The following is a 56,085-nucleotide window of genomic DNA, read 5'->3' as shown; positions in this document are numbered from 1 at the left end:
TCCGCAAGGACGGCACCATCACGGCGGGCTCGGCGTCGCAGATCTCCGACGGCGCCGCTGCCGTCGTGGTGATGAACAAGGCCAAGGCCGAGGAGCTCGGCCTGAGCTGGTTGTGCGAGATCGGCGCTCACGGCGTGGTGGCGGGGCCGGACTCCACGCTGCAGTCACAGCCCGCCAACGCGATCAAGAAGGCGATCGCGCGTGAGGGCATCACGACCGATCAGCTCGACGTCATCGAGATCAACGAGGCGTTCGCTGCGGTGTCGCTCGCCTCCACGCAGGAGCTGGGCGTCGACCCGGCGAAGGTCAACGTCAACGGCGGTGCGATCGCGATCGGTCACCCGATCGGGATGTCGGGCGCGCGCATCACGCTGCACGCCGCGCTCGAGCTCGCCCGCCGGGGCTCGGGCTACGCGGTCGCGGCGCTCTGCGGTGCCGGTGGCCAGGGCGACGCGCTCATCCTGCGTCGCTGACAGCTAAGCCCCGTCGTTTACGACGGCCTGTAGTAGCTGGCCGGTGGTTCGGGCACAATGGCGCCCATGACAAGCTCTTTTGACCTGCGCTCGATCCCCGGCTGGTTCCGGCTCATCGGCCTGGCCGAGGCCGTCAGCTGGGCCGGCCTGCTGGTCGGCATGTATTTCAAGTACTTGGGCACACCGCGTACCGAAGTCGGCGTCAAGGTGTTCGGGCCGATCCACGGCGGCGTCTTCATCGCGTTCGTGGTGGCCGCGCTGCTCGTCGGAATCGCCCACAAATGGGGCGTCGGCACCTGGATTCTGGCGTTGCTGGCGAGCATCGTGCCATTGGGCAGTGTGATCTTCATCATATGGGCCGATCGCACGGCCCGAATGGGCTCGTCGGCGGGTTCGGCAGGTGCTGCCTCGCTGACCGCGCAACCGGGACGGGCCGCACCAGAAACGACGTGACAGACTTGACTGCGTGACGCGTCCACGACCTTCCATCGGGCCGGCGCTGGCCGGCGCGGTTGATCTCTCGGCACTCAAGCAGCGCCCCGCCGCTGCCGGCGATGGCCCGGCACCGGCCGGGCCGGGCGGGGTCGAGGTCACCGAAGCGACCTTCGAAGCCGAGGTGCTGGTTCGGTCCAGCCAGGTGCCGGTAGTGGTGCTGCTGTGGTCACCGCGTAGCGACGCGAGCATCGAGCTCGGCGATACGCTGGCCGGCTTCGCCGCGGCCGACGGCGGCAAGTGGTCGCTCGCAGTCGTCAACGTCGACACCACTCCTCGGGTCGCCCAGATGTTCGGCATCCAAGGGGTCCCGACCGTGGTCGCGCTCGCAGCGGGCCAGCCGATCGCGAGCTTCCAGGGCGCCCAGCCTGCCGAGCAGTTGCGGCGCTGGGTGGACTCGCTGCTCGAGGCCACCGCGGGCAAGCTGACCGGAACCGGTGAGGCCGAAACCGAGGAAGTCGACCCCGCGGTCGCGCAGGCAAGGGCGTTCCTGGACGAGGGCAATTTCGCGGCCGCACTCACCGCCTACCAGGCGATCCTGGACGCGCAACCCACTCACGCCGAGGCGCAGGGCGCGGTGCGCCAGATCGCCTTCCTGCAGCGCGCCAGCGCACAATCGCCCGACGCTGTCGCGGTCGCCGACGCCGCCCCGGACGACATCGAGGCTGCGTTCGCGGCCGCCGACGTCGAGATCCTGCAGCAGCAGGTGACTGCCGCCTTCGATCGACTCATCGCGTTGGTCAAGCGCACAGCAGGCGACGAGCGGACCGCGGTGCGGACCCGGCTCATCGAGTTGTTCGAGCTGTTCGACCCGACCGATCCGGACGTGGTCGCGGGCCGGCGCAATCTCGCCAACGCGCTGTACTGATTCTCCGCCGAGGAAACTAGGCGGGCTCGAACCACAGCATCGCGAGCGGCGGCAGCACCATCACCGCCGATGCCGGCCGGCCATGCCACGGTTCGTCCGTGGCCTCGACCGCGCCGAAGTTGCCGATACCCGATCCGTTGTAGAGCGCGGCATCGGTGTTGAGCACCTCGCGCCAGGTCCCGGCATGGGGGAGTCCGAGCCGGTACTGGCTGTGCTCGCTACCCGCGAAGTTGACGACGCACGCCAGCATCGAGCCGTCACTGCCGTACCGGAGAAAGCTCAGCACGTTGTTGGCCGAGTCGTTGGCGTCGATCCAGGAGTAACCCTCCGGGCTGGTATCCCGGCTCCACAACGCCGGGTGGCTGCGGTAGATGTCGTTAAGATCGCGCACCAGCCGCTGCACGCCGCCGGAAAAGCCCTGCTCGCCGAGCTGGAACCAGTCGAGGCCACGTTCCTCGGACCATTCGGCGCGCTGCCCGAACTCCTGGCCCATGAACAGCAGCTGCTTGCCCGGATGTGCCCATTGATAGGCGAGCAGGCTGCGCAGGCCTGCCGCCTTCTCATGATCTCCGCCGGGCATGCGTCCCCACAGCGTGCCCTTGCCGTGTACGACCTCGTCGTGGCTGATCGGCAACACGTAGTTCTCGCTGAACGCGTAGAGCATCGAGAACGTCATCTCGTGGTGGTGATAGTTGCGATACACCGGGTCGCGGCTGATGTAGTCGAGCGTGTCGTTCATCCAGCCCATGTTCCACTTCATCGAGAAACCAAGGCCGCCAAGGTTCGTCGGCCGGGTCACGCCCGGCCACGAGGTGGATTCCTCGGCCACCGTGACGATGCCCGGTGCGACCTTGTGCACCGTCGCGTTCATCTCCTGCAGGAACTGCACCGCTTCGAGGTTCTCGCGGCCGCCGTGGACGTTGGGCGTCCAGCCGCCCTCCGGGCGCGAGTAGTCGAGATAGAGCATGGAGGCGACGGCGTCCACGCGCAGCCCGTCGACGTGGTATTCCTGCAGCCAGTAGAGCGCGTTGGCGACCAGGAAATTGCGCACCTCGGGGCGGCCGAAGTCGAAAACGTAGGTGCCCCAGTCGAGTTGCTCGCCGCGGCGCGGATCGGAGTGCTCGTATAGCGCCGTTCCGTCGAACCGGCCCAATGCCCAGGAATCCTTGGGGAAGTGGGCGGGCACCCAGTCGACGATCACCCCGATGCCGGCCTGGTGCAGTTGATCGACCAGGTACCGGAAATCGTCGGGGCTGCCCAACCGGGAGGTCGGCGCGTAATACGACGTGACCTGGTATCCCCACGACCCGCCGAACGGGTGCTCGGCGACAGGTAGCAGCTCGACGTGGGTGAAACCCTGCTCCACAACATATTCGGTGAGTTCGGTGGCCAGCTGCCGGTAGCTCAGCCCCGGCCGCCACGACATGAGGTGCACCTCGTAGGTGCTCATCGGCTCGAACACCGGGTTGAGGCCGGCCCGGCGGGTCATCCAGTCGTCGTCGCTCCAGTCATAGGAACTGGCGGTGACCCGCGACGCGGTCTGCGGGGGCACCTCCGTGGCAAACGCCATCGGGTCGGCGCGGTCGCTGACCGCGCCGTCGGCGCCGTGTACCCGGAACTTGTACAGGCCGCCGACGGGAAAGCCCGGCCAGAATAGCTCCCACACGCCCGACGAACCCAGCACGCGCATCTGTGCCTCGTTGCCGTCCCAGTGATTGAAATCCCCGATCAGGCTGACGCCCTTGGCGTTAGGGGCCCACACCGCGAACGACACACCGTCGACCACACCGTCGGGGGTCGTGAACGTGCGCGGGTGCGCGCCGAGGATCTCCCAGAGCCGTTCGTGGCGCCCCTCGGCGAACAGGTGCAGATCCAGTTCGCCGAGCGTCGGCAGGAACCGGTAGGCGTCGGCCGTCGTATGCGTGTGGATCGTGTCCGCTTCGCCCGGGTAGCCGACTTCGAGCCGGTAGTCGACGAGATCGGTGAACGGTACGGCCACCGCGAAAAGCCCGGATTCGAGGTGCTGCAGCGGGTAGCGATCCCCGCCGATCACCGCCTCGACCTTGGCGGCATGTGGCCGGTAGGCGCGGATGACAGTGTGGTCGCCGTATTCGTGCGCGCCCAACACCGAGTGCGGATCGTGGTGCTCGCCGGCCACCAACCGGTGGATGTCCGACGGATCGGGCCGCAGACGCGCGTTGGTGAGCTGATTGGTTCTCGTCATCTCGCCCTCATTCCCTGCGTAGCAAGCCGAGTCGTTTCTCGTACGGTACGAGCGGCATGTTCAACACGTGCGCAACCGCTCTGGCCGGGTCGATGCGGATGTAGTTCGACTGGCCCCACTGGTATTCCTCACCGGTGATCTCATCGCGCACCCAGAACCGGTCATATGACTCCATACCCAGCGCGGCCATGTCCAACCACAATGTCGCCTCTTCCGGGGCGAATGCGTTGAGCGTGACCACCACCAGGACCGTGTCGCCGGTGATCGGATCGAACTTGCTGTAGGCCAGCAGGGCGTCGTTGTCGAGGTGATGGAACTTGATGGTCCGCAGTTGGCGGAGCGCGGGATGCAGGCGTCGAATCTCGTTGAGCCGAGCCAGGAATGGCTCCAGTGATTCGCCTGCGGCCAGGGCGCCCTCGAAATCGCGCGGTCGAAGCTCGTACTTCTCGGAGTCGAGGTACTCCTCGCTGCCTTCGCGCACCGCACGGTGCTCGAACAGCTCGTAGCCCGAGTACACCCCCCACGACGAGCTCATCGTCGCTGCCAGGACCGCCCTGATCGCGAACATGCCGGGCCCCCCGTGCTGCAGACTCTCGTGCAGGATGTCCGGGGTGTTGACCCACAGGCTCGGCCGCGCGCAGTCGGCGTACTTCGCGATGTCCTCACCGAACTCGGTGAGCTCCCACTTCGCGGTGCGCCACGTGAAATACGTGTAGGACTGCGTGAATCCGAGCTTGGCCAGTCCGTAGAGCCGGGCAGGCCGGGTGAACGCCTCCGACAGGAACAACACGTGCGGGTCTTCGTTCTTGACCTCCGAGATCAGCCACGCCCAGAAGTTCGGCGGTTTTGTGTGTGGGTTGTCGACCCGAAACACCTTCACGCCGTGCGAGATCCAGAATCGCACCACGCGGAGCACCTCGTGATAAAGGCCTGCCGGATCGTTGTCGAAATTCAGCGGGTAGATGTCCTGGTACTTCTTGGGCGGGTTCTCGGCATAGGCGATCGTGCCGTCGGGCAGCACCGTGAACCACTCGCGGTGCTCTTTGGCCCACGGGTGATCCGGTGCGCACTGCAGTGCGAGATCCAGTGCCACTTCGAGCCCCGCGTCGCGGGCCGCGGCGACGAACCCGTCGAAATCGTCGATGGTGCCCAACGCGGGGTGCACCGCGTCGTGCCCGCCTTCGTCGCTACCGATCGCCCATGGCGAACCGACGTCGCCGGGGGCAGCGGTCACCGAGTTGTTGCGGCCCTTGCGATGTATCTTGCCGATCGGATGGATGGGCGGCAGATACACGATGTTGAATCCCATGCGCGCGATGCGGGGCAGCGCGGCGGCCGCGGTGGTGAAGGTTCCGTGCACGGGGTGACCATCGTCGTCCCATCCGCCCGTGGACCGCGGGAACAACTCGTACCACGAGCTGAACCGGGCCAGCGGCCGGTCCACCCACACGCCGTATTGATCACCGCGCGTAACCAATTCGCGCAGTGGATACTGCGTGAGCAACTCGGACACTTCCTCCGACAGCGCCGCCCCGGCGCGCGTGAACGGATCGCCAGGTGTGCGTAGTGCGGCCGCTGCCTCGATCAGTGGATCGCGCAGTTTGCGCGGCATCCCGGCGGCGGCGCGTTCCAGCAGGCGCGCCCCGACGAGCAGGTCGTTGGACAGCTCGCCCTCACTCTGACCGGCTTCGAGTTTCGTCTCGACCGCATGTCGCCAGGTGGCCAGCGGATCGCCCCAGCCGTCGACTCGGTACGTCCACAAGCCGACGCTGTCGGGCGTGAACTGGCCGTGGAACACATCGGGCGTGCGGCCCTTCGACATCCGCAGCGCCTGCGGTTTTATGCGCTGGCCGGGCCGCACGACCGATTCGATGGGCACCGCGGGGCTCGCCGTACCCGGTCCGGTCGCCAGGCGCGGATAGTCGGCGCCCAGGTAGCGCACCACGAGCGTGGCGGCGACGGCGTCGTGGCCTTCGCGCCACACCGTGGCCCGCACCGGCACCACCTCGCCGACGACGGCTTTGGCAGGGAAGCGTCCGCCGGAAACCACAGGCGCGACGTCGTCGATTCCGATACGACCGGCCACCCATCCACTCCTCATGTCATCGCGGCGCCGTCGCTGCACTGGCCGCTGTCCCGTTTCACTGTCGTTTTCACTGCCCGTGTCGCGTCTCATACCCACCGTAGTGGGCTGGCCAATCACGCGCGGGTGAAGCGCGTGCGTGCCGGGTCACAGCAACATCGCCGTCTGCTGCGAGTACAGAATTTGTCAGTAAGGTTGTTTCGCGTGAAAGCCCTTCGCAGGTTCACCGTCCGCGCTCACCTCCCGGAGCGATTGGCCGCGCTCGAACGACTGTCGATCAACCTGCGCTGGTCCTGGCACAAACCCACGCAGGACCTGTTCGCGGTGATCGATCCCGATCTGTGGCGCCAGACCGATGGAGATCCGGTCGCGCTGCTGGGTGCCGTCAGCCCCAAACGGCTCGACGAACTCGCCGGTGACGAGTCGTTCGTCGGGCGCCTCGGCGAGCTCGCCGCCGATCTGGACAACTATCTGACCCGGCCGCTGTGGTACCAGCAGCAAGCAGAAAGCGGAATCGAGATGCCAAAGGGCATCGCGTACTTCTCGATGGAGTTCGGGGTGGCCAAGGTGCTGCCGAACTACTCGGGCGGGCTTGGCATCCTCGCGGGTGACCACCTCAAGTCGGCGTCGGATCTGGGATTGCCGCTGATCGCGGTCGGTCTGTACTACCGCTCCGGTTACTTCCGGCAGTCGCTGACGGCCGACGGCTGGCAGCACGAGAACTATCCGTCGCTCGATCCGCAGGGTTTGCCGCTGCGACTGCTGACCGACAAGGCCGGCGATCCGGTGCTGGTGGAATTGGCGCTGCCCGACTCGACAGACCTGCGGGCGCGCGTCTGGATCGCCCAGGTCGGCCGGATTCCGTTGCTGCTGCTCGATTCCGACATTCCGGAGAATGAGCACGATCTGCGCAGTGTCACCGACCGGCTCTACGGCGGTGACCAGGAGCACCGCATCAAGCAGGAGATCCTGGCAGGCATCGGCGGGGTGCGCGCCATCCGCGCCTTCATCGAGGCCGAGGACGTCCCGGCGCCCGAGGTGTTCCACATGAACGAGGGCCATGCCGGCTTCCTCGGTGTGGAGCGCATCCGGGAATTGGTCTCGGCCGGACTGGACTTCGACACGGCGTTGACGGTGGTGCGGTCGTCGACGGTGTTCACCACGCACACGCCGGTACCCGCCGGCATCGACCGGTTCCCGGTCGAGATGGTGAAGCGTTACTTCGGGGGTCCGGCCGATGAGCGCTTGCGCGACGAGCATGAAACGCGTGGGCCCGCGGACTCGCGGCTGCTGCCGGGCGTGCCGTTGGAGCGCGTGGTCGCGTTCGGCGCCGAGGACGATCCGTCGAAGTTCAACATGGCCCACATGGGTCTGCGGCTGGCGCAGCGGGCCAATGGGGTGTCGCTGCTGCACGGCCGGGTCAGCCGGTCGATGTTCAACGAGCTGTGGCCCGGATTCGACGCGAACGAGGTGCCGATCGGCTCGATCACCAACGGTGTGCACGCTCCGACGTGGGCCGCACCGCAGTGGCTCGAACTGGGTCGCGAGTTGATCGGTTCGGAAGCCGCCGAACCTGCGGTCTGGGAACGGCTGCAGGAGGTCGAACCCGGCCACCTGTGGTGGATCCGCTCTCAGCTGCGTGAGACGCTGATCGCAGATGTGCGGGACCGCCTGCGCCGGTCGTGGCTGGAACGTGGTGCTTCCGACGCTGAATTGGGTTGGATTGCAACTGCTTTCGATCCCTCGGTGCTCACCATCGGGTTCGCGCGCCGGGTGCCGACCTACAAGCGGCTCACGCTCATGCTGCGTGACCCGGAGCGGCTGGAGAAGCTGCTGCTCGACGAGAAGCGCCCGGTGCAGTTGATCGTCGCGGGCAAGTCGCATCCGGCCGACGACGGCGGCAAGGCGTTGATCCAACAGGTGGTGCGCTTCGCCGACCGCCCCGAGGTCCGTCACCGCATCGCGTTCCTGCCGGACTACGACATGTCCATGGCCCGGCTGCTGTACTGGGGTTGCGACGTCTGGTTGAACAACCCGCTGCGGCCGCTGGAGGCGTGCGGGACCTCGGGCATGAAGAGTGCGCTCAACGGCGGTCTGAACCTGTCGATCCGCGACGGCTGGTGGGACGAGTGGTACGACGGCGAGAACGGCTGGGAGATCCCCACCGCCGACGGGCTGGCCGATGAGACCCGCCGCGACGATCTGGAGGCCGCAGCGCTCTACGACCTGCTCGAAAACGCGGTGACGCCGAAGTTCTACGAGCGTGACGAGCACGGCGTACCGACCCGCTGGGTCGAGATGGTGCGCCATACGCTGCAGGTGCTCGGTCCGAAGGTACTGGCCTCGCGCATGGTGCGCGATTACACCGAGAAGTACTACCTGCCTGCCGCACAGTCGTTGCGCAAGACGGTCGAGTCGTCCGATGGAGAGCCCTTCGGTGCCGCTCGTGAGCTCGCGGATTACCGGCGCCGCGCCCAGGAGGCGTGGCCGAAGGTCGAGGTGACCGACGTGGACAGCTACGGGCTGCCCGACACCCCGCTCCTCGGATCGAAGCTGACCCTGTGCGCGACCGTGCAGCTTGGTGGGTTGAAACCGGACGAGGTGGTGGTTCAGGCGGTGATCGGCCGGGTGGACGCCAGCGACGCCATTCTGGAGCCCGTGACCGTACCCATGACGCATACCGGCTCGGGCGAAGGGGGCACCGAGGTGTTCTCGACCACCACGCCGCTGCCCGTGGCCGGGCCCGTCGGCTACACCGTGCGGGTCTTGCCGCATCACCCGCTGCTGGCCGCGGACAACGAGCTCGGTCTGGTCACACTCGCTTGAGCAAGTCGCTCAAGGTCCGGATCGACGGCGGGCCATATGCGCTCGCGGCAGGCCCCGACGGCGCCATGTGGGTGACGCTCGTGCACGCAGGCGCCATCGCACGCGTCTCAGCCGACGGCGACGTCACGACGTATCCGGTGGCCGCCGATTCGCGGCCGTCGATCATCACCGCGGGACCGGACGGCGCGCTGTGGTTCACCCGTGCCGGTGACGACCGGATCGGCCGCATCACCACCGCAGGTGAGCTGAGTGCGTTCGAGTTGGCGGAGGACAGCGCACCGTTCGGTATCACCGCGGGCACCGACGGGGCGTTGTGGTTCACCGCGATGACGTCGGGGGAGATCGGCCGGATCAGTACGGCCGGCGAGATCACGAGCCAGAGTGTGGTCGGCGGAATGCCCTCGATGATCACCACCGGCCCCGACGGCGCGCTGTGGTTCACGATCAACCAGGGCAACGCGATCGGCAGGCTCGACACCGACGGCAACCTCACGGTGCGTGAATTGCCCACTGCCGCAGCAGGTCCGGTGGGGATAGCGGCAACGCACGATGATGCGGTGTGGTTCACCGAGATACAAGCCGACAAGGTCGGCCGGATCCCGATGGACGACGCCATCCAAGAACTCGACCTGCCCGGCAAGCCACACGCTGTCGTCGCCGACCCGGCGGACGGGGTATGGGTGAGTTTGTGGGGCGCCGACCAGCTCGCCAGGATCAGCGGTGACGGCGAGGTCATCACGATCGACCTGCCCGGCGGCAGTGAACCGCACGGCCTGGCCATCGGCCCCGACGGTGCGGCCTGGGTGGCGTTGGAAGCAGGCTTCGTGCTGCGAATGCCGACCTGATTGTCGGCGGAAATCGACGGTCGGGTAATCACATAGGCGATACGTTCCCGTGGGGAACTGTAACGAGAGGCCGCCTGTGTTGATTCGTCCGTTGGCACTGTTCACCGTCTTCGTCGCCACCTGCGCGATGGGCGCACCACAGGCGGTGGCCGACCCCGAAACCGACGTCGCACCCCCGCAGGCCGAACCGGCGATCATCGAGGGGCTCGTGGAATCGACCCCGCCTGCGACCACCAAGACTCCGGACGGCTGGGAGCTCACGGTATCGGCAAGGGACGAGACCCAGGCCGTCGTCGCCCCGTTGACCACTGCGGTTTCGTCGCGCGAGTACGTCGTCGGCGGCACATACGCGGGTCGGATGTCGGGACCCGACAATGGTGAGGAGCCGGGCGGCGCGCTGGAGGCCGGCTATCAGATCGGCTGCGGTATCGACATGAGCACGTCCAACGGCGTCTCGCTGACCGGCACCGCAGGCATCAATCCGTCCATCGGTGTCATCGGCACCGACGTCATTTCACCGCTGCCCGAGGGCATCCTGCCGGGCATCGGCGGCAACATCGGCGGCGGCATCACGATCGGTCTCAAGCCCGGCATCATCAACGTCATCCCGGTGGCCGAAAAGCAATTCAAGGGAACCGAGCCGTGGGTCATGATCAGCAACTTCCGGGTGAAGATCGACGGCTGCGTCGGCCAGTCGTTCATCCGCTCCTACGCCATACTCACCAGGTCGACCGACGAGTCCGAGGCGGTTTTGGCGTGGTACGGCGTGACGAAGATCGTCTGATACCGCCGCAACTCAGGCGAAGCGCTTGAGACAGCGCTCCTCGTCGCCAAGGATGCCGACCCGGAACGCGTCGATTCTGGAGAATCCCGACGGCACCGATTCACCGTTGACGTCGCTGGCCACCATGCCGTTGGTGAGGATGCCCGAGACCGCCTCGTCGAGGTCGCCTGCCGTCAGCACGATCGTGTTGCCGTCGGGTGTGGTGACGGGCTGGGTGATCTTCGCCGTCGCCACTCCGGCCAGGCACGCGGTGCGCAGCGCGGCTTCCGCGTTGTCCAGCACCAGGCCGCGTTCGTGCTGCAACGCCAGCATGTACCGCGATATCAGAACGGAATACGCGGTGTTGTCCCCGGCTGCGAGACCGCCCGCCTCCTGTTCTTCGGGGCGCAGGCCCAGCACCTCGAGCTCGTCGAGGTCGACGACGATCGTGTTGTTGTCGGGGCAGTACGACACCGGCGGACTGGGCCTCGCGCTCGGGCACTGCTCTGCGGCGCGCGCGTCGAAGCTCAGCTCCGGTCGGGTGGGCGGTTTGAACAGGACGTTGAGCGCGTCGATCATCGACCGCACGGATTGCTCGGTGATGGGCAACTCGCCGGTCTGGTCCTCGGGCAGCAGCACCGGCAGGTCGCCGCGTCGCTGATTGATCTCCTTGACGTCGATCGTCGCGCACGCCGACGCCCCGTCGGTGAACCCGAACTGGAACGCTGAGATGCGTTCGAACGCCGAACCGTGTTCATCGACACCCACCTCGACGTCGGCCTCGCTGAGCAGCGGGTCGCGGAACCCGATGACCGAAGCCAGCAGATTGTTGAGGCCGTCGCCGGTGCTCAGTGTGAAGCGCGGCGAATTGCCCTCGGCCACCCAGCGCATGTACGTGCCGGCCAGGCAGTCGGCCTGCTGTTCGGCCACGAGCGTGGGGGTGTTGCGCCGAACCAGCTTGGCCTGCTGCTGGATCGCGTGCCCGTACTCGTGGGCCAACACCATCACGACACCCATGTCGCCGTTGAGCTGGCGCAGCGCAGGCAACAGCACACCGCGATCCCAGCCGATGGTCCGATCTGGTTTGCAGAACGCGGCGTTGACCAGGCCGTAGGTCTCCAGCCCGCAGAACTCCCCGTCGAAGCTCTCGGCGTCCCACGAGATCAGCTCTTCGACCGGTTCGAATTCACCGTCGAACGTCTCGCTGTACGCGGTCGACCAGAACTCCTCGACGTCGCTGACCGCGCTGACGGCCAGATTGTCGATCTTGCCGCCGTCGGTACCGGTGGCCTCCCGAGACGGTTCAGAGGCGTCGGGGCGCAAACCGCTCGGGCCGTCGGTCGCGGGCATCCCGGCAACCGAGAACGGGTCGTCGAACACCGAGACGGGAGTGCCCTCCACCAGCGTCGAGCAGGCCGCGAGCGGCAGCACCACACACGTTGCTATCACAGCGCCGAACAGGTGCCGTCGGCTCATGTGTGCCGCCCTTCCGGTGCACTCAAGCGGCCAGGATGGCTCGCGAACGTTGGAGCCAGAATAGTGAATACCGAGACGGCAGGCCGTGTTATCAGTTCGTGCCGCGCAACCGCAGGAGCGCTTGCCGCACCCGGTCGGGATCGGTCGTGGCCCAGAACGGCGGCAACGACGCGCGCAGATAACCGCCGTAACGGGCGGTCGCCAGTCGCGAATCCAGCACGGCCACCACGCCGCGGTCGTCGGTGTGTCGCAGCAACCGGCCGGCCCCCTGCGCCAGTAGCAGTGCGGCGTGATTGGCGGCAATGGCCATGAACCCGTTGCCGCCGCGTGCGCTGATGGCCCGCTGACGTGCCGTCAGCAGCGGATCGTCGGGACGGGGGAAGGGAATCCGGTCGATGATGACCAGCGACAGCGACGGCCCTGGCACGTCGACCCCCTGCCACAGCGAAAGGGTGCCGAACAACGATGTCTCCGGATCGGCTGAGAAGCGTTGTACCAACGCCGAAGTGGTGTCTTCGCCCTGGCACAGCACCGGCGTGACAAGGCGCTCACGCATCACCTCGGCAGCGGCCTTGGCCGCCCGCATCGATGAGAACAGGCCCAGCGTGCGGCCGCCTGCCGCGGTGATCAGTCCCGCGATCTCGTCGAGCGTGTCGGCGCCGGTGCCGTCGCGGCCCGGCGCAGGTAAATGGCTGGCGACGTAGAGGATTGCCGACTTCGCATGTTCGAACGGCGACCCGACGTCGAGGCCGCGCCAACCCGGGTCGGCGTTCTCATCGAAGCCGGCCAGACCCCAGTTGCGGGCCATCGCGTCGAAGTTGCCACCCAGGGTCAAAGTGGCGGACGTCAGCACGGCGGTGGTGTGGGCGAACAACCTCGTGCGCAGCAGCCCCGAAACCGACATCGGCGCCACGCGGAGAATGGATCTCGTTGTGCCGCGCGACTCTTCGTGGTCCACCCACACCACGTCCGTGCGGTCCGGTATGGCCGGGACGAACGATGTGAGGACACGGGTGGCGGTGTCGCTGACGTCGTTGAGGGCGGTCACCGCCTCGGTGCGCGCCGATGCCGCCTTCGGGTCGCTCGGCGACGTGTCGATCGCTGTCCTGGCGGCGTTCGCGGCATCGCGCAGTGCTGTCAGATACGTCGCCAATTCCTCGTCGAGAACGTCGATGCGGCCGGCGGGAACGTCGAAGAGCATCGAGGACAGCGTCGCGGTCGCGGCTTCGAAACGTTGGGCCAGTTCGGCATCGACGAGCCGGGCCATGCGCCGGTGCGCCACACCCATCGACGTCGGGGACAGCTCTCCGGTGGCCACGCCGGTGACCCGGTCTGCCAGCTCGTGCGCCTCGTCGACCACGAGCAGTTCGTACTCCGGCAGGACCGCGAAGTCGGAGAGTGCGTCGATGGCCAGCAGGGCGTGATTGGTCACCACGACGTCGGCCGTGCCGGCCTTCTCGCGGGCGCGTTCGGCAAAGCAGTCGGTGCCGAAGGGGCAGCGCGACACCCCGATACATTCGCGCGCCGACACGCTGACCTGACCCCACGACCGGTCGGGGACACCGGGAACCAACTCGTCGCGGTCGCCGGTCTCAGTGTCCGACGACCATTCGATGAGCCGCTGGACGTCGCGGCCCAAAGCGCTGACCGCCATCGGCGAGAACAGCTCGTCCTGGGGGCGATCGTCTGGCTCGGAGGCGGCCCCGTTGTGAACCTTGTTGAGGCACAAATAGTTTCCGCGGCCCTTGAGCAACGCGAACCGAGGGCGGCGCGGCAGCACATCGGTGAGCGAGTCCGCGAGGCGGGGCAGGTCACGGTCGACGAGCTGTCGTTGCAGTGCGATCGTCGCCGTCGACACCACGACCGGCTGCTCGGTCTGCAGGGACCGCGCGATCGCCGGTACCAGGTACGCCAGCGACTTGCCGGTCCCCGTGCCTGCCTGCACGGCGAGGTGCTCACCGGACTCGAAGGCGTGTGCGACGGCCTCTGCCATCTGGATCTGGCCGGTGCGGCTCGTACCGCCGAGGCCCTCGACGGCGACGGCGAGCAGTTTGGTGACGAGATTGGTGGTGGCTGAGTCCGGCGTGGTCAGCTCCTAACGGTCTTCGCCGCGGTATTCCACGACGCCCGGGACCATCCGCGTCGAAACGGCGGCCTCTCCGCGGGAGAGCTTGAGGCCGTCCCACGGCAGGCTGTGCAGGCCGGCCGCCACACGGTCGCGGGCGGCGGCCAGTTTGTCGGCCGGGTCGGCGTCGTCGGCGGGCCGCCCGCCCACCACGAGGGGCACGCTGAGGTGCCGCGCGGTGAGCCCGGCCGGCGGCTGCGGCGGTTGCCCATGGGGATAGACGACCTCTTCGACGATGGTGCCCGAGGCTTTGGCCAGCCGCAGCGCCTGCTTGCGACCGCCGTGGGATTCCTTGTGGCTGCTGCGTTTGGCGACGGGCATGCCGTCGACCTCGACGAGTTTGTAGACCATGCTCGCGGTCGGCGCGCCCGAACCGGTCACCACCGACGTGCCTACGCCGTAGCTGTCGACGGGTTCGGCGCGCAGCGCGGCGATCGCGAACTCGTCGAGGTCGCCGGACACCACGATGCGCGTCTTGGTTGCCCCGAGCTCGTCGAGCTGCTGGCGCACCTGGCGGGCCAGCACACCGAGATCGCCGGAGTCGATACGCACCGCCCCGAGATCTGGGCCTGCCGCGGCGATCGCGTTCTCCACGCCCTTGGTGATGTCGTATGTGTCGACGAGCAGTGTCGTGTCGACGCCGAGTGCGGCGACCTGACCGCGGAACGCGGCCTGTTCGTCGGGGCCTGCCGCGGTGGTGTGCAGCAGGGTGTATGCGTGCGCGGCGGTACCCAGCGCCGGGACGCCGTAGCGGCGCTGTGCCTCGAGGTTCGACGACCCGGCGAAACCGGCCAGATAGGCAGCCCGCGCGGCGGCGACGGCGGCCTGCTCGTGCGTGCGCCGCGACCCCATCTCGATCATCGGGCGGCCCTGCGCGGCACTGGTCATGCGGGCAGCCGCCGAGGCGATCGCCGTGTCGTGGTTGAAGATTGACAGCACCAGGGTCTCCAGCACCACGCACTCGGCGAATGTGCCGTGCACGGTCAGCACGGGGGAGCCCGGAAAGTACAGCTCGCCCTCGGCGTAGCCTTCGACGTCGCCGGAGAACCGGTAGCCGGACAGGTAGTCCAGGCTCTTGGCGTCGAGGAAGTCGGCGAGGGTCTCAAGAGCCTGCTGATCGAATCTGAACTCTGACAACGCTTCCACGAAGCGGTCGGTGCCCGCGACCACGCCGTAGCGGCGGCCCTCGGGCAACCGCCGGGCGAATACCTCGAACGTCGTCTGCCGGTGCGCGGTGCCGTCGCGGAGCGCGGCGGCAAGCATGGTCAGCTCGTATTTGTCGGTGAGCAGCGCGACCGTCACATGTGCAACCGTAGAGCAACGACGGCTGTTTTAAGATCACCGCATCGCGCCGGTATTGTGGGCGCATGGTTACACCGGCGAAGGCCCGACCGGGAACCCGTGAGGAATCCGATGTCGCCACCGTTGAGTCCACCGAAAACCCGTGGGTGACCATCGTCTGGGATGATCCGGTCAATCTCATGAACTACGTCACCTACGTCTTCCAGAAGCTGTTCGGCTACAGCGAGCCGCATGCCACCAAGCTCATGCTGCAGGTGCACAACGAGGGTAAGGCCGTGGTGTCCGCGGGCAGCCGGGAGTCGATGGAGACCGACGTGTCCAAACTTCATGCGGCAGGCCTGTGGGCGACCATGCAGCAGGACCGCTGATCGACGGTGCGGAAATGGAAGCGGGTCGAGACCGCTAACGGCCCGCGGTTCCGGTCGGCGCTCGCAGCTCATGAGGCCGCGCTGCTGTCGAGCCTGGTCGGGTCATTGCTGGGAATGCTCGAAGAGCGTGAATCGTCAGGCCCCACAGACGAACTCGAAGCGATCACCGGGATGAAGACCGGTAATCCACAGCCGCCGCAGGACGCCACGATGAAGCGTCTGCTGCCTGACTTCTATCGGCCGCAGACCGAGCACCCGGCCGGATCCGGCACCGCTGAGAGCCTCAACAGCGCACTGCGCGGTCTGCACGAGCCGGCGATCATCGACGCCAAACGCGAAGCGGCGCAACGGCTGCTCGACACCGTGCCGGACGGCGGCGGGAAATTCGAGCTGAGTGAGGACGACGCGCAGGCCTGGGCCGGCGCGGTAAACGACGTTCGCCTCGCGCTCGGCACCATGCTCGAGATCGGGCCGGACGGGCCGGACCGGTTGTCGCCGGAGCATCCGATGGCCGGACATCTCGACGTTTACCAGTGGCTCACGGTCTTGCAGGAGTACCTGGTGCTTGGCCTGATGGGGAAGTGATGAGCGCTTGCGCGAAGAACGGACTGTGCTGATGGGTTCGATCACCGACGTCGGCGGCATTCTCGTCGGCCACCATCACCGGCTCGATCCAGACGCGGCACTGGGCTCGGGATGGGCATCGGGCACCACGGTGGTGCTGGCCCCGCCGGGCACCGTCGGCGCGGTCGACGGCCGCGGTGGCGCACCCGGAACCCGGGAAACCGACTTGCTCGACCCGATCAACACCGTCCGCCACGTGGACGCGGTGGTCCTCACCGGCGGCAGCGCGTACGGGCTCGCGGCCGCCGACGGTGTCATGACCTGGCTGGAAGAGCAGGGCCGCGGTGTCGCGATGGACGGCGGCGTCGTGCCGATCGTCCCGTCGGCGGTGATCTTCGATCTTCCGGTGGGCGGCTGGGGCTGCCGACCCACTGCCGAGTTCGGCCGTGCGGCCGCTGAGGCGGCGGGCAGCCAGTTCGCATTGGGCACGGTAGGCGCGGGCGTCGGCGCACGGGTCGGTGTCCTCAAGGGCGGGGTCGGCACGGCGTCGATGACGCTGGAATCCGGCGTGACCGTCGGCGCGGTGGTCGTGGTGAACGCGGCAGGCGACGCCGTCGACCCGGCGACCGGCCTGCCGTGGATGAGCGAGTATGTCGAGGAGTTCGGCCTCATCGCGCCGCCGGCCGATCAACTGGCCGGATACGCCGATCTGCGCTCCGAGCTGAGTCCGCTCAACACCACCATCGCGGTGGTCGCGACGGACGCCGCGTTGAGCCCGGCCGCGTGCCGGCGCATCGCCGTTGCCGCGCACGACGGGCTCGCGCGGACCCTCCGGCCGTGTCACACCCCACTCGATGGCGATACGGTGTTCGCGCTGGCCACCGGCGCGATCGCGGTGCCGCCGGATCCGAGAACGCCGGTCGCGATGTCGCCCGAGACCGTACTGGTCACCCAGGTCGGTGCGGCCGCCGCGGACTGTCTGGCCCGCGCGGTTGTGGTCGGACTGCTGGCCGCTGAGTCGGTCGCTGGAATACCGACCTACCGTGACATGTTGCCCGGAGCGTTCGAATGAAAGGTGCAATCAGGTGCTGGTGATACGCCGCGACCTCGTCGAGGCCATGGTGGCGCACGCCCGGGCCGATCACCCTGATGAAGCGTGCGGGGTCATCGCAGGCGCTGAGGGCTCCGACCGGCCCGAGCGGTTCATCGCGATGGCCAACGCCGAACGATCGCCGACGTTCTACCGCTTCGATTCCGGTGAACAGCTCAAGGTGTGGCGGTCGATGGACGATGCCGACGAGGTTCCCGTCGTCATCTATCACTCGCACACCGCGACCGATGCGTACCCGAGCCGCACCGACATCTCGCTGGCCCAAGAGCCCGACGCCCACTACGTTCTGATCTCCACGCGTGACCCCGACGAGCACGAGCTGCGCAGCTACCGCATCGTCGACGGCGTCGTCACCGAAGAACCCGTCGATATCGTTGAGCAGTACCAATAAGGAGCAACCCGTGACAGTTACCGTCTCGATCCCCACGATCCTCCGCCCGCACACCGGCGGACAGAAGCGCGTGAGCGCCTCCGGCGACACCCTGCAGGCCGTGATCACCGATCTGGAGAACAACTACTCCGGCATCTCCGACCGCCTTGTCGATAACGGCAAGCTTCACCGCTTCGTCAACATCTACGTCAACGACGAGGACGTGCGGTTCTCCGGCGGCCTCGACACCGCGATCTCCGACGGCGACTCGGTGACGATCCTGCCCGCCGTCGCCGGTGGATAGCTGATGGCGCGTTACGACTCGCTGCTGCAAGCCCTCGGCGACACGCCGCTGGTGGGGCTGCAGAACCTGTCGCCGCGGTGGGACGACGGCGATGACGGCACACCGCACGTCCGGCTGTGGGCCAAGCTCGAGGACCGCAACCCCACCGGGTCGATCAAGGACCGCCCCGCGCTGCGGATGATCGAGCAGGCCGAACGCGACGGCCTGCTCGCGCCCGGCGCCACCATCCTGGAACCCACGAGCGGCAACACCGGCATCTCGCTGGCGATGGCGGCCCTGCTCAAGGGCTACAACATGATCTGCGTGATGCCCGAGAACACCTCGATCGAGCGGCGCCAGCTCCTCGAGCTCTACGGCGCCCGGATCATCTTCAGCCCGGCCGAGGGCGGATCCAACACCGCGGTGGCGACCGCGAAAGAGCTTGCCGCAGAGAACCCTTCGTGGGTGATGCTCTACCAGTACGGCAATCCCGCCAACAGCGATGCGCACTATTACGGCACCGGCCCGGAACTTCTCGCGGATCTGCCCGAGATCACGCACTTCGTCGCGGGCCTCGGCACGACCGGAACGCTGATGGGCACCGGCCGCTACCTGCGCGAGCATGTGCCAGGCGTGCAGATCGTCGCCGCCGAACCCCGCTACGGCGAAGGTGTCTACGCGCTGCGCAACATCGACGAGGGGTTCATCCCCGAGCTGTACGACGCCGACGTGCTCACCACCCGGTTCTCGGTGGGATCGTTCGACGCGGTGCGGCGCACGCGGGAACTGGTGACCCGCGAAGGGATCTTCGCCGGGATCTCCACCGGGGCAGTGCTGCACGCCGCACTGGGGATGGCCGCCAAAGCGGTCAAAGCCGGCGAGCGGGCCGACATCGCGTTCGTGGTGGCCGACGCCGGTTGGAAGTATCTGTCGACCGGCGCGTACGCCGGTAGCCTGGATGACGCCGAGGACGCGTTGGAAGGGCAGCTATGGGCTTGAGTGGCTCCGCCGGATTCCCGGCCGGCCCCACGCCGAAGGACAAGAAGCCGCCGGCGTGGAAGGTGGGCGGAGCCACCATCCTGACGTTTGTCGCCCTGCTGTACGTCATCGAACTCGCCGACCAGCTCTCCGGTGGACGCCTGGACCGCAACGGGATTCGCCCGCTGGAAACCGACGGTTTGTGGGGCATCCTGTTCGCGCCGCTGTTGCACGCCAACTGGCAGCACCTCGTCGCCAACACCGTGCCCGCGCTCGTGCTCGGATTTCTGGTCACCCTGGCCGGGATGTCGCGGTTCGTCTGGGCGACGGCGATCATCTGGATCCTCGGCGGCGTCGGCACCTGGCTGATCGGCGATGTCGGTGGCTGCCCGCTGCCGACCAACCACATCGGTGCCTCGGGCCTGATCTTCGGCTGGCTGACATTCCTGCTGGTGTTCGGATGGTTCACCCGGCATGTCTGGCAGATCGTCGTCGGCATCGTGGTGCTGTTCGTCTACGGCGGCATTCTGTGGGGCGCGGTCCCGGTGCTCAACACGTGCGGCGGCGTGTCCTGGCAGGGCCATCTGTGCGGGGCCATCGCGGGCGTCGTCGCGGCGTACTTCCTGGCGGGGCCGGAACGCAAGGCGCGCGAAGCACGCAAACGGAGCCAGCCGTATCTGAACTCATGACCGACCAACTCGCGCCGATCGGCATCTTCGATTCCGGAGTCGGCGGGCTCACCGTGGCCCGCGCCATCATCGACCAACTGCCCGATGAGGACATCGTGTACGTCGGTGACACCGGCAACGGGCCCTACGGCCCATTGACCATTCCCGAGATCCGCGCCCATTCGCTGGCGATCGGTGACGATCTGGTGTCCCGCGGCGTCAAGGCCTTGGTGATCGCGTGCAACACGGCGTCGTCGGCGTGCCTGCGCGATGCACGTGAGCGCTATTCGCCGGTACCCGTCATCGAGGTGATCCTGCCCGCGGTGCGCCGCGCCGTGGCGGCGACGCGCAACGGGCGCATCGGCGTGATCGGCACGGCGGCGACCATCGCGTCGGGCGCCTACCAGGACGCGTTCGCCGCGGCGCGAGACACCGAGGTGATCGGGGTGGCCTGCCCTCGGTTCGTCGATTTCGTCGAGCGCGGAGTCACCAGCGGGCGCCAGGTCCTCGGACTCGCGGAGGGCTACCTGGAGCCGTTGCAGCGCGCCGAGGTCGACACCCTGGTGCTGGGCTGCACGCATTATCCGATGCTGTCGGGCCTCATCCAGTTGGCGATGGGCGACAACGTCACACTGGTGTCTTCGGCCGAGGAGACCGCGAAGGATCTGCTGCGGGTGCTCACCGAGCTGGATTTGCTCAGGCCGCATGAGTCCCCGCCGGCGCGGCGCGTGTTCGAGGCGACGGGCGATCCCGAGGCCTTCACCGCTCTGGCCGCCCGGTTCCTGGGACCGAGCCTGGACGGAGTGCGGCCGGTGCGGCGTCACGCCGGCGCCGGAAAATGATCTCTGTCGCCAAACCGGGCATGTCTTGGCCAGGTGCATAGCAGGCATGGCAAGCTAGACACTGTGCGATTGACCGTACTGGGATGCTCCGGCAGCGTTGTCGGCCCAGATTCGCCAGCTTCTGGCTACCTTGTCACCGCACCGGACACGATCCCGATGGTTATCGACTTCGGCGGCGGCGTGCTCGGTGCGCTGCAGCGCTATGCCGATCCCAATTCGGTCAACGTCTTGCTGTCCCATCTGCATGCCGACCACTGCCTGGATCTGCCCGGGTTGTTCGTGTGGCGGCGGTATCACCCGATGCCGGCGACCGAGCGCGGGCTGATGTACGGCCCCGCACACACCTGGTCGCGGCTGGGCGCCGCGTCGTCGCCCGAGGGCAACGAAATCGATGATTTCTCCGACATCTTCGAGGTGCGCCACTGGGAGGACGGCAAGGCCGTCGAGCTCGGAACGCTCAGCGTGACGCCGCGGCTGGTGTGTCACCCCACCGAGTCCTACGGCATGCGCTTCACCGATCCGTCCGGGGCCACGCTCGTCTACAGCGGCGACACCGGGTACTGCGATGCACTCGTGGACCTCGCGCGCGGCGCCGACCTGTTCCTGTGCGAGGCGTCCTGGACGCATGATCCGTCGCGGCCCCCCAAGCTTCATTTGTCGGGTACCGAGGCCGGCCGCGCGGCCGCCGCGGCAGGGGTCGGTGAGTTGCTGCTCACTCACATACCGCCGTGGACCTCACGCGAGGACGTGATCAGCGAAGCCAAGGCGGAGTTCGACGGACCGGTGCACGCGGTGGTATGCGGCGAAGTCTTCGACGTCACCCGGGGCGGTGTCTGAGGGGTACGTCGGTCCGACCCGATAGGGTTGGCGCGTGTCCAGACGAGAAGATGGGCGGCTCGATGACGAGCTGCGACCGGTGGTCATCACCCGCGGCTTCACCACACATCCGGCCGGGTCGGTATTGGTCGAGTTCGGCCAGACCAGGGTGATGTGCACGGCATCGGTCACCGAAGGGGTGCCGCGCTGGCGCAAGGGTTCGGGGCAGGGCTGGCTCACCGCCGAGTACGCGATGTTGCCCGCGGCAACGCACGACCGCTCGGACCGTGAATCGGTCAAAGGTCGCGTTGGCGGGCGCACCCAGGAGATCAGCCGGCTGATCGGGCGGTCCCTGCGCGCATGCATCGATCTCGGGGCGTTGGGGGAGAACACCATTGCCGTCGACTGTGATGTGTTGCAGGCCGACGGCGGTACCCGCACCGCAGCGATCACCGGCGCCTACGTCGCGCTCGCCGATGCGGTGACCTACTTGTCGGCGGCCGGCCGGTTGTCGGACCCGCGGCCGCTGTCGTGTGCCATCGCGGCGGTATCCGTCGGCGTGGTCGACGGGCGCGTGCGCGTCGATCTGCCCTACACCGAGGACTCCCGTGCCGAGGTCGACATGAACGTCGTCGCCACCGACACCGGCACGCTCGTGGAAATCCAGGGCACGGGCGAGGGCGCGACGTTCCCGCGCTCGACGCTCGACAAGCTCCTGGATGCCGCACTCGGCGCCTGCGAGCAACTGTTCGTGCTTCAGCGCGAGGCGCTCGAGCAGCCGTATCCCGGTGTGCTGCCGGAAGGCCCGGCGCCGAAGAAGGCGTTCGGAAGCTGATTTTCGGTGACTCAGCTACTGGTTGCCAGCCGCAATCCCAAGAAGCTGGCCGAGCTACGTCGCGTGCTCGACGCTGCCGGGGTGTCGGGGCTTGAGCTGTTGTCGTTGGCCGACGTGGCGCCGTTCGACGAGGCGCCCGAAACCGGCGCCACCTTCGAGGAGAACGCGGTGGCCAAGGCTCGCGATGGGTATGCCGCGACCGGATTGGCCTGTGTCGCAGATGATTCCGGCATTTCCGTCGACGCACTGAACGGTATGCCCGGTGTGCTGTCGGCGCGCTGGTCCGGCGTGCACGGTAACGACGCCGCGAATACCCAACTGCTGCTGGGGCAGTTGGCCGACGTCCCCGACGAGCGGCGCGGCGCGGCCTTCGTCTCGGCGTGCGCGCTGGTATCTGCGGCCGGATCGACAGTGGTGCGAGGAGAGTGGCCCGGCACTGTCACTCGCGAGCCTCGCGGCGACGGCGGCTTCGGTTACGACCCGGTGTTCCTGCCGGAAGGGTCGACGCGTACCGCGGCCGAACTGACGCCTGCAGAGAAGGACGCGGCCTCGCACCGCGGGCGCGCGCTGGCCTTGCTGGTGCCTGCGCTGCGGGAGTTGGCTTCCGGGTAGGGGCGCCGTCGCGCCAGTAACGCTGCGGCGGAAAAATCGCTCTCAGGCCGCCACCACGTTACTCACGCGGATTTCAGAGACCGAAGCGCTGCTTGATGTCTCGGGTGTTGAAGTGCTCGACGATGATGCCGAGGAACGGGATCGTGCCGGACAGCAGGACGCCGATCGTCTTACCGATGGGCCAACGGATCTTGACCGCGAGGTTGGCCGTGAACATCAGGTAGATGAAGTACACCCAGCCGTGCACCACGCCGATCCAGCCCGGCGGATTGTCGACCTGCACGATGTACTTGAGGACCATCTCGTAACAGAGCGCGATGAGCCACAGGCCGGTCGCCCAGGCGAACACGCGGTAGCCCAGGAGTGCCTTGCGGATGGTCTCCTTGGGGGTCGAGACCTCGCCTTCGGCTTCGGCGGGGGATTCGGGTGACGTCATCTATCGGTCCCTGTCTTTCTTCTCGGGCATGGCATCCGACTTCGCCAGCTCGGCAAGGTATGCGTTGTACTCGGAGAGAGTCCGGTCGCTCTCGTCGCGGGTCGCAGGCTTGGGCCGTTCGGGCAGCAGGCCCGCGGGAATCTCGGTGACCTCGTCCTTGGGCCGCTCAGGCGGAGCCTCTTCATACCGGACGAACTTGTAATAGGCATAGAAGCAGAACCCCGCGAACATCGGCCACTGCAGGGCATAACCCAGATTCTGGAATGTGCCCGACGCCGACTCATAACGGGTCCACTGCCACCACGCCAACCCCAGGCAGCCGGCGGCGCCAAGGATCACCAGCAGAATGAGCGCTGGTCTCCTACGGCGTGTAGTGGACATTCGTCCATGGTACGGCGAGGTGCTTGGGGAGCTCTCGTGCGCTCAGACTTTGGGCCTGACCGACAGATCGGACGGCGCGGCGGGCCGCTAGGCTTGATGCGCCTATGCGGGCGTGATGGAACGGCAGACATGCCGGCTTTAGGTGCCGGTGCTCGAGAGAGCGTGTGGGTTCGAATCCCACCGCCCGCACTCAACTCACATGTGCCTCGCAAACGCGATATCGCATGCGATACCAGGTTTCAAGATCGGTACTGGTTTCCTGAACCGTCGATGACCGGCGCGCCGCGCAACTCCTCGCGCAGTGACGCGATCTCTTCGCGGAGTTGATTGATATGTGCGGCTGTGGCGGCCGCGGATGCGGTCTCGTCGACCGTGACACTCTGCACGATCCACGACGCGATCGTCGCGGTGATCGAGCCGACCAGGCTGATCCCGCCGATCATCAAGAGCGCCGCGATGACTCGACCCGTCGTCGTGACCGGGTACATGTCGCCGTAGCCGACGGTCGTGATCGTCGTGATCGCCCACCACACCGCGTCACCGAAGTCGGTGATGTGGGCGTCGGGTGCGCCGCGCTCCGCTTGCAGGACGGCCAGCGATGCGACGTACACAAGTAGGACCGCGCCCGAGATCGTGTACAGGACAACCTTGCCGCGAATCGCGTTGCCGACGGCTTTCTGCAGGACGCTGATGAGCACGATGAGGCGTAACAGACGCAGCGGCCGCAGCAACGGCAACAGGACGATCATGAGGTCGAACAGGTGCGTCACGAACCACTGCTTGCGGTCGGGCGCGAGATAGAGCCGGGCGACGTAGTCGGCGGTGAACACCGCCCACGTCGCGAGGGTCGCCATGTCGATGGCACGAGCGGCCAGCCCGTGCGGCTGGACGAGAACCTCGATCGTGTACGCCGCCAGGAACACCGCGGCGACCGCCGCAAGCGGCCACTCGGCCCGGTGTTCCCAATTGTCGAGGCGCCGTTGCTGCATCGTCACGTCAAGGAGTGTGCGGCACGGACATGGGATCGGTCCCGGCAACCCGGTGTTTTCCCGGTCGGGCCGCAATATCGGCAATATTCTGTGCCAGGAGGTGCGTCCATGATCGATGTATTGCCCGACATGCCAGACGGGGTGGTCGGCATCCGGGTATCGGGTCGTGTGCGTGGAGACGATCTACGTGAGTTCGAGCCGACGATGGATGAACTGTTCAAGACCGGCGAAATCCGGATCGTCGAGGTCATCGCCCACGATTACGAAGGCTTCGGCGCTGGCGGGCTCGCCGAAGATCTGAAGCTCGGGTTCGGTGCGCTGTTCCGTCACCACTCCGCGTTCAAGCGGATCGCCGTCGTATCGGACAAGGACTGGGTTGCCCACGCCTTGCACGCATTCGCCTGGATGATCCCAGGTGAGCTCGCCTGCTTCGGCCTCGACGAACTCGACGCGGCCAAGCAATGGGCGGCAGGCTGAGCCCAGCCCGGGACCTACCGATCGAACTCGCCGGCCAGATACTCGTTCCGGCACGCGTTGCGCGCCAGTTTCCCGCTCGTGGTGCGGGGGATGACCCCGGCCGCGACCATCCGCACGTCGGCGACCCGGACCTGGTGTTGACGTGACACCGCGGACCTGATGGCGTCGACGATCGGGCCGGGTTCGGCGCGGCCCGCACCGGCCGCGCGTTCGGCGACGACCACGAGTTCCTCACCGCGTTCACCGGGCACCGAGAATGCCGCGACGTATCCGGAGCGGACCGCGCGTGAGGACAGGCTGACCGTGGTCTCGATATCGGTGGGGTAGTGATTGCGGCCGTCGATGATGATCATGTCTTTGATCCGGCCGGTCACGTACAGATCGCCGTCGACGTAGACACCGAGATCGCCGGTGGCCAACCACAATCCGTCGTCGCCCACGCCCTCGGCGTGGCTGCCCGCCTCGAGGCGGGTTTGCAGCTTGTTGCCGAACACGCGCTGCGACTCGTCGGGACGGCCGAAGTAGCCGCGGCCGACGTTGTTGCCATGCAGCCAGATCTCGCCGACCTTGCCGTCGGCCATCTCGTCGCCATCGGGACCTGCGATCACCACCCATTGGTTGGGGATCGCCCGGCCGCATGACACGTGCGCGACCGCGCCCTCGGTGCTCGCGTCGACGATCACCGCTTGCCCGGCATTGAGCTGCTCGCGATCCAGGTAAATGACGCTCGCCGTCTCGTGCGGGGCGATGCTCGCGACCGACAGCGTGGCCTCGGCCATGCCGTAGGACGGTTTGACGGTCGTCGCAGGAAGTCCATACGGGGCGAACGCCGTCGTGAACTCCTCGATCGACGACATCGTCACCGGTTCGGACCCGTTGAGCAGCGTGACAACATTGCTCAGGTCGATCGATTCGCCCTTCGGGGGCAGGCCGCGTTGCGCGCACAGTTCGAATGCGAAGTTGGGCGCGGCGGCCAGGGTCGGCCCGGTCGCGGCCTCCTCGGCGAGGCGTTTGATCCAGCGGTAGGGGCGGCGCACGAACGCCATGGGGTCCATCAGGGTGATGTGGTTGCCGCACAGCGCCGGGAACATGATCATGATCAGGCCCATGTCGTGATAGAGCGGCAGCCAGCTCACACCGCGGATACCCATCTCCAGGTCGCCGGCAAGGATCATCTGAATCACGTTGGTGCACACGTTGCGATGGGTGATCTCGACGCCGGCGGGGGTCCGTGTCGAACCGGACGTGTACTGCAGGTAGGCGATGTCGTCGGTGTCGCGGGCCACCTCGGTGAACATCGGCGCGAGAGAATCCGGGACCGCGTCAACGGCGATCATGCGCGGGCGCTGCGCGGCGGGCAGGGTGCGCAGGAAACTGCGCACCGACTCGGATGCCGCGGTCGTCGTCAACACCACCGTGGGCTTGGCGTCGGCGAGTACGGCGGCCAGCCGTTCGGCATGGCCGGCGAGGCTCGGCGCGAACAACGGGACCGCGATGTTCCCGGCGTGGACGGCCGCGAAGAACGCCGACACGTAATCGACGCCTTGTGGCGCGAGAATCGCGACGCGGTCGCCGGGGGAGGTGACCTGCTGCAGGCGGGCACCCACGGAGCACACCTGCGACCAGAGCCCGTTCCAGCTCAGTTCGATCACGCGTCCGTCGGGATCGGTCGAGTAGTCGACGAAACGGTAGGACGGCGCATCGCCGAACCTCGCGCGGTTGCGGTCGAGGAACGACGTCAGCGTGACACCGTCGGGCACCACGATGGTGCCGTCGGCATTGACATAGTCCTCAATGCTGGACTCAACGGCAGTGCTAGCCAAGGCATCCCGACCCATAGCACAGACACTAGTAGTGGTGCTAAGTAACCAAGGAACCGGAGCGGCATGACAGTTGTCACTACCCGGGCGGAAATGTGATCTTGATTACGAAACGGGGCGTTATCGAGGCCCGTCGACAGCGTAGGTGCCGCTGTCATCGGTGAATTCGACGGTCACCTGACGCACGGTGGCATTGATGTCCACCGCACAGGTGAAGGTGCCGCCAACCTTCACTTCCGGATTGCGGCCGTTGTTGCATGCGACCGCGGCCACGTCGTTGGCCCCGTATCCGTAGATCGGGTTCGACAGAATCTCGGCGACGCCGGCTTCTGCATGGCGGACATCGAGGCGCGTACCGCTCGACTCTCCCAACTTCCACACCGCGAGCCCGACGGCGACGAGCGCGACCGCCCCGACCGCGGCCCCGGCGATGAGCCACTGACGTGAGCGCCTACTCGGCGGTGTGGCGACCGAGCGCTGCGGTGGTGGCAGAGGCACCGGCGGCAGGGGAGCGGGGGGCGGTGGACGGTGTTGGTTGCGTGGCGGCCGCGGCGGTTGCCACGTCGGCGGCCGACCAGAAGGTGCTCCCGGCGGCGGCGGCGCGCCGCCCGGCCGGACCCACCAGGGCTGCTCTGGACCGCTCATTGTTTCTCCTCCGCCACGCTCACGGGAATCGCTGATAGCACTGCGCGTCGTCACCCTGCAGACCCGATCGGTACGCGAGGATCCGGCTGAACCCCGCGCCGAGGAGCGTGCCGTTGACATCGCTGGCGGCCAGCCCATTCGTGAGCAGTCCGCTGATCGCCTCGTCGGTGTCGCCGGCCGACAGTCGGATCGACTGGTCGGGCTCGGCCATCCTGGCCTGCGCCACGCCCGTCAGGCACCCGGTACGCATGGCCGAGACGGGCGTATCGATCGCGAGCCCCTTCTGATGCTGAACGGCCAGCGCGTATCGCGACGTCAGCACCGATATCGCGGTGTTGTCGCCCTGCAACAGTTCCTGTTCGTCGTTTTCGTTCTTGGCCTCGCCCAGCGCTTTCAGGCCCGGCAGGTCCACCGTGATGGTGTTGCTCGACGGGCAGTACGACGCCGGCGGTGACGGCCTGGCGTCGGGGCACTCGGCGGCCTCAGTGCTCAGCTTCGGCGGATCGGCCGGTGCGTAGATCTGCCCGAGCACCTCCATCAGATCGGTCAGCAGATCAGTGGTGATCGCGGTGTTGCCGGACTGGGACTGGCCGAGGAACTCGGAGTCGAGGAACTTGGGGAGGTCCCCGCGACGCTTCTTGATCTCGGTCATGTCGATTGCCGCGCATTGGTCGACGTTGCCGCTGAAGCCGATCTGGAACGCGCTGACGCGATCGAGTGCCGATCCGTGCTCGTTGCCGGTCATGACCGCGTTGAGTTGCGTCATCAACGGATCGCGGATGTAGATCAGGCCGGCGAGCACGTGGTTGAGTCCGTCGCCGGTGCTCAGCTCGAAGCGCGGTGAGTTCCCCGCGGCCACCCAACGCAGATACACCCCCGCGAAGCAGTCGGCCTGTTGTTCGGACACCAGCACGGGCGTCGACCGGTCGACCAGCCTGGCCTGGTGCTGCACAGCGTGGCCGTACTCGTGCGCCATCACTCCGACGACGCCCATCTGGCCGAAGTACTGTGCCGCGACCGGGATCGCGACGCCCCGGTCCCACGCCATCACGTCAGCGTTGGTGCAGTAGAACGCGTTGGTGAGCCCGAGCGTGTTCTGCCCGCAAATCTGGAGGCCGGGTTCTTGATCGGAGTTGAACGACACCAAGCGCTTCACCGGAGTGAATTCGCCGAACAGCGACCCGCCTGCGTAGTTCTGCGACCAGAAGTCCTCGATGTCGTCGATCGCCAGCAGCGCCAGGTTGTCGATCTGGCCCCCGTCGGTGTTCTCCGCGCTGCGGGCCGGCGCGGGCGCATCCGGACGGACCCCGCTGTGGCCCTCGTTGACCGGCAATCCGCCGACGCGGTCGGGATCGAACAACATCGAGGTCGCCTTACCCTGAACCACCGTGCCACTGCCGCACCCAGCCAACAGGACCGCACAACACGCCAGGCTGACCCACCAGCAAAGCCGCCCCAACTGATCCGCCTTCCCTGCGCTCACCCATGCCAGTTCTACCCGCTCCCGCCGGTGTCCGGCATTCCACAGACGTGACAGTGACACCGATATGAACGCCTTCGACGCGGCCGGGTACGCGGCGCTGCTGCGTCGCATCCGCGCGTCCCATTCCGGACCCACCGTGACGCCGAGCGCACGCTGACGCGTTTGTGCCGACAATCACGGCTCTATTCGGTTGCCACAACCCTTCTTCGGAAGCCAGAATCAAGATCGTAAATTCTGGAATGATTCCAGAAAATCAAGACGATGGGATATGTGGCGATGGCTATTTTGTCGATTGGTGCTCAATTTCCGGAATATGACCTGACCGCCGTTATCGGTGGAGATCTGTCGGAGGTCGACGCCAAGCAGCCCGACGACTATTTCACCCGGGTGACCGACAAGGACCATGACGGCAAGTGGCGGATCATCTTCTTCTGGCCCAAGGACTTCACGTTCGTATGCCCCACGGAGATCGCGGCATTCGGCAAGCTGAACGAGGACTTCGAAGACCGCGACGCCAAGGTTATCGGCGTATCGGTGGACAACGAATTCGTGCACTTCCAATGGCGTGCCCAGCACGAGGACCTCAAGAAGCTGCCGTTCCCGATGGCCTCGGACCTCAAGCGTGAGCTCGCACTCGCGACCGGCGTGCTCAACGCCGATGGCGTCGCCGACCGGGCGACCTTCATCGTCGACCCCAACAACGAGGTCCAGTTCGTGTCGGTAACGGCGGGTTCGGTGGGCCGCAATGTCGACGAGGTACTGCGCGTGCTCGACGCCCTGCAGTCCGACGAGCTGTGCGCCTGCAACTGGAAGAAGGGCGATCCGACGATCAAGGCCGGCGAGCTGCTCGCAGAGGCGGTCTGACGATGAGCATCGAGAACATCAAGGCAGCCCTTCCGGAATACGCCAAGGATCTCAAGCTCAACTTCGGAAGCATCGTCAAGTCCACGGAGCTCACCGAACAACAGCTGTGGGGTGCGCTCGTGGCGACCGCCGCTGCGACCAAGTCTCAGCACCTGCTGCGCGAGATCTCCGAGGACGCACTCGACGTGCTCAGCGAAGAGGCCTACCACGCCGCACTTGGGGCAGCCTCCATCATGGGGATGAACAACGTCTTCTACCGCACCAAGGGGCAGTTGGACGGGCGTTACGACGACCTGCGGGCCGGTCTGCGGATGAACATCATCGCCAACCCGGGTGTGGAGAAGGCTGACTTCGAACTCTGGTCGCTCGCGGTGTCGGCGATCAACGGGTGCGGGCACTGCCTGGCCGCGCACGAGACCGTGCTGCGCGATGCCGAGGTGTCGCGGTCGACGATCTTCGAGGCCATCCGCCTGGCATCGATCGTGTCGGGTGTGGCCCAGGCGCTCCTCACCGCGGAGACGCTCGCGGCGGTCTGACCCGCGTCCGCCCGCGTTTGCGTGCGCTAGCGCGCGTCCGCCCGCGTTTGTCACGCTGGAGTGGCTGTCGAAGCCGACTGCCGCTCCAGCGTGACAATGGCGTACGAGCCCATCCCGCCGAAGCCGCTTACGCGCATAACCGAACCGGTAAACTCCCTTCTCGCATTACGAGAGGCGGGTTTTCTGTGACAGCCACCGGGAACGAGGCCGCGGTCCGCAAGGCCATCACGGGCGCGTCCATCGGCAACGCCGTGGAATGGTTCGACTTCGCGATCTACGGCTTCCTGGCGACTTATATCGCCGCCAATTTCTTCCCGGCCGGCAACGAGACCGCCGCGCTGCTCAACACGTTCGCGATCTTCGCCGCGGCCTTCTTCATGCGTCCGCTCGGCGGATTCGTGTTCGGCCCGCTCGGCGACCGACTGGGCCGCCAGCGGGTGCTGGCCGTGGTCATCCTGCTGATGTCGGCGGCGACACTCGGCATCGGCCTGCTGCCCACCTACGCCACGATCGGTGTCGCCGCGCCCTTACTGTTGCTTCTGCTGCGCTGCCTGCAGGGCTTCTCGGCTGGCGGTGAATATGGCGGTGGCGCAGTCTATCTCGCCGAGTACGCTACGGAGCGCAGGCGCGGGCTCACGGTCACGTTCATCGCATGGTCGGGTGTGCTCGGGTTTCTGCTCGGGTCCATCACGGTCACCCTGCTGGCGGCGTCACTGACACCCGAGGCGATGGACAGCTACGGGTGGCGCATTCCGTTCCTGATCGCCGCACCCCTCGGACTGGTCGGCCTCTACATCCGGCTGCGACTCGACGACACACCGGAGTTCACCAAACTCGACAAGTCGGACCGGGTCGCCAAATCCCCACTACGCGAAGCGGTCCGGACCGCACGGAAGCCGATACTCCAAGTCATCGGCATGTTCATCGTCTTCAATGTCGGCTACTACGTCGTGTTCACTTTCGTGCCGACGTACTTCATCAAGACCTTGCAGTTCAGTAAGACCGAGTCGTTCGTCTCGATCACGCTGGCCAGCCTGACCGCGCTCATCCTTATCCTGCCGCTCGCGGCCCTGTCGGACCGAATCGGACGCAAGCCGCTGCTGATCGCCGGTTCGGTCGGTTTCGTGGTTTTCGCGTATCCGTTATTCCTGCTGATGAATTCAGGCTCGGTCGTGGCGGCGATCGTCGGGCACTGCCTGCTGGCCGCGATCGAATCCGTGTACGTGGCAACGGCGGTGACGGCCGGGGTCGAACTGTTCGCCACCCGGGTTCGCTACAGCGGCTTTTCGATCGGCTACAACATCGCCGTCGCGGCGTTCGGCGGTACCACGCCGTATGTCGTCACCTGGCTGACGGCCGCGACGGGCAACCATCTGGCGCCCGCGCTGTATCTGATCGCCGCTGCCATCGTCTCGGTTGGCACCGTCTTTACGCTGCGGGAGAGCGCTGCCCGCCCGATGCCCGCTGACTCTGGAACCGCACCCGACCAGCAACGTGCCACGATGTCACCGTGAGCACCACCAAGGGGCGTCCCACGAAGGCCGACGTCGCCAGACTTGCCAACGTCTCGACCGCCACGGTCAGCTATGTGCTCAATAATGTTGAAGGTCAACGAATCTCGGAGCAGACACAGGCCGCCGTACGCAATGCGGCGGCACAGCTCGGCTATCGGCCCAACCTCGCGGCCCGCAACCTCGCGGTCGGCGGCAGTGGTGTGGTGCTCTACATCGTCGGCCGGCTCTCGCTCGGCAACCTGCCCATCGAAGTCGGCAGCCGCCTCACCACCGCGCTCGCTCGCCACGGGATCGTGTTGTCGCTGCAGTTCGAGACCGAGGACGACCGCAACGTCGTCGACGCCATCGCTGACCTCAACCCAATGGCTGTCACCAGTACCTTTCCGCTGAGCGGCAATGCGCTGGCGGCGGCGACCGCGGCCGGCATACCGCAGATCCACCTCGGCAGCTCGCAGTTGCACGCGATCGGCGCGCTGGATCGCAGCATCGGTGAGATGCGCGTCGAACACCTGGCGTCGCGGGGTCACACCCGGCTGGCGTTCGCCTACACCACCGACGAGGAGCTGCGGCCACTCGGCGACTACTGGTTGGTTGGCCTGCGCGCGGCCGCGCAGCGCCGAAAGTTGCCGGAGATCAGTGTGGCCAGCTTCGCCGCCGACGGTTCCAATGCGGCGGAGATCGTGGCCCGCTGGGCCGCCGAGGGGGTGAGCGCCATCTGCGCGCAGAGCGACGACACCGCCTTCGTCGTACTGCACGGACTTCGTCGCGCCGGGTTGCGGTGTCCCCAGGACATGGCGGTGATCGGCGTGAACGCAATCGAACTGGGTGCCGTCAGTGCGCCACCGCTGACGTCGGTCTCGTTCGATGCCAAGGCGATCGTGGACGTCGCGGTCGCGGCGATGATGTCGGAACTGGGCTACCCGAGCGAGCAGGAGCCCAGCAGCGCGGGCGTGGCAACGCTGATCGTGCGGGATTCCACCTGATTCTTCGGTAGGGCGGTCGGCGCTGATCCGGCCAAGTTACTTACGCGCATAACCATCCGTGTGTAAACTCCGCTCTCGGACACAGAGAGGCGGATTTTCGTGACAGCAAGCGCCACCCAGAACGTGTACTTCGACCCTTACGACGTCGAGATCAACGCCAACCCGTACCCGACGTTCGCGCGCCTGCGTGAAGAAGCGCCGCTGTACTACAACGAACAGCACGACTTCTACGCGCTGAGCCGCTTCGCCGACGTCAACAAGGCGCTCATCGACCACGAGACCTTCAGCTCGGCGCGCGGCGCGATCATCGAATTGATCAAGGCCAACATCGCGATCCCGTCGGGGGCGCTGATCTTCGAGGACCCGCCGATCCACACCACCCATCGCAAGCTGCTCTCGCGGATGTTCACGCCACGGAAGATCAATGCACTCGAGCCAAAGATCCGCGAGTTCTGCGCACAGTCCCTCGATCCGCTCGTGGGTGCCGGAAAGTTCGACTTCATCACCGACTTCGGCGCCGTCATGCCGATGCGCGTGATCAGTGCGCTCCTCGGCATTCCCGAGGACGACCAGGAGATGATCCGCGACCACGGCAACGAACAGTTGCGCACCGAGGCGGGCAAGCCCATGAAGGCCGCCCAGGACGGCCTCGTCGACGGCTCGATCTTCGAAACCTACATCGATTGGCGTAAGGACAACCCGTCCGACGACATCATGACGGAGCTGCTCAACGTCGAGTTCACCGACGAACACGGTGTGACGCGTCATCTCACCCGTGAGGAACTGCTCATCTACATCAACGTCGTGGCGGGCGCGGGTAACGAAACGACGACCCGTTTGATCGGCTGGGCCGCAAAGGTTTTGGCTGAACACCCGGACCAGCGCCGCCAGCTCGTCGAGAACCCGGCGCTCATCCCGCAGGCCATCGAGGAACTGCTGCGGTACGAGCCACCCGCCCCGCACGTCGCTCGCTACGTCACCCGCGATGTCGAGTACTACGGCCAGACGGTACCCGAGGGCAGCGTCATGATGATGCTCATCGGCGCCGCCGTCCGCGACAGCCGCCAATTCCCGCCCGACGGCGAGGTTTTCGACATCCACCGCGAACAGCACCAGCACCTGGCGTTCAGTGTGGGCACCCATTTCTGCCTCGGCTCGGCGCTGGCGCGCCTCGAAGGACGGATTGCGTTGGAAGAGATTCTCAAACGCTTCCCGGAATGGGACGTCGACCTGGACAACGCAGCCCTGTCACCCACATCGACAGTGCGCGGCTGGGACTCGATGCCGGCGTTCGTGAGGTGACCGCGAGTCTTACCGTCCCGAAGGATTGGGACGAGATCACCCCGGATTGGATGGCCGCGGCGTTATCGGCGCATCATCCCGACGCGGTTGTCGACAGTGTGAGCGTCGACATGCGCGACGACGGGACCAATCGCCGTGCCCGGCTTGCGGTGACGTACCGGCCTGGTCCGGCCGGACCTGGGACAGTGTTCGCGAAAGCCGTTGACCCCGACCACAAGATGCTCATCAAGATGACGAGCGGCCTTCTGCACGAGCCGCGGCTGTTCAACTCGAATGTCGCACTGCCGCTTGAGTACCCGACGGTCTACGCCGCGCCGATCGACGAGGCCGAAGAGGACTTCATGCTCGTCATGGAAGACCTCACCGCGCGCAACGCAGACCCGCGCGACGCGACTCGCCCGCTGACGGTCGAGCAGGCGGCCAACGGCGTTCGGGGCCTGGCCCGGATGCACGGTGCGTTCTGGGGCGAACGGGTGCACCGTCCCGGCCTGGAGTGGCTGGAGCCGTTCGTGCCATGGGACGGTATGCAATACGCGCCACTGCCGGCGGCTTTGGAGCGCCTCGGCGACGACGCACCCGAATCGGTCCACGCTCTGACCATCGACCATCTCGTCGAGGGCGTCTGGAAGCCGTTCATCCGCACCCTCACCGCGCCGGGCACCGCGCAGACGCTGCTGCACGGTGACCCGCACATCGGCAACACCTACGTGTTGCCGAGCGGGGAGGTCGGCTTCCTGGATTGGCAGGTGGCCCGCAGCGGCAACTTCTCGCTGGATCTCGGCTATTTCCTGCAGGGAGCGTTGACCACGGACGATCGGCGAGCGGCCGAGCGCGAGTTGCTCGAAGAGTACCGGGACACCCTCGGCGAAGCGCTCGACTCGCCAGGTGAACTGCCGTCTGCGGACGAGATCTGGCTTCGCTACCGCGCTTCGGTTGCGCACGGTTTGACCACCTGGCTCGCGACCGCGAGCGCGGGGGAGCTGTGGCAGCGTCCGGACATCGCTCTCGCGTTGGCCCAACGGTATTCGGCGGCTTACGAGGACCTGCAAACCACGCAGGCATTGGCCGATCTCAGCGGTTAGCCGTCGACAACCGCGGCGATGACGCGGTCGACCGCGGTCACCGGCGGGTAGACCGCGCCGGTTCCGCGCTCGCGGGCCACCACGAGATCCAGTAAGCCGTCCGCGAGTTCGAGCAGATCCTCGGTTGAACCGCCCATCGCGAAGCTGTGCTGAACCGACACCATCCCGTGCAGCCCCGTCCAGAGTGTGTGTGCGGCCTGGTGCACGGGCTGCGCCAGCGCGTGACCCGCTTGGGCGGATGCTACGAGGCCGGACCGCAACAGGTTTGACACCTGACGGGCGGGATGGCTGCCGAGGCGTTCTTTATCGACGACGGGCTGGCGCACCTGGTACATCAACCGGTAGTGCCCGGGATTCTCGACCGCGAAGCGGCAGTAGGCATGGACCCCGGCACGCAGTTGCGCTCTTGGTCCCGCATCGGCCGCGGCCCGACTCGCGGTAGATATCTGTTGCGCCAACTGCGTGTATTTGTCCGACAGGGCTGCCCAGACCAGCTCGGCCTTGTCCGAGAAGTGCAGATAGATGCTCGGTGCGGCGACACCCACCTCGTGCGCCACCGCGCGCATCGTCAACTTCTCGTCGCCGCCCCAACGGTCCAGCAGGCGGTTGACGGCCTCGAGGATCTCGGCGCGAAGCTGCTCGCCTTCACCGCGGCGACTACGCCTCCGTGGCGTGGAACCCACACTCTTCTTAGGTGTGCTAGGAATCACGGCCGGTGCCCCCTCTCGAGCTGCTGAAACAGCGCTAGCCTGACGATAAGTGAACTTAGTTAGGTTATCGCTAGGGGTCGAGAGATGAGCGTCGAAATCAACATGGATGTCCAACAGCCCGAGTCGCGTCGCGCACCGCGTGCCGGTGTCATCGGGCTCGGCATGATCGGTGGCGGTGTCGCGGTGAGCTTGGCTCGCAGCGGGCGCACTCCGGTCGTCTACGACATCCGTTCCGATGCCGCCGACGCACTCGACGGTGTCCCGGCGGCGGAACCCTCGCCTGCCGATGTGGCGCGGGAGAGTGACGTCGTACTGATCGCCGTCGTCGATGCCGAGCAGGTGCGCGCGGTGTTGGACGGGCCGGACGGCCTGCTCGCCGGCGCGCATTCCGGCCTGATCGCGGTGCTGCTGTCGACCGTGGCCGTTCCAGAGGTGTGTGCGTTGGCTGAGCAATGCGCACAGGCTGGCGTGGCCTTGCTGGATTGCGGTGTGACACCAGGCAATCTGGCCGCCCACAACGGTCTCGTTGCGATGGTCGGCGGTGATGACCACACCGTGCGCCGTGCGATGCCGGTGCTCGACGACTTCGCCAAGACGGTTGTGCACTGCGGCCCACTGGGTGCCGGGATGGCCACCAAGCTCGCCCGCAACGTCGCCACTTATGGAACGTGGCGCGTGATGCACGAAGCGGCCGAGTTGGCGACGTCGGCCGGTGTGGACCCCGAGACGTTGAAGACGGTCATCGAAGAAGCCGATCCCGACGGCGCCACCATGTTCACCTTGTTGGGGCGGACGGAGGACGCGAAAGCCTTCGCACCGCAGATGCTGCGGTTGATGGACAAGGATCTCGCGGCCGCCCAGGAGCTGGCCGCCGAGGGCGCCGTCGCCGTTCCCGTGGTCGACGCGGTTCGCGAACACGGATCCGGCACCCTGGGCATCGCAACTGAAAAACCAACCGACAAAACCGAACTCGGACTTGCCATGATGGGTGCGGTCTACGGGCAAGAGGTGGCCGACGCCATCCCGGCGCAGCGCACCCCAGCCCTGGAGAAGACCGTGGACCATCTGTTCGCCGAGATCTGGAGCCGGCCGGGCCTGTCCATCCGCGACCGGCGACTGTTGGTGATGGGCGCGACGGCGATGCTGGGCCGGTCCGATCTCATCGAGGTTCAGGTCCGTGGCGCACTGGCCAACGGCGAACTGACTGCCGAGGAACTCCGCGAAGCCGTGCTGCAGCTCTACTACTACGTGGGCTGGGGCAACGGGACCGCCCTGGAGCGGGGCGTGGAGGCGGCGTTGGCTGCGTTTCCACGAGCCGCAAGCGCCTAGCTACCCGACGGCGCGGACGCCCGGCGTGGCTTCTTCGTTGTCGGGCTCGTCGGTGATGTGGCGCCACTGGTCGAAGTGCGCGGCCATCGTCGCCGCAGCGAGGTCGGGGTCACGCAACCGCAGCGCGCCGACGATCTGCTGATGGATGAGATCGGTCCGGTAGTGCCCGTGTTCGTCGGGCTCCTCGGAGTTGATGGCGCGAACCCGTCGCTGGGTGAGCAGTTCCCTCAACACGTCCACCAAACCGTCGGCGATCAGGTTCAGCACCGGGTTGTCGACGATCCGGTACAGGCAGCGGTGAAAGTTGTAGTCGGCGGCATCGGCCTTCTGATGGTCACCTGACGCCGACCCGTCGACCATCTGCTCGACGTAGCCTTCCAGTTCGGCCAGGTCTGCGGGCGTTGCGCGGACCGCGGCCGCACGAACGACGGTTTCTTCCAACATCTCCCGGCCGCGTTCGAGCTGATCTGTCGTGATGAGCCCGAGCCGCACGCTCAGATCGAAGTACAACCGCACCGGCGTCGGGCTGGTCGGGGCGAGGTGAATTCCGCTGCCCTGCGTGCGCGTCACCAGACCGAGAGACTCCAGGGCGGCGAGTTGCTCGCGGAGTGCTCCACGGCTGATGCCAAGCGTCTCGGCGAGTTGGCGTTCGGTGGGCAGCCGCGCGATCGACCCGTCTGAGGTGCGTGTCGCAGAACTCATGATCTGCTCGACCACGCGTTCCAGGGCGTCCATCTCACCTCCCGTGGATTGGCCGACCAATGTGACCGGCGTCTCCACTGTAGCGGAGTGACCGGACAGTCGGCTGCCATCCGTTCCGGTAACGCCCCACTTCAAAGCTGTTCGGACGTGCGGTTGGTAACCGGGTTGACATGAAGTGACCCACGCCATACCGTATTGGTTCAACCAATTTGGTTCGACCAATGTGGAGGTAGTGTTGAGTTCCGTCACGTTCGTCGGCCTGGGCGCCATCGGCCTACCCATGGCCGCAGTACTCGCGAAGGCCGGACACCAGGTCGTCGGTGTCGACCCGTTCGAGCCGGCCCGGCAGCGGGCCGCCGAGGCCGGGATCGACGCAGTCGCCACCATCGGCCTCGCTCCGAAGACGCCGATCGTCGTGGTCATGGTCGCCACGCCCGATCAGTTGGACACGTTGGTGTCCGAGGCAGGCAAGGAGCTGGACGGCCAGACCTGGATCGTGATGTCGACGATCGGGCCCGACGCGCTGACTGTTGCCGCGGCACGGTTGGCATCGGCCGGGGCGCGTGTCGTCGACGCCCCGGTGACCGGCGGAGTGGCCCGGGCCCAGACCGGCGAGCTCGTCATCTTCGCCGCAGGCGAGCAAGACACCGTCGACGCGGTACGCGACGTGCTCGACGCGCTGGGCACCGCCCGGTTCATCGGCTCCGAGCTCGGCGGCGGGCAGGCGATCAAGGTGGTCAATCAGCACCTGTGCTCGGTCCACATCGTGGCCGCCGCCGAGGCGCTGCACCTCGCCGATGCGCTCGGCCTGGACAAAGCCGCCGTACTCGACCTGGTTCAGCACGGTGCGGCCGGTTCTTGGATGCTCTCGGATCGCGGCCCGCGCATGCTCCTGGGCACCGACGCGCCGGTCACCAGCACCATCAACATCTTCGTCAAGGACAGCGGCCTGGTTGCCGATGCGGCCGCCCGCGCCGGCGCTCCGGTTCCACTGCTCGACATCGCTCGCTCCCGGTATCAGAAGGCCGGCGAACTCGGCCTTGGACTCCGCGATGACAGCCGCGTCATCGAGACCTACGACTAACCGCCTGCCACGTCCCTTCGACCCAGGAATACGATGACCGCACCACCGAACGACACCGCCGAATCCCCAGCGCCGGTGAATAATCCACGCCGCGTGTCGATCGCTTCGATGATCGGCTCCGCGGTCGAGAGCTACGACTTCTTCATCTACGGCACAGCCGCGGCCGCCTACTTCGGCAGCGTGTTCTTCCATGCCGACGAGCCGATCGTCGGTGTACTGGCATCTTTCGCCACCCTCGCCGTCGGATTCGTCATGCGGCCGGTCGGCGGCTACCTCGCCGGCCACTTCGGTGACCGCTTCGGCCGCAAGGCCGTGCTGTTCTGGTCGCTGGTCGTCATGGGCATCGGCACGGTGCTCATCGGTGTGCTGCCCACCTACGACCAAATCGGCGTTCTCGCACCGGTTCTGCTCATCGTGCTGCGGATGGTGCAGGGCGTCGGATTCGGCGCTGAGTGGGGTGGCGCAGTGCTGATGGCGGTCGAACACGCCCCAGCGCATCGCCGCGGATTCTTCGGGGCGATCCCACAGATCGGCATTCCGCTCGGGCTCGTGCTGGCGAACGGTGCGTTCCTGTTGTCGAGCGCGTTGTTCGACGGCGACTGGGTCTGGCGCGCGCCGTTCCTCGCGTCGGCGGTGATGGTGGCCGTCGGCATCTACGTCCGGCTCGGTGTTAGCGAGTCACCGGCGTTCAAAGAAATGAAGGAAGCCAACGAGATTCACCGCCAGCCCGCGCTCGAGGTGATCCGCTCCGGCTGGCCGATGATCCTGCGGATCATCGGCCTGCGGCTCGCCGAGACGGGCGGCTACTACGTCGCCACCAGCTTCGTGTTGTCCTACGTGGGCCTCGCCGCGATCTCGTCGAAGACCGATGTCCTCACCGGGACGCTGGTCGGCTCCGCACTCGGCGTGGCCAGCCTGCCGCTGTTCGGCGCACTCAGTGACCGCATCGGCCGCAAGCCGGTCTTCCTCATCGGGTCCGTCTTCACCATCGCCTTCGGCATCCCGATGTTCCTGTTGATCAACACCGGCGCCTTCATCATGATCGTCGTCGCGGTGGCGCTCGCATTGCTGCTCAGCCACGATCCGATCTTCGCGGTCGAGTCGAGCTGGTTCTCCGAGCAGTTCCCGGCCAACGTCCGGTCCTCGGGAATCTCCTTGGGCTACAACGGCGCATCGGTGATCGTGGGCTTCGTGCCCTTCGTCGCCACGCTCGTCTACGGCGCGATGGGCTGGCTCGGCCCGGCACTGCTGTTCGTCGCCATGGGCGTCATCTCCACCGCGCTCGCCGTGCGCACCCGGGAGACCGCGCCGGCGAAGGCAACTCTCGAAACCCCCGTCCCACAAGTACAGGTTGCGTGACCGACATGACCACACTCACTGATCACCCCACCGTGGCACCCGAGCGGGTGCGCCGTATCCGCGAAGCCGCGCTGCGGATCCGCCATTACGCGTTGACCCAGGCAGAAGTACAGGGCCAGGGCTACATCGGCCAGGCTCTCGACATCGCCGACGTGTTGGCGGTGCTCTACACCGACCAGCTGAATCTGCGCCCGGCAGAGCCGGATTGGGAGGGGCGCGATCGGTGCCTGCTCTCGATCGGCCACTACGCGATCGCGTTGTACGCGGCGCTGGCCGAGGCGAAGTTCATCCCGGTCGAGGAACTCGACACCTACGCCACCGACGACTCCCGGCTGCCGATGTCCGGGATGGCCGGATACACGCCAGGTATGGAGATTTCCGGCGGGTCGCTCGGCCACGGACTCGGCATCGCGGTGGGCAAGGCTTTGGGACTGCGCCGCAAGGACAATCCCGCCCTCGTCTACAACATCCTGTCCGACGGTGAACTCGACGAGGGCTCCACGTGGGAGGCCGTCCAGACCGCTGCTCATTTCCAGCTCGACAACCTCGTCGCCGTCGTCGACATGAACAACCAGCAAGCCGACGGCCCGGCCCAGTCGATGCTGGGCACCGAACCGGTGCATGACAAGTTCACGATCAACGGGTGGGATGTGCGCCGCGTCGACGGCCACGACATCCCGGCGATCGTCGAGGCCCTCGAGGACCTACGCGCACGGCGCGGCAAGCCGAAGGCGCTGATCTGCGACACGATCCTCGGCAAGGGCGTCGCGATGTTGCAGAGCCGCGACAAATTGCACTTCATGCAGGTCGCCCCGCACGAATGGGCGCTTGCTCACCAACAGCTCGATGAGGGGCTCCGACCATGACCACCGCCACACCGAAGAAGCGGCTCACCTCCGATGCGATGATCGCGTCGATTGCGGAGGGCGACAGGGTTGTTCGCGCGCCGTTCGGGCACGCGCTGCTGGCCGCCGCCCAGGACAATCCACTCATCGTCGGGTTGAGCGCCGATCTGGCGAAATACACCGACATGCACATCTTCCGCGACGCGATGCCGGACCGGTTCTATCAGGTCGGCATGGCCGAACAGGTGCTGATGGGCGCGGCTGCCGGGCTCGCCGAGGAGGGGTTCATCCCGTTCGCGTCGACGTACTCGGTGTTCGCCACCCGGCGGGCCTATGACTTCATCTGCCTCGACATCGCCGAACGCATGCTCAACGTCAACATCGTCGCCGCGCTGCCCGGTTTGACGACCGGCTACGGCCCCAGTCACCAGGCGACCGAGGACATCGCGATCCTGCGCGGTATGCCCAACCTGACGATCGTCGACCCGTGCGACTCCGTCGACATCGAACAAGCGGTACCGCAGCTCGCGGCCAGCCCGGGCCCCACCTATCTGCGGTTGTTGCGTGGCGCCGTGCCGACCGTGCTGGACGAATACGACTACACGTTCGAGCTCGGCAAGGCCGCCAAGCTGCGCGGCGGCAACGAGGTGCTCTTCATCTCGTCGGGCCTGATGACCGAACGCGCGTTGCAGGCCGCCGCACAGCTGGAGGCCGACAACATCGGCGTCGCGGTTGTCCACGCGCCGACGATCAAGCCTCTCGACGAGGCCACGATCCTCGCCGAGATCGCCAAGGATCGTTTGGTGTTCACGTTGGAGAACCACACGGTAGTCGGCGGATTGTTCGAATCCGTCGCGTCGGCACTGGTCCGCAGTGGCGTATCCCGTCAGGTGACCCCGATCGCGTTGCCCGACGAGTTCCTCGTCGCCGGAGCGCTGCCCACGCTCTACGACCGCTACGGGGTCTCGACGTCTCGCATCGTGGAACGCGTCAAATCCGCGCTCTGAACCGGTCCCATCCGCCGAAGGCGGAAGGCAAGATCTAGCCGTACCTACTCAACGGGTGAAGCGAGGATCTGCATGGCGGGTGTGGTGGTGACGGGGGCGGCGTCCGGGATCGGGCGGGCCAGTGCGCAGGCGCTGATCGCCGACGGCCGTCGGGTTGCGTTGTGGGACATCGCACCTGACGTTCGTTCGGTGGCCGAGGAACTGGGCATGCCGTGGGCCGTGGTCGATGTCTGCGATACCGACGCGCTGTCCGCGGCGGTTGATCGGGCAGCCGATGCCCTCGACGGAATCGACGGTTTGGTGCATGCCGCGGGGCGCGTCATCCCCGAGCCGGTCGGCGCCTACACGCAGGAGTCCTGGGACGCCGTGCTCGACGTGAATCTGCGCGCGCAGGCATTGCTCATGCAGTTGCTGCTACCGCACCTGCAGCAGTCGGCGAGTGATGGCGGAGCGCCCGCGGTTGTGGGCATCTCGAGCATCGAGGGTCTGGCGGCAAACCCGTTCATCCCGGCGTACTGTGCCTCGAAGGCCGGGCTGCTCGGCATGACAAGGTCGATGGCTGCGCAGTTGGGCCCGATGGGTATTCGGATCAACGCGGTATGCCCGGGCTTCATCCAGACGCCGATGCTCCAGATCGCACTGGATGTCGAGGAGGTCCGAGTGGGGTTCGAACAGGCCGCGCCGCTGGGCCGGCTAGGCCAGCCCGACGAGGTCGCCGCCGCGGTGGCCTTCCTGATGTCGCCCAAGGCGTCGTTCGTCACCGGAACGTATCTCGTGGTCGACGGGGGAGTGACCAGCCGTCACGCGTGACCCGTCGATCGGCGATCGACTCTGCGGCCACGGCGCGGGTTACTCGACCTTTTGCGCCACGGCCGCAGTGTCAATCGGGGCGCGGCGGTCGGACGGCAGCATGCTCACGCTCACCACCGAAATAACCGACACCACAACGAGATACCAGGCGATCGCGTCACTGGAGCGGGTCGATGCGTACAGCGCCGCGGCGATCGTCGGCGCGAAGGCCGAACCGACCACCTGTGACAACGTGTAGCCGATCGACACCCCGCTGTAGCGCACGTCGGTGTCAAACACGAGGCTGAACAAGGCCCCGGTGACCCCGGCGGCCGGAGCCATGGCCAAGCCGAACACCAATACCAGTGCGACGCCGAAGAGCACGGGGCTGCCCGTGTTGATCAAGGCGAACACCGGGAACACCGACAACGCCATGAGTACCACGCCGACCAGGAACAGCCGTTTGCGGCCAACGGAATCCGACCACGCACCGAACAGCGGGTAGGCGACGACTGCGACCAACGCCGCTACGAACACGCCGAAAAGTGCTGCGGTCCGGTCGATCCCGGCCGCCATCGTCGCATACGACACCAGGTAGGCCACGCAGATGTAGGCGAACACGCCCTGGGAGAGGTAGGCGCCGGCCACCAGGGCGATCTGGCGCCAATGCCGGCGAAAGGCCTCGACGATCGGCATTCGGGCGACTGCGGAGTCCGCGACAACCGCGACGAATTCCGGGCTTTCGGTGAGCTTGAGCCGGATCGCCAGGCCGATGACGATCAGCACGGCACTGAACAGGAACGGCAGCCGCCACCCCCAGGCCAGGAACTCGTCGTCGGGTAGCTGGGACACCAGGAAGAACGCGAGCGTGGCCGACGCGGTGCCGGCGGGCGCGCCCATCTGGGGGAATGCACCGTAGAAGCCGCGTCGGCCCGTCGAGGCGTGCTCGACCGCCATCAGTGTGGCACCGCCCCATTCACCGCCGACGGCAAATCCCTGGCACAGCCGCAGTAGCGTGAGCAGGAGCGGAGCGGCCAGCCCGATCTGGTCGTAGGTGGGCAGGACGCCGATCAGCACGGTCGAAACTCCCATGCCGACAAGCGAGTACACCAGCATGCGTTTGCGGCCGATGCGGTCGCCGAAATGCCCGAACACGATGCCGCCCAGCGGTCGGGCGATGAACCCGACGCCGAAGGTGGCGAACGACAGCAAGATTCCGGCGGCCGGCGAAGCCTGCGGGAAGAACAGCTTGGGAAAGACGAGGGCCGCCGCCGTGCCGTAGATCAGGAAGTCGTAGAACTCGACGGTGGTGCCGATGAAGCTGGCCACCGCGACCCGCAGCGGCGACACCCGCGAGGTCATGGTGCCGGGCTAGTCGCTGGCCGGAAGTGGCTTGGCCTCTTTGAGGCTCAGTGCGGTGGTTCCGATCGACAGCGTGCCGGCACCCGCCTTGGTGACCAGCACCTCGGCGCCGTCGTCGTCGACGTAGCGCTTGCCCATCAGGTTGCCGTCCGAGAACGCGGGATCGAGTGTTGCGCCCGAGTCCTTTTCGGCGTCGAGCGGGACCATCGCGACGCCGCCGGCACGCAGGTCGTCGAGACTGTCGGCGCTGCGCACGACGATCACCTGGGTATCGCACACCTGGCTCTGCAGGCGGGTGCCGTTCTTGATCACGATGCTGACTCCTTTGCGATGGGCTGAAGCTCGTCGACGAGTTGCCGGCGCAGCACTTTGCCGGTGGCGTTGGTGGGCAGTTCGTCGCGGAACACCACCCGGTCGGGCGTGCGTGATCCGCGGAGCTGCTTGCGCACATGCTCCCGCAGCTGGTCGGGGTCGGGTGCGGAGCCGTCGGCGGGCACCACGACGGCCACGATGATCTGGCCCCATTGCGGGTCCTCCGGCCCGACCACGGCCACGTCACGCACATCGGGGTGTTCGACGAGCACATCTTCGATCTCTGCGGGCGCGATGTTCTCGCCGCCGCGGATGATCGTGTCGTCGGAGCGTCCGCCGATGAACAGGTAGCCGTCCTCGTCAAGCATCGCAACGTCTTTCGTGGGGAACCAGCCGTCGGCGTCGAGCACCGATCCGATCTCGGCGTACCGGCCCGATACCTGCTCGCCGCGTACGAACAACTCACCGGTCTCACCGGGGCCCAGTACGGCGCCGTCGTCGGAGCGGATCTGTACCTCGATGCCGGGCACGACCTGGCCGACCGATCCGAGCCGGCGCGCAACGGCGGCGTCGTCGGCGTCCAGTGCCGCGCGGTGATCGTCTGGACCGAGAACCGCAATGGTGGAACTGGTTTCGGTCAACCCGTACGCGTTGACGAAGCCGACCTGCGGCAGCAGCTGCAGCGCCTTGCGGACCAGGGGCAGCGCCACCTTCGAGCCGCCGTAGGCCAAGCTGCGCAGCGAGGGCAGCTCGGTGCCCGCTGCTTCGAGCGCGGTGACGATGCGGTCGAGCATGGTCGGAACCACAGTCGCGGACGTGACGCCCTCGGCGCGGACGAGCTCGACCCACCGGCCTGCGTCGAAGTTGCGCAGGTACACCATCTTGCGGCCGGCGTAGAGATTCGACATGGCCGCGCTGACGCCCGCGATGTGGTACGGCGGCACGCAGATCAGCGCCGCGTCTTCCGGTGCCGCCGAGCCGAATTCGACGGTGCCGGTGATGTAGCTGGTCAGATTGTTGTGCGTGAGCTCGACGGCCTTGGGACGCGACGTGGTGCCGGACGTGAACAGCATTACCGCCACGGCGTCAGGGTCGGCGAATTCCACGGCCGGCTCCGAAGCGCGGGCCGCGGCAAGGAACTCCTCGGAGGTGACGACCTGCTTACCTGCCCCGGCGACCACGTCGGCGTATTCGGCGTCGGCGACCACCAGTGGCGCGGCCAGTCGCTCGATCAGCTCATGGAGCCCGTCGGCGCTCAGTCGGTAGTTCAGCGGCGTGAACGGCACGGCGGCACGGGCCGAGGCGAACAGCAGCAGCGGCAGGAGCGCGCCGCCGGTGCCTACGTAGGCCACGTGCGCGGCCCCGGACGCCGTGATCGCACCGGCTCCACCGTCGGCGAGCGTGCTGAGCTCATCGGTGGTCAGCCGCAGGTCGTCGGACACCACCGCGGTGCGGTCGGGCCCGCCCGACGTCGCCATCTCGAGCAGCAGCGAAATACTCATTGGCCCTGTCCAGGTGCGTCGATGAAGATGTCGATGATGGGGCTGTCCCCGCCACCGTATCGGGACAGGTCGGTCGCACCGGCGGCGGTGAGTACCTCGGAGTCGATGAAGGTCTGGCCCGTGACCTCGGCGGCCGGCCGCGACAGGATTTCGACGGCGGCATCGGCCATGATCTCGGGGTGGCGCGACCGCGACGCCATCTTGTCGCCCTCGGCGAGATTGGCCACTGCCGCGGTGGCGATGTACGTCTCGGGCCACAGGCAGCTGAATCCGATGCCCGGGTATTCGGCCGCCCAGCCCAGCGACAACAGCGTCATGCCGTACTTGGACAGGGTGTATGACGGATGGGCGCCGAGCCAGTAGGGGTTCATGTTCAGCGGGGGTGCGAGCGTCAGGACATGCGCGTTGGTGGATTTTCGCAGGTGCGGCAGCGCCGCTTTCGTCAGCAGGAACGTGCCGCGCACGTTGATGTCCATCATGAGGTCGAACTTCTTGGCCGACAACGCCTCGGTGGGCTCGGTCGCGATCGCGCTCGCGTTGTTGACCACGATGTCGACGCCGCCGAAGTGCTCGACCGCGGTGTCGACCGCGCGTGCGACGTCATCTTCTTTGCGGACGTCGCCCACTACGGCGACGCCCTTGCCGCCGGCGGCCTCGACCTCGGCAACCGCGGTGTGGACGGTGCCGGGAAGTTTGGGGTGGGGCTCGGCCGTCTTGGCCAGCAGCACGACGTTCGCGCCGCGGCGGGCCGCGCCGAGCGCGATAGCCAGACCGATGCCGCGGCTTCCGCCCGATACGACCAGCGTGCGGTCGGTGAATGACTCCTGCTGGCTGGACATGGGCCTCCTCGTTGCCACGCTACCCAAAGGGTATTGGCATTCTCATTTTTAGCAAGTGTCGTAATCATAGGGTGCGCCGTTCGCGGAATCGGCGTCCACCTGATCTTTCGGACTCCTGTCAGCGTGGTCGCGGCGGGCCGCCTTGACCCGGTCCGGCCTGTACACGCCACACATTTCCACCGTGCGGTATTGGCATTCTCATTTTTGGCAAGTACGTTATCGAGTGATGAGCGAGCAAGACCACCCTCGGGTAGAGACCCCATCGGGCATCCCGCTGGAGCCCGTCTACGGACCGGGTGACCGGGCGGGCGATCCACCGGCGCCCGGCACCTATCCCTTCACTCGTGGCAACTTCGCATCCGGCTACCGCGGCAAGACCTGGACGTTCCGGCAGTATTCGGGCTTCGGCACCGCCGAGGAATCCAATCGCCGGTACCGCTATCTGCTCGATCAGGGCGGAACGGGACTGTCGGTGGCCCTGGATCTGCCCACCCAATGCGGGTACGACTCCGACGACGGGGAGTACGGGGAAGAGGTCGGTCGGGTCGGTGTCGCGGTCGACACGCTGGCCGACGCCGAGATCCTGTTCGACGGCATCCCGCTCGACAAGATCAGCACGAGCTTCACGATCAACGGCACCGCGGCGATCCTGCTCGCCTTCTACGTCGCGGCCGCGGAGAAAAAGGGCGTGCCGCGCGAGAAGCTCACCGGCACGATCCAGAACGACATCCTCAAGGAATACGCGTCGCGCGGAACCTGGATCTGGCCGCCCGAACCGTCGCTGCGGCTGATCGCCGACACGATCGAATTCTGTGCGGCCGAGGTACCGCGGTTCAACGCGATCTCGGTCGCGGGCGCGCATTTCCGCGACGCAGGCGCCAACGCCGTGCAGGAAATGGCCTTCACGTTGGCCGACGGGGTCACCTACTGTGACACGGTCGTCGAGCGCGGACGGATGAGCATCGACAAGTTCGCGCCGCAGATCTCGTTCTTCTTCTACACCCATGGCGACTTCTTTGAGGAGATCGCCAAATACCGTGCCGGCCGGCGGCGGTGGGCCACGATCGTGCGCGAGCGCTACGGCGCGACAACCGACAAGGCGTCGATGTTCCGCTTCGGCTGCGTGTCCGGCGGTGCGTCGCTGTATGCACCGCAGGCGCAGAACAACCTCGTGAGGGTGGCGTACGAGGCGATGGCGTCGGTGCTCGGCGGCGTGCAGTCGATGTTCACCGCGGCCTGGGACGAGCCGTTCGCGCTGCCGAGCGAGGAGTCCGCGACGCTCGCGCTGCGCACGCAGCAGATCCTGGCGTACGAGACCGGCGTGACCAAGGTGGCCGACCCGCTGGGCGGGTCGTACTTCGTCGAGGCGCTCACCGACGCCACCGAGGCCAAGATCATCGAGATCATGGACGATCTCGAAAAGCACGGCGGCATGGTGCGCTGCATCGAGGACGGTTATCTGCAGGGTCTGATCGCCGACGAGGCGTTCAAGATCCATCGGGAGATCGAGTCGGGGGAGCGGCCGGTCGTCGGGGTCAACCGATTCGTCGCCGATGAGCCACCGCCCGAGATCGCCACATACGAACTCGACGCCGAAGGCCGCGACCTGCAACTCAAGCGGCTGACCAAGGTCAAGGCCGAACGTGATTCCGCGCTCGTGAAACAGACGCTGGCAAGTCTTTCCGCAGCGGCCGAGGGAGACGACAATCTGATGCACAAACTGATCGACTGCGCCAACGCGTATTGCACGGTGGGCGAGATGGTGTCGGCGCTCAAGGCGGTTTGGGGCGAGTTCCAGCAACCGGTGGTGTTCTAGGGATGCCGACACGAGTATTGGTCGCGAAGCCCGGTCTCGACGGGCATGACCGCGGCGCCAAGATCGTCGCCCGGACGTTGCGCGACGCCGGATTCGAGGTCATCTACACCGGCATCCGTCAGCGCATCGAGGACATCGTCTCGATCGCGCTGCAGGAAGACGTTGCGCTGGTCGGCCTTTCGATCCTGTCGGGCGCGCACGTGGCGCTGACCGCTCGCACCGTCGAGGCGTTGCGCGCCGCCGACGCAGGCGACATCGCCGTCGTGGTGGGCGGCACCATCCCGCAGGGCGATGTGCAGAAGCTGCTCGACGCCGGAGCCGCCGCGGTGTTTCCGACCGGCACCGGCCTGGACACCTTGGTGACCGAGGTCCGTGCCCTGACTGAGAAGGTGAGCTGACATGCGATTGGGCGTGATGATCGGGGCCGAGCGCGGCGATATGGCCCGCAAGGTCAACAAGCTCGCGGCCGACATCCAGTGGGCCGAGGCCGCGGGTCTGGACAGCGCGTGGATGCCGCAGGTGCCCGACGACTTCGATGCGCTCACCATGGTGTCGTTGATGGCCGCGCACACGTCGACGATCGAGCTTGGCACCGCGGTGGTGCCGTTGCAGGCGCAGCATCCAATTGCCCTGGCGCGTCAGGCATTGTCGACGCACGCCGTGGCGGAGGGACGGCTGGCCCTCGGGGTCGGGCCGTCGCACCACTGGATCATTCGCGACATGCTGGGCTTGCCGTACGAGAAGCCGGCCGCCTACACGCGTGACTATCTCGAAGTGCTCAACGCCGCATTGGCCGGCCCGGGCCCCGTCGACGTCGAGAACGATACGTTCACCGTGCACAACCCCACCGCGCTCGCGGCGGAGACACCGCTGCCGGTGCTCGTCGCGGCGCTCGGGCCGGTGATGCTGCAGCTCGCCGGCGAACTGGCCGACGGCACCGTGCTGTGGATGGCCGACGAGAAGGCCATCGGCGAGCACATCGCGCCCAAGATCACCAAAGCCGCCGCCGGGGCGGGCCGGTCCGCACCACGCATCGTGGCGGGAATTCCGGTGTGCCTGTGCGCCAACTCCGAGATCGACGCGGCCAGGGAGCGTGCCAATCGCATTCTCGCCGAGGCGGAGACGTCGCCGAACTACCAGCGGCTACTGGATCGCGGCGACGCCCGCAACGTCGGCGACCTGTGCGCGGCAGGCGACGAAGACGCGATCCTGGCGCGGTTCAAGAAGTTCGCCGATGCCGGCGTGACGGACCTGTCGGTGCGGCTGCTGCCGATCGGGGACAACCGCGACGCGCTGATCGCATCGAAGTACCGGACGCGCGAGGTGATCGCCGAGCTCGCCAAGCAGGTGCGGTGAGCGTGTACGTATGCGAGATGACCCGCCGAGACTACGGCTTTTGCCGGGTTTTCGGCCTTTTCGCGTCACAAACCGTAGTGTCGGCGCGATGACTGCCCCGCTGGCCGGCATTCGCGTCATCGAGGTCGGCGTCATGCTGGCCGGTCCGTACGCCACGATGATGCTGGCCGATCTCGGCGCCGAGGTGATCAAGGTCGAGCCGCCCGGCGGTGAGATATCCCGGCAGGTCAGTGACAGCTACTTCGCGAGCCTCAACCGGGGCAAGCGCAGTCTGTGCCTCGATCTGGCGTCGGAAGCCGGGCAGGCCAAACTCGGTGAGCTCGTCGCGAATTCGCACGCGTTGCTGGTGAACATGAAGCCATCGGTGATCCGAAGGCTTGGTCTCACCTATGACGCACTGCGTCGCCACAACGAGAAGATCGTGTGTGTGGCGATGACGGGTTTCGGCCTCGACGGCGGCGACGACCCGGCGTTCGACTACGTGATCCAGGCCGCGACCGGGGTGGCGGCGATGACCGGTGATCCGGACGGTCCGCCGACACTGCCCGGGTACTCGTCGGCCGACAACTCGACCGGCCTGACTGCCGCGCTGGGCCTGTTGGCGATGATCGTGTCGGGCCAGGGCGGCCAGGTCGACGTCTCGCTGCGTGATGTCATGCTGTCGCAATTGAACTACCGGGCCTCGGCGTACCTCAACGACGGAGCTGAGCCGCGGCGGTACCCATACGGTGCGCACTCCTATTACGTTCCCGCGCAGCTCTTTCCGACGGCCGACGGCTACTTGGCGCTGTTCATCACCCACGACGGATTCTGGAAGTCGTTCGCCGCGGAGGCCGGCGTGGAGGGCTTCGCCACCATGGCCGAGCGAGCCGCGCGGCGCGAGGAGGTGCTCGACGTCGTGATCGCGGTATTGGCGACCGACACCGCGGCCGGCTGGGAGTCACGACTCAAGCCGCTCGGAATTCCGGCAGCCGCGGTGCGCAGCCTCCCCGAGGCGTTGACGGCCACACCGGAGGTCTTGGTGACCGCGGGGGATTTTCGGTTGGTGGGCAACCCGATTCGCGTCGCTGGGTATACGCCGGATTACCGGCCGGCGCCGGTGTTCGACGAGTACGCCGAACAAGCTCCGGTTCAATCCTCGTCGTAGGAGACCGTGATGCTGTCGCAGTCCGGCACGGCCTGGCAGGTCAGCACATATCCATCGGCGACTTCGTCGTCGTCGAGTGCGTCGTTGACGCGCATCGTCGCGGTGCCCTCGAGGAGTTTGGCCATGCATGTGCCGCAGTTACCGGCCTCGCACGAGAACGGCGGGGTCATGCCGGCCCGGCGGGCACTCTCCAGGAGGGTTTCGCCCTGCCGCCGCGGCACCGACGCCTGCTCGCGGTCGAACACGATCGTGACCTTCCCACCCGTTTCGCCGGCGGGCGTTGGTTCTGCGGTCATGTGACTCCCCTGCGCACTATCATTCTGACCTAGCGAGAATATCATTCTCTTTAAATGATAGTATCTTCTCGGTCGGGTTTCCAGGTCGCTGCAGCGCGGTGCACAGTTCGGAGAGGGGTTGCAGCTCTTGACTGAAGGCACAATTGCTCCTCGCGTCCATACCGAAGTCGCCCTTGCCTTCGAGGATCGCGAGTACACCCTCGCCGCATTGGATGCGCTCACCAGTGGCATGGCCACCACGCTCGAACACCGCGGCGTGAAGCCCGGCGACCGCGTCGCGATCATGTCGTCGAACCGGCCCGAGTTCGTGGTGGCGCTGCGCGCGATCTGGCACCTCGGTGCCGCCGCGGTTCTGATCAGCCCGGCGTGGAAGGCCACGGAGGTGAGCCACGCGCTGGCGTTGACCGGCGCCTCGCACGCCGTCGGTGACCATGACGTGCTGGCCGAACAGATGCCGATGCTGCATCTCGATGAGCCGATCACCCCGGGCTCGCGGCAATTCGAACCGACGGCCCCCGACGCCGACGCATTGTTCGTGTTCAGTTCCGGAACCACCGGGATGCCGAAGGCGGTACGGCATACGCACGGCGGGTTCGCGGCAGCGATTCGGCATTGGCGCGATGCGCTCGGCCTCACCGCGGCCGACCGCATGCAGATCATGACGCCGCCGTCCCACATCCTGGGCCTGCTCAACATCGCCATGGTGCTCGACACCGGTGCCTGGATGCGGCTGCACCGCCGCTTCGACGTCGACCAGATGCTGCGTCACATCGAATCCGACCGCATCACGATCGAGATGGCCGTCGCTCCAATCGCTTTGGCGCTGGCCGCACATCCCGAGCTGGAGAGCTTCGACCTGTCGTCGCTGCGGTACGTCATGTGGTGTGCGACGCCGGTGACGCGCAGCGTCGCCGAGGCCGTGACCGAGCGGGCCGGCGTGCGGTGGCTCACGGCATACGGAACCACCGAACTGCCGGTCATCGCGTGCAACCCGCTCACCGAGACCCGCATCGAGACGGTCGGCACCCCGGTGCGCGGAGTGGACGTACGCATCGCCGACGACGGCGAGATCCAGGTGCGCTCGGATTCGGTCATGGCGGGCTACCTGCCCGAGTCGGCGACCGCAGATGCGTTCGCCGGCAACTGGTATCGCACCGGCGACATCGGCCACCTCGACGACGACGGCTTCCTGCACATCACCGACCGCTCGAAGGAGATGGTCAAGGTCCGGGGCTTCCAGGTGGCCCCCGCCGAGGTCGAAGCCGTTTTGCACGGCCACCCCGCGGTCGCCGACTGTGCGGTGTTCGGCGAGCCTCATCCGGTCAACGGGGAGGCCATCGTCGCGGCCGTCGCGACAAGTTCGGCGGTGTCCGCCGACGAGTTGATCGGCCTGGTCGGTGACCGCCTGGCGTCATACAAGCGGCCCAGCCGCGTGGAGTTCGTAACCGAAATACCGCGGTTACCTTCGGGAAAGGTATTGCGACGAGTGCTGAAGGAGCGGCATGGACGTCCGTCTGACGGCTGAGCAGCAGCAGCTGCGAGAGGCCGCAGCGAAACTGGCCGACGATCTGGGACCGGGGTCGGTCCAGGAATTGTCGGACGAAAGCCGGATCGCCCGGTTGGAAAGCACCGTCGCCGCCACCGAGTGGCGCACGCTGCGGGCCGACGGAGCCTCCGGGGTGGAGGTGGCGATCGTCGCCGAGGAGTTCGCGCGTGGACTGGTCGACGTGCCGTTCCTCGGCCCGGTGCTTGCCGACGATCTGGGCCGCCGGTTGGGCCGCGAGATCCCGGTGGGGACGGCTGAAGCCGCCACTCCTGGCGTCGACCTGACGCGCAGCAGCGTCGGCGCCGACGAGGCACCCGCGGCGTTGGCCGAGCTGTCGGCCGATGACGCGCTCCGCTGGCACGCACTGGCCCTTGCGACCACGAGCGCCGACCTCGTCGGCGCGGCTCGCGGCGCGCATGCTCTCGCGGTCGATTACGCGAAGGTGCGTGAGCAGTACGGCTCGACCATCGGGTCCTACCAGGCCATTGCGCATCTGCTGGCCGAGTCGCTCGCGCTGATCGAAGGTTCGGTGAGCGTCCTGCGCCATGCCGCGTGGGCCGTCGACGAGCTTCCTGCCGAGGAGACCGTGCGCGCGGGGCGGATCGCCAAGATCTACTGCGCCCGCGCGGCGCGGACGGTGTGCGAGACCGCGATCCAGGTGCACGGCGGAATCGGCAACACCTGGGAATGCCTGGCGCACGTGTACCTGCGGCGCGTGCTGACTTCCACTGAGTTGTGGCCTGTCGTACTGGAGGAGATCGATCTTGGATTTTCGTGATTCGCCCGAGGAAGCGGCATTCCGGGACCGGTTGCGGGCCTGGCTCGCCGACAACGCGGCGTCGTTCAAGGCGTCCGGCGACGACTACTGGGCCAGGCAGGGGGAGTGGCACCAAGCCCTCTACGCCGCAGGGTTTTTCGGTACGTCATGGCCGAAGGAGTTCGGCGGTCAGGAGCTGCCGCCGGTCTACGACGTGATCGTCGACGAGGAACTCGCGCGTGCCGGTGCACCACCGCGACCCAGCCTCGGCTACCTCGTCGTCGGGTTGGGACACCATGGCAGCACGGAACTGCAGCAGCGGTTCCTGCCCGGCATGATCAACGGGACCGAGCGCTGGTGCCAGGGCTTCTCGGAGCCCGGTGCCGGCTCGGACCTCGCCTCGTTGACCACCACGGCCACGCGCGACGGCGACAACTACATCATCAACGGCCACAAGATCTGGACCAGTTACTCCGATGTGGCCGACTGGTGTCTCGTGCTGGCCCGCACGGACAAGGATGTGCCGCGGCACAAGGGCATCTCGGCGTTCATCGTCTCGATGCATCAGAACAGCATCGAGCAGCGGCCACTGCAGATGATCAACGGCGTCACCACCGAGTTCGGCCAGGTGGCCTTCGACGGCGCGGTCGTGCCGGCGTCGCAGATGGTCGGTGAGCCCGGTGACGGCTGGCGGCTGGCCATGACCGTCGTCAGCCATGAGCGCGAACCCTCGACCCTCGGCTACTCGGCACGCTACGGAAAACTGGTGCGCGAGATGGCCTCTCGGGTTGATGGCAGGGCGCCCGAAGATCTGGCGTGGGCCGCGGTCCAGGCCGAGATGTTGCGGCTGCACGTGCGACGCAGGCTCTCCGAACAGCTCGACGGCATCAAACACGGCCCACAGGGCTCACTGGACAAGCTGCTGATGACCTGGGTCGAGCAGGCGGTCGGCCATGCCGCACTCGCGGTGAGCGGAACCACCGATCCCGAGCTGCTCAGTGCGTACCTCTACAGCCGTGCGCAGAGTGTCATGGGCGGCACGTCGCAGATTCAGAAGAACATCATCGCCTCGCGAATCCTGGGACTGGGGGTTTAGCCGAAATGTATGGAATGCCAGACGAAATCGACGTCCAGGCCGACGGCGGGCTGCGCATCATCACGCTCAACCGGCCCGATGCGCTCAACGCGGTCAACGACAACTTGCACGTCGGGCTCGCGAAACTGTGGGAAGCGCTCAACGAGGACGCCGAAGCGCGGGCGGCGGTGATCACGGGTGCGGGCCGGGCGTTCTCGGCAGGTGGCGATTTCAACTATCTCGATGAGCTGCGACGCGATGAGGCCCTGCGGCAGAAGACGATCAAGCATGGGCGTGACCTGGTGATCGGCATGCTGCGCTGCCGCATCCCGGTTGTCGCCGCGGTCAACGGTCCCGCGGTCGGGCTCGGCTGCAGCCTCGCCGCGCTGTCCGACATCGTCTACATGGCTGAGACGGCGCACTTCGCCGATCCGCACGTGCAGATCGGTCTGGTGGCCGCCGATGGCGGGCCGCTGGTGTGGGGCTCGCAGATCAGCCTGTTGCAGGCCAAGGAGTTCGCGCTGACCGGCGTGCGTATCAAAGCCGACCGTGCGGTGGAGCTCGGTCTGGCCAATCATGTCGTCGCCGATCCGCTGGCCGAGGCGATCGCGTGCGCGAAGAAGCTCATGGACCTGCCGAAGCAGGCGGTCGAGGCCACCAAGCGATTGATGAACATCCAGCTCGAGCAGCGGGTGATGGCGTCGCTCGACTACGCCAACCTCGCCGAGTACGTGTCCTTCGGTACCGCCGACTTCAACAAGATCGTCGACGGCCTCATCGCCCCGAAGCCCTGACGGTTCTTTGGGGGTTGCCTTG

At 66.8% G+C, this 56,085-nt stretch carries 55 protein-coding genes, 1 tRNA gene and 1 pseudogene (1 of these 57 only partly in view); 39 read left to right on the top strand and 18 right to left on the bottom strand.

What is annotated here, in order from left to right:
• The 3 genes in view from ACRCUN_RS31945 to ACRCUN_RS31935 are tightly spaced (at most 57 nt apart) and all read left to right on the top strand, a layout consistent with a single transcriptional unit that may run on beyond the window.
• Positions 1-473, top strand: the 3' portion of a protein-coding gene (locus ACRCUN_RS31945; protein WP_462145614.1) for an acetyl-CoA C-acetyltransferase. The gene continues 706 nt to the left of window position 1, outside the view; the window shows 473 of its 1,179 coding nt (coding positions 707-1,179); its start codon lies beyond the left edge, outside the window; it ends in the stop codon at positions 471-473.
• Between the two features lie 57 nt (positions 474-530).
• Entirely contained in the window at positions 531-926 is a 396-nt protein-coding gene (locus tag ACRCUN_RS31940; protein ID WP_462145613.1) for a DUF3817 domain-containing protein, read from the top strand.
• A gap of 13 nt (positions 927-939) precedes the next feature.
• Complete coding sequence (locus tag ACRCUN_RS31935) at positions 940-1,833, top strand: tetratricopeptide repeat protein (protein WP_462145612.1); 894 nt, start codon at positions 940-942, stop codon at positions 1,831-1,833.
• A gap of 16 nt (positions 1,834-1,849) precedes the next feature.
• Here ACRCUN_RS31935 and glgB read toward each other — a convergent pair whose 3' ends face one another.
• Entirely contained in the window at positions 1,850-4,057 is a 2,208-nt protein-coding gene (glgB, locus tag ACRCUN_RS31930; RefSeq protein ID WP_462145611.1) for a 1,4-alpha-glucan branching protein GlgB, read from the bottom strand.
• Between the two features lie 7 nt (positions 4,058-4,064).
• Entirely contained in the window at positions 4,065-6,143 is a 2,079-nt protein-coding gene (locus ACRCUN_RS31925) for an alpha-1,4-glucan--maltose-1-phosphate maltosyltransferase (RefSeq protein WP_462145610.1), read from the bottom strand.
• A 201-nt stretch (positions 6,144-6,344) separates the two neighbouring features.
• On the opposite strand from ACRCUN_RS31925, the gene ACRCUN_RS31920 reads away from it, so the two are divergent.
• The 3 genes from ACRCUN_RS31920 to ACRCUN_RS31910 all read left to right on the top strand — a co-directional run bounded on the left by ACRCUN_RS31920 (position 6,345) and on the right by ACRCUN_RS31910 (position 10,595).
• Entirely contained in the window at positions 6,345-8,966 is a 2,622-nt protein-coding gene (locus ACRCUN_RS31920; RefSeq protein ID WP_462145609.1) for a glycosyltransferase family 1 protein, read from the top strand.
• Positions 8,963-9,811 carry a virginiamycin B lyase family protein gene (locus ACRCUN_RS31915; RefSeq protein ID WP_462145608.1) on the top strand — a complete coding sequence of 283 codons (849 nt, stop codon included), beginning with the start codon at positions 8,963-8,965 and terminating at the stop codon, positions 9,809-9,811. The genes ACRCUN_RS31920 and ACRCUN_RS31915 overlap by 4 nt, the downstream gene beginning before the upstream one ends.
• A gap of 76 nt (positions 9,812-9,887) precedes the next feature.
• Complete coding sequence (locus tag ACRCUN_RS31910; RefSeq protein WP_462145607.1) at positions 9,888-10,595, top strand: MspA family porin; 708 nt, start codon at positions 9,888-9,890, stop codon at positions 10,593-10,595.
• 12 nt (positions 10,596-10,607) lie between these two features.
• On the opposite strand, the gene ACRCUN_RS31905 is transcribed toward ACRCUN_RS31910, so the two are convergent.
• The 3 genes and pseudogenes from ACRCUN_RS31905 to ACRCUN_RS31895 form a co-directional block, all read right to left on the bottom strand.
• Complete coding sequence (locus ACRCUN_RS31905) at positions 10,608-12,050, bottom strand: neutral zinc metallopeptidase (RefSeq protein ID WP_462145606.1); 1,443 nt, start codon at positions 12,048-12,050, stop codon at positions 10,608-10,610.
• A 91-nt stretch (positions 12,051-12,141) separates the two neighbouring features.
• Positions 12,142-14,043: an ATP-dependent DNA helicase gene (locus ACRCUN_RS31900; RefSeq protein ID WP_462145605.1), complete on the bottom strand. Its 1,902-nt coding sequence runs from the start codon at positions 14,041-14,043 to the stop codon at positions 12,142-12,144.
• A 102-nt stretch (positions 14,044-14,145) separates the two neighbouring features.
• Positions 14,146-15,480: pseudogene (locus ACRCUN_RS31895) on the bottom strand (nicotinate phosphoribosyltransferase); the annotation flags it as partial.
• 62 nt (positions 15,481-15,542) lie between these two features.
• Between ACRCUN_RS31895 and clpS the strand changes: the two are divergent.
• From clpS to rdgB, 11 genes are all read left to right on the top strand, one after another.
• On the top strand, positions 15,543-15,845 hold the full coding sequence (gene clpS / locus ACRCUN_RS31890; protein ID WP_067858158.1) for an ATP-dependent Clp protease adapter ClpS: 303 nt from the start codon (positions 15,543-15,545) through the stop codon (positions 15,843-15,845).
• Positions 15,846-15,851: 6 nt separating this feature from the next.
• Complete coding sequence (aosR, locus tag ACRCUN_RS31885; RefSeq protein WP_462145604.1) at positions 15,852-16,430, top strand: oxidative stress transcriptional regulator AosR; 579 nt, start codon at positions 15,852-15,854, stop codon at positions 16,428-16,430.
• A gap of 31 nt (positions 16,431-16,461) precedes the next feature.
• Positions 16,462-17,481: a P1 family peptidase gene (locus tag ACRCUN_RS31880; RefSeq protein WP_462145603.1), complete on the top strand. Its 1,020-nt coding sequence runs from the start codon at positions 16,462-16,464 to the stop codon at positions 17,479-17,481.
• A gap of 13 nt (positions 17,482-17,494) precedes the next feature.
• Complete coding sequence (locus tag ACRCUN_RS31875) at positions 17,495-17,911, top strand: M67 family metallopeptidase (RefSeq protein WP_462145602.1); 417 nt, start codon at positions 17,495-17,497, stop codon at positions 17,909-17,911.
• A 10-nt stretch (positions 17,912-17,921) separates the two neighbouring features.
• On the top strand, positions 17,922-18,194 hold the full coding sequence (locus tag ACRCUN_RS31870; RefSeq protein ID WP_067858149.1) for a MoaD/ThiS family protein: 273 nt from the start codon (positions 17,922-17,924) through the stop codon (positions 18,192-18,194).
• A 3-nt stretch (positions 18,195-18,197) separates the two neighbouring features.
• Positions 18,198-19,172: a cysteine synthase gene (locus ACRCUN_RS31865; protein WP_462145601.1), complete on the top strand. Its 975-nt coding sequence runs from the start codon at positions 18,198-18,200 to the stop codon at positions 19,170-19,172.
• A complete protein-coding gene (locus ACRCUN_RS31860; RefSeq protein WP_462145600.1) occupies positions 19,163-19,840 on the top strand; it encodes a rhomboid family intramembrane serine protease in 678 nt (225 codons plus the stop codon). Before ACRCUN_RS31865 ends, ACRCUN_RS31860 begins: the two co-directional genes overlap by 10 nt.
• Positions 19,837-20,661 (top strand): glutamate racemase, encoded by an 825-nt coding sequence (gene murI, locus ACRCUN_RS31855; RefSeq protein ID WP_462145599.1) that lies wholly within the window; start codon positions 19,837-19,839, stop codon positions 20,659-20,661. Before ACRCUN_RS31860 ends, murI begins: the two co-directional genes overlap by 4 nt.
• A 63-nt stretch (positions 20,662-20,724) precedes the next feature.
• Entirely contained in the window at positions 20,725-21,498 is a 774-nt protein-coding gene (locus ACRCUN_RS31850; RefSeq protein WP_462145598.1) for a cyclic nucleotide-degrading phosphodiesterase, read from the top strand.
• Between the two features lie 34 nt (positions 21,499-21,532).
• Entirely contained in the window at positions 21,533-22,312 is a 780-nt protein-coding gene (rph, locus tag ACRCUN_RS31845; RefSeq protein ID WP_409501181.1) for a ribonuclease PH, read from the top strand.
• A gap of 6 nt (positions 22,313-22,318) precedes the next feature.
• Positions 22,319-22,924: an RdgB/HAM1 family non-canonical purine NTP pyrophosphatase gene (gene rdgB, locus ACRCUN_RS31840; protein WP_462145597.1), complete on the top strand. Its 606-nt coding sequence runs from the start codon at positions 22,319-22,321 to the stop codon at positions 22,922-22,924.
• A gap of 73 nt (positions 22,925-22,997) precedes the next feature.
• On the opposite strand, the gene ACRCUN_RS31835 is transcribed toward rdgB, so the two are convergent.
• Entirely contained in the window at positions 22,998-23,360 is a 363-nt protein-coding gene (locus tag ACRCUN_RS31835) for a DUF3817 domain-containing protein (RefSeq protein ID WP_067858130.1), read from the bottom strand.
• Positions 23,361-23,741, bottom strand: a complete 381-nt coding sequence (locus ACRCUN_RS31830; protein WP_462145596.1) for a hypothetical protein — start codon at positions 23,739-23,741, stop codon at positions 23,361-23,363.
• A 106-nt stretch (positions 23,742-23,847) separates the two neighbouring features.
• Between ACRCUN_RS31830 and ACRCUN_RS31825 the strand changes: the two genes are divergently transcribed.
• Positions 23,848-23,930 (top strand) — tRNA-Leu (locus ACRCUN_RS31825).
• A gap of 50 nt (positions 23,931-23,980) precedes the next feature.
• On the opposite strand, the gene ACRCUN_RS31820 is transcribed toward ACRCUN_RS31825, so the two are convergent.
• A complete protein-coding gene (locus ACRCUN_RS31820; RefSeq protein ID WP_462145623.1) occupies positions 23,981-24,730 on the bottom strand; it encodes a potassium channel family protein in 750 nt (249 codons plus the stop codon).
• A gap of 108 nt (positions 24,731-24,838) precedes the next feature.
• Here ACRCUN_RS31820 and ACRCUN_RS31815 point away from each other — a divergent pair, with 108 nt between their 5' ends.
• Entirely contained in the window at positions 24,839-25,207 is a 369-nt protein-coding gene (locus ACRCUN_RS31815; protein ID WP_462145595.1) for a SpoIIAA family protein, read from the top strand.
• A 14-nt stretch (positions 25,208-25,221) separates the two neighbouring features.
• On the opposite strand, the gene ACRCUN_RS31810 is transcribed toward ACRCUN_RS31815, so the two are convergent.
• The 3 genes from ACRCUN_RS31810 to ACRCUN_RS31800 form a co-directional block, all read right to left on the bottom strand.
• Positions 25,222-27,045, bottom strand: a complete 1,824-nt coding sequence (locus ACRCUN_RS31810) for a fatty acyl-AMP ligase (protein WP_462145594.1) — start codon at positions 27,043-27,045, stop codon at positions 25,222-25,224.
• A gap of 102 nt (positions 27,046-27,147) precedes the next feature.
• Complete coding sequence (locus ACRCUN_RS31805; RefSeq protein WP_462145593.1) at positions 27,148-27,525, bottom strand: DUF4333 domain-containing protein; 378 nt, start codon at positions 27,523-27,525, stop codon at positions 27,148-27,150.
• Positions 27,526-27,691: 166 nt separating this feature from the next.
• Positions 27,692-29,035, bottom strand: coding sequence for a neutral zinc metallopeptidase (locus tag ACRCUN_RS31800; protein WP_462145592.1), 1,344 nt, complete (start codon positions 29,033-29,035; stop codon positions 27,692-27,694).
• 396 nt (positions 29,036-29,431) lie between these two features.
• Here ACRCUN_RS31800 and ACRCUN_RS31795 point away from each other — a divergent pair, with 396 nt between their 5' ends.
• From ACRCUN_RS31795 to ACRCUN_RS31770, 6 genes are all read left to right on the top strand, one after another.
• Positions 29,432-30,019 carry a peroxiredoxin gene (locus ACRCUN_RS31795; protein WP_409501193.1) on the top strand — a complete coding sequence of 196 codons (588 nt, stop codon included), beginning with the start codon at positions 29,432-29,434 and terminating at the stop codon, positions 30,017-30,019.
• 2 nt (positions 30,020-30,021) lie between these two features.
• Entirely contained in the window at positions 30,022-30,555 is a 534-nt protein-coding gene (gene ahpD / locus ACRCUN_RS31790; RefSeq protein WP_462145591.1) for an alkyl hydroperoxide reductase AhpD, read from the top strand.
• Between the two features lie 185 nt (positions 30,556-30,740).
• Positions 30,741-32,069, top strand: a complete 1,329-nt coding sequence (locus ACRCUN_RS31785; RefSeq protein ID WP_462145590.1) for an MFS transporter — start codon at positions 30,741-30,743, stop codon at positions 32,067-32,069.
• Positions 32,066-33,052, top strand: coding sequence for a LacI family DNA-binding transcriptional regulator (locus ACRCUN_RS31780; RefSeq protein ID WP_462145589.1), 987 nt, complete (start codon positions 32,066-32,068; stop codon positions 33,050-33,052). Before ACRCUN_RS31785 ends, ACRCUN_RS31780 begins: the two co-directional genes overlap by 4 nt.
• Positions 33,053-33,151: 99 nt before the next feature.
• Positions 33,152-34,354, top strand: coding sequence for a cytochrome P450 (locus ACRCUN_RS31775; RefSeq protein WP_462145588.1), 1,203 nt, complete (start codon positions 33,152-33,154; stop codon positions 34,352-34,354).
• Between the two features lie 50 nt (positions 34,355-34,404).
• Complete coding sequence (locus ACRCUN_RS31770; protein WP_462145622.1) at positions 34,405-35,436, top strand: phosphotransferase; 1,032 nt, start codon at positions 34,405-34,407, stop codon at positions 35,434-35,436.
• Here ACRCUN_RS31770 and ACRCUN_RS31765 read toward each other — a convergent pair.
• Positions 35,433-36,119, bottom strand: a complete 687-nt coding sequence (locus tag ACRCUN_RS31765; RefSeq protein WP_462145587.1) for a TetR/AcrR family transcriptional regulator — start codon at positions 36,117-36,119, stop codon at positions 35,433-35,435. The genes ACRCUN_RS31770 and ACRCUN_RS31765 overlap by 4 nt on opposite strands.
• A gap of 111 nt (positions 36,120-36,230) precedes the next feature.
• Here ACRCUN_RS31765 and ACRCUN_RS31760 point away from each other — a divergent pair, with 111 nt between their 5' ends.
• Positions 36,231-37,475 carry an NAD(P)-binding domain-containing protein gene (locus ACRCUN_RS31760; RefSeq protein WP_462145586.1) on the top strand — a complete coding sequence of 415 codons (1,245 nt, stop codon included), beginning with the start codon at positions 36,231-36,233 and terminating at the stop codon, positions 37,473-37,475.
• Here ACRCUN_RS31760 and ACRCUN_RS31755 read toward each other — a convergent pair whose 3' ends face one another.
• Positions 37,476-38,210 (bottom strand): FadR/GntR family transcriptional regulator, encoded by a 735-nt coding sequence (locus ACRCUN_RS31755; protein WP_462145585.1) that lies wholly within the window; start codon positions 38,208-38,210, stop codon positions 37,476-37,478.
• A 199-nt stretch (positions 38,211-38,409) separates the two neighbouring features.
• Between ACRCUN_RS31755 and ACRCUN_RS31750 the strand changes: the two genes are divergently transcribed.
• From ACRCUN_RS31750 to ACRCUN_RS31730, 5 genes are all read left to right on the top strand, one after another.
• A complete protein-coding gene (locus ACRCUN_RS31750; RefSeq protein WP_462145584.1) occupies positions 38,410-39,261 on the top strand; it encodes an NAD(P)-dependent oxidoreductase in 852 nt (283 codons plus the stop codon).
• 33 nt (positions 39,262-39,294) lie between these two features.
• Positions 39,295-40,620 carry an MFS transporter gene (locus ACRCUN_RS31745; RefSeq protein ID WP_462145583.1) on the top strand — a complete coding sequence of 442 codons (1,326 nt, stop codon included), beginning with the start codon at positions 39,295-39,297 and terminating at the stop codon, positions 40,618-40,620.
• Between the two features lie 5 nt (positions 40,621-40,625).
• Positions 40,626-41,486, top strand: coding sequence for a transketolase (locus tag ACRCUN_RS31740; RefSeq protein ID WP_462145582.1), 861 nt, complete (start codon positions 40,626-40,628; stop codon positions 41,484-41,486).
• The gene (locus tag ACRCUN_RS31735) at positions 41,483-42,472 is read left to right on the top strand and encodes a transketolase family protein (protein WP_462145581.1); all 990 of its coding nucleotides are present in this window, start codon (positions 41,483-41,485) and stop codon (positions 42,470-42,472) included. The genes ACRCUN_RS31740 and ACRCUN_RS31735 overlap by 4 nt, the downstream gene beginning before the upstream one ends.
• A 72-nt stretch (positions 42,473-42,544) precedes the next feature.
• Positions 42,545-43,282, top strand: coding sequence for an SDR family NAD(P)-dependent oxidoreductase (locus ACRCUN_RS31730; protein WP_462145580.1), 738 nt, complete (start codon positions 42,545-42,547; stop codon positions 43,280-43,282).
• A gap of 39 nt (positions 43,283-43,321) precedes the next feature.
• Here the strand turns inward: ACRCUN_RS31730 and ACRCUN_RS31725 are convergent, their stop codons facing one another.
• The 4 genes from ACRCUN_RS31725 to ACRCUN_RS31710 are packed head-to-tail and all read right to left on the bottom strand — an operon-like array spanning position 43,322 to position 47,276.
• Complete coding sequence (locus tag ACRCUN_RS31725) at positions 43,322-44,623, bottom strand: MFS transporter (protein WP_462145579.1); 1,302 nt, start codon at positions 44,621-44,623, stop codon at positions 43,322-43,324.
• Between the two features lie 9 nt (positions 44,624-44,632).
• On the bottom strand, positions 44,633-44,935 hold the full coding sequence (locus ACRCUN_RS31720) for a hypothetical protein (protein ID WP_462145578.1): 303 nt from the start codon (positions 44,933-44,935) through the stop codon (positions 44,633-44,635).
• The gene (locus tag ACRCUN_RS31715; protein ID WP_462145577.1) at positions 44,932-46,437 is read right to left on the bottom strand and encodes a class I adenylate-forming enzyme family protein; all 1,506 of its coding nucleotides are present in this window, start codon (positions 46,435-46,437) and stop codon (positions 44,932-44,934) included. Before ACRCUN_RS31715 ends, ACRCUN_RS31720 begins: the two co-directional genes overlap by 4 nt.
• Complete coding sequence (locus tag ACRCUN_RS31710; protein WP_462145576.1) at positions 46,434-47,276, bottom strand: SDR family oxidoreductase; 843 nt, start codon at positions 47,274-47,276, stop codon at positions 46,434-46,436. The genes ACRCUN_RS31715 and ACRCUN_RS31710 overlap by 4 nt, the downstream gene beginning before the upstream one ends.
• 226 nt (positions 47,277-47,502) lie before the next feature.
• Between ACRCUN_RS31710 and ACRCUN_RS31705 the strand changes: the two genes are divergently transcribed.
• From ACRCUN_RS31705 to ACRCUN_RS31690, 4 genes are all read left to right on the top strand, one after another.
• Positions 47,503-49,092 carry a methylmalonyl-CoA mutase family protein gene (locus tag ACRCUN_RS31705; RefSeq protein ID WP_462145575.1) on the top strand — a complete coding sequence of 530 codons (1,590 nt, stop codon included), beginning with the start codon at positions 47,503-47,505 and terminating at the stop codon, positions 49,090-49,092.
• 2 nt (positions 49,093-49,094) lie between these two features.
• Positions 49,095-49,490: a cobalamin B12-binding domain-containing protein gene (locus ACRCUN_RS31700; RefSeq protein WP_462145574.1), complete on the top strand. Its 396-nt coding sequence runs from the start codon at positions 49,095-49,097 to the stop codon at positions 49,488-49,490.
• 1 nt (position 49,491) lies between these two features.
• The gene (locus ACRCUN_RS31695; protein WP_462145573.1) at positions 49,492-50,448 is read left to right on the top strand and encodes an LLM class F420-dependent oxidoreductase; all 957 of its coding nucleotides are present in this window, start codon (positions 49,492-49,494) and stop codon (positions 50,446-50,448) included.
• Positions 50,449-50,536: 88 nt separating this feature from the next.
• Entirely contained in the window at positions 50,537-51,595 is a 1,059-nt protein-coding gene (locus ACRCUN_RS31690; RefSeq protein WP_462145572.1) for a CaiB/BaiF CoA transferase family protein, read from the top strand.
• Here ACRCUN_RS31690 and ACRCUN_RS31685 read toward each other — a convergent pair.
• Positions 51,580-51,891: a 2Fe-2S iron-sulfur cluster-binding protein gene (locus ACRCUN_RS31685; RefSeq protein ID WP_462145571.1), complete on the bottom strand. Its 312-nt coding sequence runs from the start codon at positions 51,889-51,891 to the stop codon at positions 51,580-51,582. The genes ACRCUN_RS31690 and ACRCUN_RS31685 overlap by 16 nt on opposite strands.
• 127 nt (positions 51,892-52,018) lie before the next feature.
• Between ACRCUN_RS31685 and ACRCUN_RS31680 the strand changes: the two genes are divergently transcribed.
• From ACRCUN_RS31680 to ACRCUN_RS31665, 4 genes are read left to right on the top strand one after another with little or no spacing between them, the layout of a single operon-like run.
• Complete coding sequence (locus ACRCUN_RS31680; RefSeq protein WP_462145570.1) at positions 52,019-53,416, top strand: class I adenylate-forming enzyme family protein; 1,398 nt, start codon at positions 52,019-52,021, stop codon at positions 53,414-53,416.
• Positions 53,394-54,215: an acyl-CoA dehydrogenase family protein gene (locus ACRCUN_RS31675; RefSeq protein ID WP_462145569.1), complete on the top strand. Its 822-nt coding sequence runs from the start codon at positions 53,394-53,396 to the stop codon at positions 54,213-54,215. The genes ACRCUN_RS31680 and ACRCUN_RS31675 overlap by 23 nt, the downstream gene beginning before the upstream one ends.
• Entirely contained in the window at positions 54,202-55,290 is a 1,089-nt protein-coding gene (locus ACRCUN_RS31670) for an acyl-CoA dehydrogenase family protein (RefSeq protein ID WP_462145568.1), read from the top strand. The genes ACRCUN_RS31675 and ACRCUN_RS31670 overlap by 14 nt, the downstream gene beginning before the upstream one ends.
• 5 nt (positions 55,291-55,295) lie before the next feature.
• Positions 55,296-56,063: an enoyl-CoA hydratase/isomerase family protein gene (locus tag ACRCUN_RS31665; RefSeq protein WP_462145567.1), complete on the top strand. Its 768-nt coding sequence runs from the start codon at positions 55,296-55,298 to the stop codon at positions 56,061-56,063.
• The last annotated feature ends 22 nt before the right edge of the window (positions 56,064-56,085 follow it).

The organism is Mycobacterium venezuelense, assembly GCF_054919535.1.
This window is presented reverse-complemented; position numbering and strand designations above follow the sequence as displayed.

What these genes read in the sequence shown, in the direction of transcription:
- ACRCUN_RS31940 (WP_462145613.1), top strand. Translation starts at nt 531, where the DNA reads ATGGCGCCCATGACAAGCTCTTTTGACCTGCGCTCGATCCCCGGCTGG.
- glgB (WP_462145611.1), bottom strand. Translation starts at nt 4,057, where the DNA reads ATGACGAGAACCAATCAGCTCACCAACGCGCGTCTGCGGCCCGATCCG.
- ACRCUN_RS31905 (WP_462145606.1), bottom strand. Translation starts at nt 12,050, where the DNA reads ATGAGCCGACGGCACCTGTTCGGCGCTGTGATAGCAACGTGTGTGGTG.
- ACRCUN_RS31900 (WP_462145605.1), bottom strand. Translation starts at nt 14,043, where the DNA reads ATGGCAGAGGCCGTCGCACACGCCTTCGAGTCCGGTGAGCACCTCGCC.
- clpS (WP_067858158.1), top strand. Translation starts at nt 15,543, where the DNA reads ATGGTTACACCGGCGAAGGCCCGACCGGGAACCCGTGAGGAATCCGAT.
- ACRCUN_RS31880 (WP_462145603.1), top strand. Translation starts at nt 16,462, where the DNA reads ATGGGTTCGATCACCGACGTCGGCGGCATTCTCGTCGGCCACCATCAC.
- ACRCUN_RS31865 (WP_462145601.1), top strand. Translation starts at nt 18,198, where the DNA reads ATGGCGCGTTACGACTCGCTGCTGCAAGCCCTCGGCGACACGCCGCTG.
- ACRCUN_RS31860 (WP_462145600.1), top strand. Translation starts at nt 19,163, where the DNA reads ATGGGCTTGAGTGGCTCCGCCGGATTCCCGGCCGGCCCCACGCCGAAG.
- murI (WP_462145599.1), top strand. Translation starts at nt 19,837, where the DNA reads ATGACCGACCAACTCGCGCCGATCGGCATCTTCGATTCCGGAGTCGGC.
- ACRCUN_RS31835 (WP_067858130.1), bottom strand. Translation starts at nt 23,360, where the DNA reads ATGACGTCACCCGAATCCCCCGCCGAAGCCGAAGGCGAGGTCTCGACC.
- ACRCUN_RS31830 (WP_462145596.1), bottom strand. Translation starts at nt 23,741, where the DNA reads ATGTCCACTACACGCCGTAGGAGACCAGCGCTCATTCTGCTGGTGATC.
- ACRCUN_RS31820 (WP_462145623.1), bottom strand. Translation starts at nt 24,730, where the DNA reads ATGCAGCAACGGCGCCTCGACAATTGGGAACACCGGGCCGAGTGGCCG.
- ACRCUN_RS31815 (WP_462145595.1), top strand. Translation starts at nt 24,839, where the DNA reads ATGATCGATGTATTGCCCGACATGCCAGACGGGGTGGTCGGCATCCGG.
- ACRCUN_RS31810 (WP_462145594.1), bottom strand. Translation starts at nt 27,045, where the DNA reads ATGGGTCGGGATGCCTTGGCTAGCACTGCCGTTGAGTCCAGCATTGAG.
- ACRCUN_RS31800 (WP_462145592.1), bottom strand. Translation starts at nt 29,035, where the DNA reads ATGTTGTTCGATCCCGACCGCGTCGGCGGATTGCCGGTCAACGAGGGC.
- ACRCUN_RS31795 (WP_409501193.1), top strand. Translation starts at nt 29,432, where the DNA reads ATGGCTATTTTGTCGATTGGTGCTCAATTTCCGGAATATGACCTGACC.
- ahpD (WP_462145591.1), top strand. Translation starts at nt 30,022, where the DNA reads ATGAGCATCGAGAACATCAAGGCAGCCCTTCCGGAATACGCCAAGGAT.
- ACRCUN_RS31770 (WP_462145622.1), top strand. Translation starts at nt 34,405, where the DNA reads ATGGCCGCGGCGTTATCGGCGCATCATCCCGACGCGGTTGTCGACAGT.
- ACRCUN_RS31760 (WP_462145586.1), top strand. Translation starts at nt 36,231, where the DNA reads ATGAGCGTCGAAATCAACATGGATGTCCAACAGCCCGAGTCGCGTCGC.
- ACRCUN_RS31755 (WP_462145585.1), bottom strand. Translation starts at nt 38,210, where the DNA reads ATGGACGCCCTGGAACGCGTGGTCGAGCAGATCATGAGTTCTGCGACA.
- ACRCUN_RS31745 (WP_462145583.1), top strand. Translation starts at nt 39,295, where the DNA reads ATGACCGCACCACCGAACGACACCGCCGAATCCCCAGCGCCGGTGAAT.
- ACRCUN_RS31740 (WP_462145582.1), top strand. Translation starts at nt 40,626, where the DNA reads ATGACCACACTCACTGATCACCCCACCGTGGCACCCGAGCGGGTGCGC.
- ACRCUN_RS31735 (WP_462145581.1), top strand. Translation starts at nt 41,483, where the DNA reads ATGACCACCGCCACACCGAAGAAGCGGCTCACCTCCGATGCGATGATC.
- ACRCUN_RS31730 (WP_462145580.1), top strand. Translation starts at nt 42,545, where the DNA reads ATGGCGGGTGTGGTGGTGACGGGGGCGGCGTCCGGGATCGGGCGGGCC.
- ACRCUN_RS31725 (WP_462145579.1), bottom strand. Translation starts at nt 44,623, where the DNA reads ATGACCTCGCGGGTGTCGCCGCTGCGGGTCGCGGTGGCCAGCTTCATC.
- ACRCUN_RS31715 (WP_462145577.1), bottom strand. Translation starts at nt 46,437, where the DNA reads ATGAGTATTTCGCTGCTGCTCGAGATGGCGACGTCGGGCGGGCCCGAC.
- ACRCUN_RS31710 (WP_462145576.1), bottom strand. Translation starts at nt 47,276, where the DNA reads ATGTCCAGCCAGCAGGAGTCATTCACCGACCGCACGCTGGTCGTATCG.
- ACRCUN_RS31705 (WP_462145575.1), top strand. Translation starts at nt 47,503, where the DNA reads ATGAGCGAGCAAGACCACCCTCGGGTAGAGACCCCATCGGGCATCCCG.
- ACRCUN_RS31700 (WP_462145574.1), top strand. Translation starts at nt 49,095, where the DNA reads ATGCCGACACGAGTATTGGTCGCGAAGCCCGGTCTCGACGGGCATGAC.
- ACRCUN_RS31695 (WP_462145573.1), top strand. Translation starts at nt 49,492, where the DNA reads ATGCGATTGGGCGTGATGATCGGGGCCGAGCGCGGCGATATGGCCCGC.
- ACRCUN_RS31690 (WP_462145572.1), top strand. Translation starts at nt 50,537, where the DNA reads ATGACTGCCCCGCTGGCCGGCATTCGCGTCATCGAGGTCGGCGTCATG.
- ACRCUN_RS31685 (WP_462145571.1), bottom strand. Translation starts at nt 51,891, where the DNA reads ATGACCGCAGAACCAACGCCCGCCGGCGAAACGGGTGGGAAGGTCACG.
- ACRCUN_RS31675 (WP_462145569.1), top strand. Translation starts at nt 53,394, where the DNA reads ATGGACGTCCGTCTGACGGCTGAGCAGCAGCAGCTGCGAGAGGCCGCA.
- ACRCUN_RS31665 (WP_462145567.1), top strand. Translation starts at nt 55,296, where the DNA reads ATGTATGGAATGCCAGACGAAATCGACGTCCAGGCCGACGGCGGGCTG.